This is a genomic window from Tardiphaga sp. (genome assembly GCF_044336785.1).
In the GTDB taxonomy this organism is placed as follows: Bacteria; Pseudomonadota; Alphaproteobacteria; order Rhizobiales; family Xanthobacteraceae; genus Tardiphaga.
In genome coordinates this window covers 1-56811 of the sequence record NZ_JBIIOT010000012.1, presented here as the reverse complement: position 1 = coordinate 56811, position 56811 = coordinate 1, and the positions used below count along the sequence as shown (strand labels likewise).

The window sequence follows — 56811 nt, the reverse complement described above, 5'->3', positions numbered from 1 at the left end:
AAGCTGTGATGACCGGGGTAGCACGTTGCTGCTATTCGCACACCCGTTCGGGATGCTGCCGCGCGTACGACGTCCAGAATCCCAGCAGCCCCCCGTCGATGTCCTGCAGATCCCACATTCGTTCCGTCAGCGGTAGTAACCGTCGGTCGAGCTCAGAATCACGGTACCATTCGACAAAGTCTCCGAAGTCCTGCGCGCAGAGAGCGCCGATCTCGTCCCAGAATGGCTGCACCGCCTGATAGGCCTCGGCGAAGATCGCGGCATGGTCGCGCGCGCCCAACTCACCGAGCGCCAATAGCGTCGCGTCGGAATAGCCGCGGTGGTGCCAGTTCGCAAAATGCCAGCCAAGATCGTCCAGCGTCAGGCTCACGTCGAGCTGATAGACCGCTGCCATGGCGCGCAGCCCAACGGGAATCTGCGAAAGCCGGGTCAGAAATTCATCGAGATCGTCGCCTTCGCTCGGGCCGAGACGCTCGGTCAATTCGCCCGCGAGAAGCTTGAACAGCGCGTCGTCGGGACACGCCTTGATCTGATCGATCCGAAGGACCACTGCGCTGTCGCCTCCAGTGCGGGCTCCTTATTTTGACTGACTTTATCAGATGATCGGACAAACATGCATCCTTTCGTCGCGTAGCCGCGACTTGCTGCCGTCACCCAATCCAGTCATCCTTGTCGCAGCGGGCGGCCTCGATTCCACCGCCTTTTCATGACCAGTTGCGCGACGAGCCCCTCGCCGCCCTTTTCCAGTGACATGCCGTACAAACTCGCCATCTTCGACATGGACGGAACGCTGTCCGACAGTTTTCCGTGGTTTCTCAGCGTCATCAATGGCGTCGCTGACAAGCACAAGTTTCAGCGTGTCACCGAGGACCGTGTCGACGAGATGCGCAGCGTCGGCGCCGGCGAGCTGGTGCGGATGCTCGGCGTTCCCAAATGGCGCATTCCACTGATCATCCGCGACATGCGCAAGATGAAGACGGCGCAGATCGACCGTATCGCATTGTTTCCCGGCGTCGATCGCATGTTCGTCGAGCTGAAGGCCCGCGGCGTCACCATCGCCGTGGTCAGTTCCGACACCGAGGACAATGTGCGGCACGTGCTGGGTGCGCTCGACGACCACGTGTCCCACTTCGCCTGCGCCGCCGGCCTGTTCGGCAAGACCGCAAAATTCCAGCGCATCCTCGAACTGACCGGCATTTCCGTGGATGACACGCTGTCCATCGGCGACGAGATCCGCGACATCGATGCGGCGCGTGAGGCCGGCATCGATTTCGGCGCAGTTGCCTGGGGCTATACGAGCGCGGCTGCGCTCGATGCACGCGCGCCGACTTTCATGTTTTCACGCATGGACGATATCACCGTGGCCCTGACCACGCCGCGGATCTGACCGGCATCCGGCCGCATTGCCTGCGCAGGTGGTCATGCTTAGCTTTCAGATCACGCATCTTACGATCGGAAAGCCTCTCATGACCGACACCCTCGCCTCCTCCACCGTCCGCGACAACAAGAGCGCCGGCCGCTTCGAGCTGGACGTCGATGGTCGCATCGCCTTCGCCAGTTATCGCCTGGCTGGAGATCGTGTTATCATTACCCATACGGAAACGCCGCCCGCCTCGCGCGGTCGCGGCATCGCGTCGGTGCTTGTGAAAGGTGCGCTGGGATTGATCCGGGCGGATGGGCACAAGGTCGTGGCCGGGTGTAGCTTCGTGGTCGATTATCTCGACCGGCATCCGGAACATGCGGATATCAAAGGTTAGCCACGGACTGTCATTCCGGGTTCGCGCCAAGTGGCGCGCCCCGCAATGACGGGTAAACGCTCAGACAATCTTGATCGACATGTCCGGCAAGCCCTGCAGCTTGCACAGCAGCACATCGCCCTTCACCACAGGGCCGACATTTTCCGGCGTGCCGGAATAGATGATGTCGCCGGCCTTCAGCTCGAATGCCTCTGACAGTTTTGCGATCTGCTCGGCGACGCTCCAGATCATCTTGTCGAGATCGGACGTCTGCTTCACCGTGCCGTTCACAGCCAGCGAGATCGGACCCTTCGTCATGTGCCCCGTCTTCGCAACTGGATGAAGCGGGCCGATGACCGCAGCGTGGTCGAAGCTCTTGCCGATCTCCCACGGCTTTTTCTCGTCGCCCATGGCGCGCTGCAGGTCGCGGCGGGTCATGTCGAGGCCGAGGGCGTAGCCATAGACATGATCGAGCGCTCGATCGACCGGGATATTGGTGCCGCCGGATTTGAGCGCGGCAACCAGCTCGACTTCATAGTGATAGTTCTTCGTCAGCGACGGATAAGGGTGATCGGCCACCTCGCCAACTTTCACATTCTGGATCGCATCGGTCGGCTTCTGGAAGAAGAAGGGCGGCTCGCGGGTGGGGTCACTGCCCATCTCGCGCGAATGCGCTGCGTAGTTGCGGCCGATGCAATAGTTGCGGCGGACGGGGAAGACATCGGTCTCGCCGACGATGGGAATGGTCACCGCATCGAGTTTGAAGATGCTCTTGGGACCGGCCTGCGCCTGCGCGGCTTCGCCGCCGATGGCCGTTGCGGTCAGCGCAGCGGCGCCGCCAGCGACGAGTGTCCGACGATCAATCAGATCCATGATAGTCCTCCCTTATGCCCGCTTGAGCGAGCGCTTTCTTGTCGTCTGGCATACCACAACAAAAAGGCCCGCGCGAGCGCGGGCCTTTCGTTTCGCGATGTAGCGAAGAACCTTATTTGAGATCGTCCGGAAGCTTGCCACCATTGGCGGCGAACTTGGTCATCACCTGCTTGTGCAGCCAGATATTCATGCTGGCGCTGTCGCTGGTGTCGCCGGTATAGCCCAGCTCCTTGGCCAGCTCCTTGCGGGCGCTGAGGCTGCTGTCGATATCCAGCGCCTTCATCAGATCGACGATGGAGGTGCGCCATTCCAGTTTCTCGCCCTTGGCCTTCACGGCTGCGTCGAGAATCGGCGCCACGTCCACGGTGGCCGCCGGTGCAGCGCCGCCGGCCGGAGCTGCGGCGCCGCCAGCAGCGGGTGCAGCGTCGGGAGCCGCAGCGCTGGCGCTGCTGCCGAAAATCGCGCCCATGATCTTTCCGAAAATGCTCATTTTATCGCTCCCAATAACTATGATGATGGCTGCAAGAATTGCCGCAAGACATGACCGGCGAATGACCGCCGGATAGCAGTATGTCCCCGCTGCCCGCCGCTGCCAATGCGGCAGAGGCGACGGATAACGAGACTCGTTCAAACTCCGTTCCAATTGCGGCGAAACGCCGACTGCACTGCACCCTCACCCAAGCGTGAGAGCGGCACTGCGCATCGCGCGCTAGGATGGTCCCACAGGTCGCGGCAAGTCAGTTCTTTCTGCATGCGCGTCTGACTTCGTCGTGATGGTTTCCGAGCGGCTGCCGCGCCTGCTGCGCGTGACGTTGCCGCGTGAACAATGGGAGCAACGACCATGGCCCTCTCCACCACAGGCAATGCCACTGAACTTGTCCGCATCGACGACATCAGCCCCGCGCCTCGCGTCTATTCCGTCACGCCGTCCGATCTCGGCGACGCGCTGCGTCTCGGCTGGGAAGATTTCAAGGCCGTGCCCAGTCACGCCATCATGCTATGCCTGATCTATCCGGTGATCGGCATCGTGCTGGCCCGCACCGTGCTCGGCTATTCCATCCTGCCGCTGCTGTTTCCACTCGCAGCCGGCTTTGCCCTGCTCGGCCCGTTCGCGGCCATCGGGCTCTATGAACTGAGCCGCCGCCGCGAGACTGGCGAGGATGCGTCGGCCTGGCATGCGCTGGATGTCACGCGCTCTCCCTCCTTCGGCGCGATGCTGGCGCTCGGCCTCGCATTGCTGGTGCTGTTTCTCACCTGGATCGCAACGGCCCAGGCGATCTATGTCTCAACCTTCGGCAATGCGCCGGCAGCGGGCATTCCGAGCTTCGTGTCGGAGGTGCTGACGACGTCGCAAGGCTGGCAGCTCATCGTGGTCGGATGTGGCACCGGACTGATGTTCGCGCTTGTCGCACTCTGCGTCAGCGCCGTGTCGTTCCCACTGATGCTGGATCGCCATGCCAGTGTGATGGACGCCGTCACCACGTCCTTGCGCGTGGTCGCGCGCAATCCGGTGACCATGGCCATCTGGGGCTTCATGGTTGCGGCGCTGCTCGTGCTCGGCTCGCTGCCCTTCTTTCTCGGGCTTGCCGTCGTGATCCCGTTGCTCGGCCACGCCAGCTGGCATCTCTATCGAATGGTGGTGGAGCGCAATCCAAATCCACCCGTCATGCCGGAGCGCAACCCGATGAAGCGCCATGCGGCCGATTTTCCGGTCTCACTGTTTCGAGGTCGCGAGGACTGACGATTCAGGGTTCCCGGCGAGGCTGGCTGTGTTGCGGGGCCGACGCGTCCCGGGTTCCCGAATCGTCACCTCATTCAGTCTTTGCGGGCGCTGCTCGCATATGGCGATCAATGGCTGCGGCGGCAATCTATGCGAGGGCCGCTAGCGCAGTGGCATGCAGAACAAAGCGGGAAATGATACAACTGCTGAGCGCCTGTTCGCTCGATATCCTTACTCGAGATCGATCCCATAATAGATGAATTATAATTCACAACTATCCTCCATATGCGATTCGCGCATGTCTTAGCGCTGGCTGTTAACGGCCCGTCAGGCCTGCGCCAGCCTGTGGCCACGCCGCCATCACGATCCCGCCACAAGCGCCGGAAACCCTTTAAAACCGTACTTTAATCGACTAATTAACGGGTATCCGCGCGGCCCCGGTGTCCGGATACGCACCCTGCCTGAAGCCACGCCACCCTGCGCCGAAAGGTTAATCACTTCTTGCCATAGGCATGCATAAATCGCTTAGCTGCACCGCAACATCTGAACTGCCGCATTGCGAAGTGGTCATCTATATTCACTTCAACGGCGAGGAACTCTTCAAGAGATGAATCGCCAGATTGAAGGAGAAAGAAAATGCTGCTCTCGCTTATCCGTATGATCCAGGCTTTCCGTGACTATCAGCGCAATGTTGCCGAGCTGTCGCAGCTCAGCGATCGCGAACTGTCCGACATCGGCCTCGACCGCTCTGACATTCCGCGCGTTGCTTCCGGTGCCTACAACGGTTGATCCGTCTGGACGGCTCGCCGTCCGCGACGTTTCACGAATTGCGCCCGCCACCAGCGGGCGCGATCGTGGCGCCAGATCAGCCCTTCTTGCAGAAGCTCCAGTGCAAAGCACTGACTAACCTGCGGAACCCAGCCAAAGCGAATTCCGTTTCGGCTCGAAACACGCTACATGCGGGGCCATGACAATAGCCCCTATTCAAGACGACCGCGTCCATGTGATCGGCGCGGGCCTCGCAGGCTCTGAAGCCGCCTGGCAGGTCGCCAATGCCGGCATTCCTGTGACACTTCACGAGATGCGCCCGGTGAAGACGACCGACGCCCATCGTACCGATGGCCTTGCCGAGCTCGTCTGCTCCAATTCATTCCGTTCCGACGACGCCCTGAACAACGCTGTCGGCCTGTTGCATGCCGAAATGCGCAAGCTGGGCTCGCTGATCATGCGCAGTGCTGACGCCAACCAAGTGCCTGCCGGCGGCGCGCTGGCTGTGGATCGCGACGCGTTCTCGGACGCCGTGACCAAGGCGCTGGAGGACCATCCTCTCATCACCATCGATCGCACCGAAGTCGCCGGCCTGCCGCCGACGGAGTGGCGGAATGTCATCGTTGCGACCGGCCCCCTCACCTCGGCGCCGCTGGCTGATTCCATCCGCGCTTTGACCGACGAGAATGCGCTGGCCTTTTTCGATGCCATCGCGCCGATCGTGCACAAAGATTCCATCGATATGGAGATCGCCTGGTTCCAGTCGCGCTACGACAAGGTCGGGCCCGGCGGCACCGGCGCCGACTACATCAACTGCCCGATGACCCGCGAGCAGTACGAGGCCTTCATCGACGCGCTTCTGGCCGGCGAGAAGACCGATTTCAAGGAATGGGAGCTGAATACGCCCTATTTCGACGGCTGCCTGCCCATCGAGGTGATGGCCGAGCGCGGCCGCGAGACGCTGCGGCATGGCCCGATGAAGCCGGTGGGCCTCACCAATCCGCGCGATCCGCTGGTGAAGCCCTACGCCATCGTCCAGCTGCGCCAGGACAACAAGCTGGGCACGCTCTACAACATCGTCGGCTTCCAGACGAAGCTGAAATATGGGCCGCAACAGGCGGCGCTGCGCATGATTCCGGGCCTGCAGAATGCTGAATTCGCCCGCCTCGGCGGCCTGCATCGCAACACCTTCCTCAATTCGCCAAAGCTGCTCGACGAGCAGCTGCGCCTCAAGGCCCAGCCACGCCTGCGCTTTGCCGGCCAGATGACCGGCTGCGAAGGTTATGTCGAATCCGCCAGCGTCGGCCTGATCGCCGGGCTTTGCGCTGCGGCCGAAGCCAAGGGCCAGTCGCTGGCCATGCCGCCGGCGACCACCGCGCTGGGGTCGCTGCTCGGCCATATCACTGGCGGCCATATCGAGACCGTGGATGCCGGCCCGCGCTCGTTCCAGCCGATGAACATCAATTTCGGCCTGTTCCCGCCGCTGGAATCACCGCCGACCAAGAAGCCCGACGGCTCGCGCCTGCGTGGCAACGAGAAGACCGTGGCCAAGAAGCAGGCGATGAGCGCCCGCGCGCTGGCCGATCTCGATGGCTGGATCGCGGCGACGCTTCCTGCCGTCGCGGCAGCGGCCTGACGCAAGCTCGGTTGGATCTGTCATGAGCTTGCCCAAACAGGATGCTGCTGCGCTGTCCAAGCACTGGACCGAAGGCGTATTGCTGAAGCGCGACGTATTTTCGACCGTCGAGCGCGGACGTTTTCGCACCCGCGACGGCGATGTCGATGCGGTGCTGCGCCGGCTCGATCAGGTGCCGTGGTGGTCGTTCATCCTCGCGCTGCATCTGTTCACGCGCGAACGCCGCGCGCTGACGCTGGCGCGCGATCTCAAGGTCGGGCCGGAACTGCTCTGGGCCGGCAAGCGCACGCTGGTGCGCGGCTTCATCGACGGCGTCGCGCTGCATCTGGCTAAGCCGCACAACGATGCGCGCTACTTCCAGTCCGCAAAACTGGCGCTGCGAAAGCTGCATCGCATGGGCGTGTGCCACAACGATCTCGCCAAGGAGCAGAACTGGCTCCAGGGTAGCGACGGTCTGGCCTATCTCACCGACTTCCAGCTCGCCGTCTGCTTCAAGAGCCGCAGCCAGCTGTTCCGCATCGCCGCCTATGAAGACCTTCGCCATCTGCTCAAGCATAAGCGCACTTATGCGCCGGAGCTTCTGACGGCGAAGGAAAAGCAGATCCTGTCGAAGAAGTCGCTGCCGGCGCGGATCTGGCTGATGACCGGCAAGAAGGTCTATCGCGCCATCACCCGCGGCATCTTCAACTTCACCGACCGCGAAGGCGGCGGCAAGCGCCTGGTCAACGACGCGCCGCCATTGCTGGAGATCATCAAGCGCAATCCGGCGGTGCGCGACGCGGCGATCGTAGCCTTCGCGGATCGGCGCACGGGCGTCGGACTGTATGCGTTCGTGGAAGCGGACGAAGTCGCGCTCGAGGGAAAGCTTCAGAATGAGCTTGCCGCAGCAAAGATCGCGAAGGCGCCAGAACATCTGCAGGTGATCCCGGCGCTGCCACGCGATGCGTCCGGCAAGATCCGCACCGAAGTGCTGCAGCTGGTGGCGATGAATCAGGTCGACCTGCTGGAGCCGCTGATGAAGAGCGACGCCGATCGCGCATTCCTGAAAACGATCCTGGAATCGCGGAAGAACTTGCGCGATCGTTTCAATTTCGAGACGCAGCTGCCGCAGGCGTAATCTTTTCCGTCATTGCGAGCGAAGCGAAGCAATCCAGAAAGCCAAGAGCTGGATTGCTTCGTCGCTCCGCTCCTCGCAATGACGGACGACAATTACGACGCCCGCCACAGCGTCCAGAGCGTCCGCAACCGCGCGCGCAGATACAGCTCGAACGGATCGAAGCTCGCCGCGGCCATCTGGCCCAGGTCATATTTCACCAGCGCCAGCGGCAAGAACGCGGCGCGCGCAGGCTCCGCGACATCCGCCAGCATGCCATTCGCCACGGCCAGTTGCTCCTGCGCGCCCTTGATCAGTTGATCGAGTGTCGCACGGATCGCGGGCGTCAGCTTGCCAGCATAGAATTCCACCTCGCTGCCGCCGTTCTGCGTCAGCATGTCATGCGGCAGATAGAGCTGGCTGCGCGCGGCATCGTAAGGCAGGCGCGCCGTGATATGCGCCACGCCCTGTGCGAGTCCGGCATGTTCGGCGACATGATCGACCGCCTCCGAGCGATCCCCGAGAATGCGCGCAGCACATACGAAGAGCGTTCCCGACGTATCCCGAAAATGGCTCTCCAGCACCGCGAGATCAGGCATCGGATCGTTGTAGAGATCGAACACATGCGCATCGATCAGTTTGACGAGCCGGTCGACCGGCAGATCGAAGCTGCGCACCGCCAGCAGCAATTCGGCCGCAACAGGATTTTGCTCGACATCGCCATGCCCGGCACCGGCCAGCGCATCGGTCCACCACTGCAGCCGGATCTCGCCGGGCAAGGCTTGCTTGACCTGATCGCGGACGCGGCTCACCTCGGAATTGAAAGCGTAGAGCGCCAGCAGCGGGCGGCGTTTGTCGGCCGGCACGAACAGCGTCGAGGCATAACGATCGAAATCATGGGTGCGCACGAGATCGGCGCAGAAGGCCGCGGCGCTTGTATCGGCGCTCATGGCACAGCGATCAGCGCGGCCGCCACGCGACGGCGCTCGCCGATCATGATGTTGTAGGTGCGGATCGCGGGGCCGGTCATCATCGTGTCCGCCATAATGTGGAGACCGCGCAGCGCCTCGCGCAGATCGCGCGGCATGATCCAGACATCGTTGCCGGTGCCGATGATCAGCGTGTCGATGCCGGCATGCCCCTCGAATACCCGGCGCAGCGCGTGGCGATCGATCTCGTCCGGCTTGGTCACCGCCCACGCCCACACCGCATCGGGCAGGCACAGCAGCGAGCCCTGATGCGACATGGTGTCGAAGATGAAGCCACCCTTGCCGTAGGCCTCGATCTCAGCGGCGCGCGGGAGATGCGGCTGCTCGGGATCGACCGGCATCAGGCTTTGGCCGTCTTTGCCGGCGCAGTTTTGGCCGGTTTGCCGGTGCTGACCGGCTCGTCGCGGTTCTCACCAACGCCGAGATAGATCAGCATCGGTGCCGCGATGAAGATCGAGGTATAGGTACCGACCAGCACGACGCCGAAGATCATCACAGCCGTGAACGAGTGGATCGCGTGGCCGCCGAACAGATACAGCGCGAGCAGTGCCAGCGTCACCGTGACGTGGGTGATGATCGAGCGCGACAGCGTCGAATTGATCGACTCGTTGAGCAGTTCCGGCATCGGCATCTTCTTGTAGCGACGCAGGATTTCACGAATACGGTCATAGATGACCACGGTATCGTTCAGCGAATAGCCGAGAATGGTCAGCAGGGCCGCGATGCTGGTGAGATCGAAATCGACCTGCGCAATCGACATGAAGCCGATGGTCAGCACGATGTCATGCACGTTGGCGATCATGGCGCCGATGGCGAACTGCCATTCGAAGCGGAACCAGAGATAGATGAGAATACCGAAGATCGCGAGGATCAGGCCCAGCATGCCGTAGGCGAGCAATTCGCCGGACACGCGCGGGCCGACCACTTCGACGCGGCGATAATCGACGCTGTCACCCAGCGTGGCGCGCACCTTCTGCACGGCCCCTTGCTGGGCGGTATCGCCGCCCGGCTGCTGCGCGAGACGGATCAGCACGTCGGCGGGACCGCCGAACTGCTGCAGCTGGACGTCGCCGAGGCCGAGCGTCGAGAGTTTTGTGCGCATGTCCGAGATGTCGGCGGGACCATTCCTGGCCTGCACCTCCATCAGGGTGCCGCCCTTGAAGTCGATGCCGAAATTCAGGCCATGCGTGAAGAACAGCGTGATCGCCGCGATCGTCAGCAGCGCCGACATCGGGAAGCTGATGCGGCGGAACTGGGTGAAATCGAACTTCGTATCGTCGGGGACGATGCGGAGCGATGGCAACAGGTCGAAGATGGTCACGATCGACAGAACTACGACCAGCGCAGCCAGACCGAGAAGAACCATTTGTGTCGTAGTCAAAATCTGCTCCGTCCGCTCAGATCGGCACGCGCTGCGGCCGCTTCCACCTGACCCAGGTGGCAACGATCAGGCGGGTCACCGTGAAGGCGGTGAATACCGTGGTGATGATGCCGATACCGAAGGTCACGGCAAAGCCGCGCACCGGGCCGGTGCCGATATAGAACAGCACGCAGGCCGCGATGAAGGTGGTGATATTGGAATCGAGAATGGTGGCCAGCGCGCGCTTGAAGCCGGCATCGATGGCGGCGATCGCCGTGCGGCCGCCGCGCAGTTCTTCGCGGATGCGCTCGTAGATCAGCACGTTGGAGTCCACCGCGATGCCGACCGTCAGCACGATGCCGGCGATGCCGGGCAGCGTTAGCGTGGCATTGAGCAGCGACAGGACGCCGAAGATCATGGCGACGTTGATGGCCACCGCGATATTCGCGAACAGGCCGAACAGACGATAGGTCAGCAGCATGAACACGATGACGAGGATCGAGCCGATATAGGCGGCAAGCTCGCCCTTGGCGATCGAGTCCTGGCCCAGGCCCGGACCAACGGTGCGCTCCTCGATGATCGACAGCGGCGCCGGCAGCGCACCCGCGCGCAGCAGGATCGCGAGATCGTTGGCGCCCTGGACTGTGAACGAGCCCGAGATCTGGCCCGAGCCGCCGGTGATCGGTTCACGAATGACCGGCGCCGAGACGACCTCGTTATCGAGCACGATAGCAAAGGGCAGACCGACATTCTTGGTCGTCGCTTCCGAGAACTTTCGCGCGCCCGCCGTGTTGAAGCGGAACGAGACGATGGGCTCATTGGTGCGCTGGTCGAAGCCCGGCTGCGCGTCAGTGAGATCGCCGCCGGTGACCAGCACTTCCTTCTTCACCAGATACGGCGTCTTCGGCGAAGTCGAGCTCATCAGGAGATCGGAGTCCGCCGGCACCCGGCCCTGCGCCTGTTCGGCCGGGATCGAGGTATCGACCATGCGGAAGTCGAGCTTCGCGGTCTTGCCGAGCAGTTCTTTCAGGCGCGACGGATCCTGCAGGCCCGGTACCTGGACCAGCACGCGGTCGAGGCCCTGGCGCTGGATCAGCGGCTCCACGGTGCCGAGTTCGTTGATACGGCGCTCGATGATCTGCAGCGACTGATCGACCGACTGGCGCAGGCGATCATTGATCGCGGCCTGCGGCACGGTAAAGCGGATCAGCCCGCCGCCGGCATCGGAAACGTCAAGGCTGCGCGCGCCGCTCTGGCCCATGATGCCGCTGAGCGGCTGCGAGAGTTCACGCAGCTTGGTGAGCGCGTTCGGAACGTCCGTGTCCTTGGTGATGCGGACTTCGACGGCGTCGCCGCGGACATTCAGGCCGGTATATTGAACGCGCGGATTCATGTCGCGGAGGGTGCGGCGGACGTCGTCGCGTACCTGGTCGAGCTTGTCCTTCTTGACCGCATTGGCGTCGACTTCGAGCAGGATGTGCGAGCCGCCCTGCAGATCGAGGCCCAGCACCAGATGGCGCTGCGCCCATTTCGGCCAGGTTTTCACGGTGGCTTCGGGGAAGAAGTTCGGCACAGCGAACAGGCAGACGACCAGCGCCGTCACGATAATGCCGAGCGCCTTCCACCGTGAGAAATACAACATCGAAAAAGTCCGTCAGAATTCGAGGATGGGCGTCGCTGCGATCACTTGGCCGCCGCGTCGTCCTTGGCCTCGGTCTTGGTATCGCCCTTTTCCTTGGCCGGTTCACCCTTGGTGCGGACACCCGAGATCATCGAGCGCAGCTGGCGCACGCGGACGCCTTCGGCCAGTTCGAATTCGACCTGCTCGTCGTCCACCACCTTGGTGACCTTGCCGACCAGGCCGCCCGAGGTGACGATGGTATCGCCGCGGCGGATGTTCTTCACCATTTCGGCGTGGTCTTTGACCTTCTTCTGCTGCGGACGCAGGATCAGGAAATACATGATCACGAAGATCAGGGCGAACGGCAGCAGCGACATCAGCATGCTGTTGGTGTCGTTGCCGGCGGCTGCGGCCTGGGCGAACGCAGGGGTAATGAACATCGAAAGTCCTCGTGGATGCGGGGGTTGACCGGCGACGCAGCCGCGTTCGGCCCGGTCTCGGTAAATTCGGCGCGGACTATAGCGGCCGGCAAGCCAATTGCAACGCTCCTAACCCCCTTGATGTACAAGCGCTTTGTACCGCTTGCGGAGCTGTTCCCGGATGGTTAAGGGTGCAGCCTAAGGAAAGCCCGAAATGTCAAAAAAACCCAATAAAACCAGCCGCCGCCCTGCCCCCAAAGCCGCCAAGGTCCCCGCCAAAAAAGCCGCCGCCAAGCGCCCGCGACCGATGGCCGCCCCCAAGCTGGAGGAGCGCATCGCGCTCGCCCTGGAAGCCATCGCCGCCAACATGGCCGCGGCAGCGCCGAAAGCTTCCAACGCCGATTCTCTGGCCAGCGCCGATGCCTTCATCTGGCACCCGGACGGCCGCCTCGCACCGGTTCCGAAGGTAAGCCGGGTCGAGCTGGATCTCCTGCAGGGCATCAATCAGCAGGTCGACACGCTGATCGAGAACACCCGCCGCTTCGCCACCGGCCTGCCCGCCAACAACGCCTTGCTCTGGGGCGCCCGCGGCATGGGTAAGTCGTCGCTGGTGAAGGCGGCGCATGCGCGGATCAATGCCAGCAAGTCGGTCAATGGCCGACTGAAGCTGGTCGAGATCCATCGCGAGGATATCGAGAGCCTGCCGCTCCTGATGGCGCAGATCCGGGCCTCGGACTTCTATTTCATCGTGTTCTGCGACGACCTCTCCTTCGACGGCAATGACGCATCCTACAAGTCGCTGAAAGCCGTGCTGGAAGGCGGCATCGAGGGACGGCCGGAAAACGTCATCCTCTATGCGACTTCGAACCGCCGCCATCTGCTGGCGCGCGACATGATCGAGAACGAGCGCTCGACCTCGATCAATCCTGGCGAAGCCGTGGAAGAAAAGGTCTCGCTGTCGGACCGCTTCGGTCTCTGGCTCGGCTTCCACAAATGCAGCCAGGACGAATATCTCGCCATGGTGCGCGGCTATTGCAGCCATTTCAAAGTCAAGATCGACGACGACCAGCTGCAGCGCGAAGCACTGGAATGGTCCACCACCCGTGGCTCGCGCTCGGGCCGCGTGGCCTGGCAGTTCGTGCAGGAACTGGCCGGACGGCTTGGGGTGAAGCTGGCGACGAAGTAAACGACATCACATCGCAAACGAAAACGGCGCCGACTGTTCCAGTCCGGCGCCGTTCTGTCAGGTTGATCGCGGCGAATTACGCGCCATTGAGGAACTGCAGCGGATCCACCGGCGACGAGCCCTTGCGGATTTCGAAGTGCAGTTGCGGCGATCCGACTTCGCCGGACTGCCCCGACTTCATGATCACCTGACCGCGCTTGATCGTCTCGCCGCGCTTCACCATCAGTTCGCTCGCATGGGCATAGGCCGTCACGTAGCCGTTCGAGTGACGCACCAGCACGAGATTGCCGTAGCCCTTGAGTTCGTTGCCGGCATAAGCGACGACGCCGTCTTCGGCGGCCTTCACCGGCGTGCCTTCCGGCACGGCGATGTTGATGCCGTCATTGGACTTGCCATTCGTCTTGGCGCCGTAGCCGGTGGCCACGCGGCCACGCACCGGCCAGCGGAAAGTCGGCAATGCGCCCGTGGCTTCAGCAGCCTTGGTCGGTGCTTCCGGAGCAACGTCTTCGGGCGTTGTGGTGGCGCTGGCGAGCCGAGCCTTTTGCTGCGGCTCAACGGCAGCCATGCGGGCTGGCGCCGTGGTGACGGGCGCAACCGGTGCCGCTGCGATGGTCGATGGGGCGCCGAGCGGCGCGGGAGCCGATGCGGTCGGCGCAGCTGATGCGCTGCGCGCTCCGGGCACATTGATCTTGCTGCCGAGCTTGAGCTGGGCGGTTGGCGACAGCCCGTTGGCGCGCGCGAGTTCGGCCACCGGCACGTTGTTCTTGCGCGAGATGCTCATCAGCGTATCGCCGCGATTGACGTAATGCGTGGTCGAGGCGGCAGCGGGACGCGCTGGAGCGGCAGCGACCGCCGGAGCAGCCACAGCGCCCTGACGCGGAATGATCAGCGACTGGCCGGGCGACAGCGCGCGCGGACCGCGATAGCCATTGGCCTGCAGGATCGCAGCCTGCGAGACATTGTAGCGCTTCGACAGGCCATCGAGCGTATCGCTGGTGCCGACGATGATCGTGGTGCCGTTCGGACCGATGGGAGCCGGCGCGGGAGCCGCGGCAACCGAACGCGGCGCCGTGCTGCCGGTGTGCTCGATCGGCGCGCGAGCGGGTGCCGATGGCGGCCTATACATGCCGTTGCCGCCACCGCTCATCGGCGCAGCCGATGCGACCGGACGCGGCGTGGACGGATAAGATTGCTGAGCAGACGGATAGGACTGCGGCGCCGAGATCGGCGGCGGCAGCGGCTGCGATGAATACTGGGGCTGCGGATTGTAAGACGGGCGCTGGTACTGCGGCAATTCGCGCGGCGCCTGCGCGACGGGACGCTGCGGCACCGAGCCCGTGGCCTCGCCACCATAGCCCCCTTGACCGCCCTGCCAGCCGAACTGGCGGTTGCTGCTTTGACTGATATTGTTGCCATCGAATGTCTGCGACAGCCGCGTCGACATGTCGGCACTGCAACCGGCAAATCCGATGGACATCAACGCCAACACCGCAACCTGCGGAGAACGACGCGAGCAAAGCAACTCGACAACGCGGGACATTGGTTACTCACTCATACGCAACACACGACTGAATTGAGTAAACACCGTCTCCGTTACCAAGCCTTTAACCCTGCGACAAAGACGTGATCGACGATCACGCACATGTTCAGAGTTCGCGCGCGATGCCCGGCAATGCGGGCACAAAGCGGACCGCCACCAGATCGCGGTGCTCGATGGTCTCTCCCGTCTTGCGGATGCGCACCAGCGTCTGCACACCATGATGCGGACCGACCGGCGCGATCAGAATGCCACCCTCGTCCAGCCGGTCGATTAAGGATTGTGGCACGGCCTCGACAGCTGCGGTGACGATGATGCGGTCGAAACTGCCCAGGTTGGATGACAGGTTGAGGCCGTCACCGAGCATGACTTCGACATTGTAGAGACTGAGGCCTTCCAGCCGCGCTCGCGCGGCGTCTGCCAAAGTGCGATACCGCTCGACGCTCAGAACGTCGCGGACCAGCTTGGCGAGAATGGCCGCCTGATACCCGGAGCCCGTGCCGAGTTCGAGCACGCGGTGACGCGGCTCGAGTTGCAGCTGCTCGGTCATATAAGCGACCACGAACGGCTGGCTGATGGTCTGGCCGCAGGAGATCGGCAGCGCAGAGTCACGCCAGGCATATTGGCGGTCGGCGGGGTCGATGAAACGGTCGCGGGGCACCTCTTCCATGGCGCGCAGGATTCGCCCGTCGCTGATACCGCGGCGACGCAGGCTCAGCTGGAATTGCATCTGCTCGGGCGGATGGCCGGTATCGATCATGGGAACTGTCCACCCTCACCTTGCGATGGCGCTCGATTACCCCAAATATGTTGACGCAATCTCGCCGAACACAAGCGATGCGGCCTGCGGAGATAATTGTTCCCGACATCGGAACCTGAACTGCGGTCGCCCGTTACAGGCGCTGGGGATCAACGAATTTGCAGCGCCAATGTCGGCGACCGTACACTGGATGTTCGGGTCCTGCGCTATTTGAGTCTCTCGAATTCACGCGGGGCGCGATTGCGCTTAAAGGCAGAATTTGCGACGTTCCGTAGGGATCATGCAGGGAAAGCGGCCATGACTGAAGCGAACCAGCCGGGCGGCTCTGTCTTCCTTGTCGAAGACGAGGTGATGATCCGCATGATGGTCGCCGACATGCTGGAAGACCTCGGCTACAGCGTCGCCGCCGAAGCCGGCGACATCACCGAGGCCACCCGCCTCGCAGGAAGCACCGAATTCGACGTCGCGATCCTGGACGTGAACGTCAACGGCAAGGTGATCTCGCCGGTGGCGGAAGTTCTTGCGGCGCGCGGCAAGCCCTTCATTTTCGCGACCGGCTATGGCGCCCAGGGCCTGCCCGAAGATTTCCGCGATCGCCCGACCTTGCAGAAGCCGTTCCAGATGGAAACGCTGGCACAGGTGCTGGCCGCGACGCTGAAGGGCGTGACGGTTTAAGTTTTCCCGAAATTGACAGACGAGAGATTGACGTCATCCTGAAGCAGGCATCGACCGGCTTTGGGGAATGGCTGGGTGTCTTCGTCTACATGCTGCTGTGTGCCGACGGATCATATCATGTGGGCAGCGCGACGGGCGACGACCTGCAGCCGCGCATCGATCAGCACAACGCCGGGACCTTCAAGGGATACACCTACACGCGGTGGCCGGTTGTCGTGGTGCGGCGCGATTATTTCGACCGGATCACGGACGGGATCGCGGCTGAGCGACAGTTGAAGGGCTGGAGTCGCGCGAAAAAAGAAGCTTTGATCAAATCGGATTGGGCGACGGTCGAAGCACTCGCGAAACGTCGCGGCGGAAAGCCGCGCTGAACACGCCTCCTTCGAGGCTCGCTACGCTTGCACCTCAGGATGACGGTGGAGTGTGCGGCGAAGCGCCGAAAGAGTCTTCAGTAGACACCGCAAACTCTCCCGTCATCCTGATGCGCCGCCGCGCAGCGGCGGCCTCGAAGGACGGCCGCAAACCCAATCTTACCCCAGCGCCTTGCTCAGCGCATCGCTGAACGCCTCATCCGTGCGATCCAGCCGTAGTGGCGTCACCGAGACATAGTGCGCAGCCAGAGCCGCGAGGTCAGTCCCTTCCGGCGGCGCTTCTGCTGCAACGATGCGCTCAAAACCGATCCAGAAATACGGATTGTTGCGCCCGTCACGGCGCTCATCAATGCGCAAAAATCCTTGATTGCGCTTGCCCTGCCGCGTCACCACGACGCCCTTCACCTCCGCCGCATCACAGGCCGGGAAGTTGATGTTGATCACCGTATTCTTCGGCACGCCGGCCTTGATCACCTTGCGCAGCACGTCCGGGCCGTATGCCAAAGCGGTTTCCCACTGCGGCGCGTTGCGGGTCGCCATGGAAAATTCCTGGCTCAGCGCCACCGACGGGAAACCGAGAATGGTACCCTCCAGCGCGCCGGCGATGGTGCCGGAATAGACCACGTCCTCGGCGACATTCCGGCCCTTGTTGACACCGGACAGCACCAGATCCGGCTGCTTGTCCTTGAGGATATGCCGCGCGCCCATGATAACGCAGTCGGTCGGCGTGCCACGCACGGCATAGTGCCGCTCGCTGACTTCGCGCAGGCGCAAGGGATCGTTCAGCGACAGCGAATGCGACACGCCGGACTGATCCAGCTCTGGAGCAACGACCCACACATCATCAGACAATTGCTTGGCGATCTGCTCGATGATCTGCAGGCCGGGAGCGTGAATACCGTCGTCATTGGTGCAGAGAATGCGCATGCGCGTCAGCCCTTTCGATCTTGTTGGATCTTGGCCGACCCGGCCGCGGCGGACTTTTTGCCAGCAAGGGCAGGCTTTTGCCACCCCCTATTCATCGCTGCCCGGTGTGCATTCGCGCCATATTTCCGGCACACGGGAACCAGCCCGCCCCAAGCGCAGTTCTTGTCAAAAGAATGAGTAATCGCGCGTTTCGGACATCAGCGCGCGGCCGCAAATGGCCTGGCCGCAGCGCCTATCGAGGCGACAAAAATGGTCACGCTGCTTGATCGGCGAATCTTGTTGGGAGGTCTGGCTGCTATCGCTGCAGTGGTGGCTGGGTGGCTGTTAATGCCAAGTTTCGCGAAAGCGCCGCAGCCCGACCTGACATTGAATCTCGCCGTTGCCGCCCCGCCTGACAACGGCACGCCCCCGGAAGCCAATCCCGCCAAACTGGCCGAGACGTCCGAGGCTGTCGATCTTCATCGCGTCAGCCTGTCACGCCAGTCATTTCGCCGCGGCGGGATGGGATCGCGGGCGATGATGACCTTCACGGTCCGCAACGCCAATGCCTATGATATCAAGGATCTCGAACTGCTTTGCGCATTCAGGAGTCGCGACGGCCGCTACGCCACCGAGCGGCGCAAGCTGGTGGCGGAGACCATCGCGATGAAGAGCCGCAAGGCATTCCCCATGACGCTGGTGGGCCACGTCAATCTTCGCGCCGAGCGAGCGAAATGCGCGCTCGTCACTGCGAGCCGCGCATGAGGCATCAGGCGAAACTCAGTTCGCCTGAACAACCTTGAGCCCGCCCATATAGGGCTGCAGCACATCCGGCACCGCGATGGAGCCGTCTTCCTGCTGATAGTTCTCGATCACAGCAATCAGCGCGCGGCCGACCGCCGTGCCCGAGCCGTTCAGCGTGTGCACGAAACGCGGCTTGCCATCCGGCCCGCGCGACCGCGCATCCATCCGGCGCGCCTGGAAATCGCCGCAGACCGAGCAGGACGAGATCTCGCGATAAGCACCGCCCTCGCCCTGGCCCGGCATCCACACTTCGATGTCATAGGTCTTCTGCGCGGCAAAACCCATGTCGCCGGTGCACAGCGTCATCACGCGATAATGCAGGCCGAGCTTCTTCAGCACTTCCTCGGCACAGGACAGCATGCGCTCATGCTCATTCCTGCTTTCCTCGGGCGTGACCACCGACACCAGTTCGACCTTGGTGAACTGATGCTGCCGGATCATGCCGCGCGTATCGCGGCCAGCGGCGCCTGCTTCGGCACGGAAGCATGGCGTGAGCGCGGTGAAACGCAGCGGCAGTTCTTTCTCGTCGAGAATGGATTCGCGCACGAGATTGGTCAGCGGCACTTCGGCGGTGGGGATGAGCCAGAGGCGATTTGGAGTCGGGACGTAGTGGAAACCTAGCACCTCGAACGGGGCAGCCCTGGCTGCATCTACGCCTTCCCGTTCCACATAGTTGAGAATTTCACGCCGAGCCGATTCAAAGTTTTCGTAAGCATGCGCTCTTTGCACGTCCTCAGTTTCGGCCCGAAACTGATCGTCACTGAACTTGGGCAGCTGCGCCGTACCAAACATCGCTTCATCGCGAACCAATAAGGGCGGATTCACCTCAGTGTACCCATGCTCATTTGTGTGCAGATCAAGCATGAACTGCCCAATCGCTCTCTCGAGCCGAGCTAAGCCGTTTTTCAGAACAACAAAACGCGCGCCCGAGAGCTTGGCCGCTGCTTCGAAGCTCATATTGCCCATGGCTTCGCCGATCTCGTAATGCGGCTTCGGCGTGAAGGCGTAGTTGCGCTTGGCACCGAAATGATGGCGCTCGACATTGCCGTGCTCATCGACGCCTTCCGGCACCTCGTCGAGCGGCAGGTTGGGAATACCGGCAAGCTCGGTGCGGAGTTGCTCCTCGGCCGCCTTCACCGCGGCTTCCATCTCCGGCATCGTCGTCTTGAGCCCGGCGACCTCGGCCATCAGCGCATTGGCCCGCGCCTCGTCCTTGGTCTTCTTGGCCTCGCCGATTTCCTTGGAGGCGGCATTGCGCCGCGCCTGCGCCTGCTCGGACGCAAGGATCGCGGTCCGCCGGGCTTCGTCGATGGCCAGCAGCGACGACGACACCGCAGCCAGTCCGCGCCGCTTCAGCGCAGCGTCAAAGGCTTCGGGATTGTCGCGGATCGATTTGATGTCGTGCATAGCGGGATTCCTGAGCGAAAGCGGCCCTGAGTACCCCGAATGGCTGGGTTTTGGAACATCAAATGGGGGAGCAGAAATCTCCGTTTCTAATGGAAACGGATCAAAAACCCCATGATAGCTACTGCAGCGCCAACAGTCGCTACGACGATCCCACCCAACCGCAAGGTCTGCGTGTCGAGTGCAGCTCGCAGATCCGATTTCGTCACCAATTCTACCATGATGAAATCTCGTGCTGCTTCCGTATGAGCCTCGGCTTGCTTGTCGCCAACGCCACCTTCTTGAAGCCGCTTGGCATAACCCAGCGTATCAAAGGTTAGAGCCACAATCACCTCCAACACAAAAAACAACCTAAAGTAGATTGCAGTGCGTCGGATTGCAAGCCGCCCTACTCCACCGTCGTCAGATCCGTCCCGGTCGCTGCCGCAGCCCGTTTCGCTGCGTTTTTCTCCACGATCCCTACCGCGATGATCGAGCCCTCGTAGAGGACCATCAGCGGGATCGCGAGCGAGGCCTGGCTGATGACATCGGGCGGCGTCAGCACAGCGGCAATGACGAAGGCCCCGACGATGAAATAGCGGCGTTTTTCACGTAGCTGCTTCGACGTCAGCACGCCGATACGACCGAGCAGCGTCAGGATCACCGGCAACTGGAAGGCGATGCCGAAGGCGAAGATCAGCGACATCATCAGCGAGAGATATTCGCCGACCTTCGGCAGCAGCGCGATTTGTGCCGTCTCGGCGCTACCGGCCTGCTGCATGCCCAGCGAGAACCGGATCAGCATCGGCAGCACCATGAAATAGACCAGCAGCGAGCCGAGCGCGAAGAAGAACGGCGTTGCGATCAGATAGGGCAGAAACGCGCCCTTCTCGTGCTTGTAGAGCCCGGGAGCCACGAACATGTAGATCTGCGCCGCGATCACCGGGAACGAGATGAAGCCGGCGCCGAACATCGCGAGCTTCAGCTGCGTCAGGAAATATTCGAGCAGCGCGGTGTAGATGAACTTGGAATTCTCCGGGCCTGCGACCCAGACAAACCGCCAGACCAGAACGTTGTAGATCTGCTTGGCGAAGATGAAGCAGAAGATGAAAGCCACGGCAAATGCCAGCAGCGCCTTGATCAGCCGCGACCGCAGCTCGATCAGATGGTCCATCAAGGGGGCCTTCGAGGCCTCGATATCTTCGGCGCTCATAGGGCTTTGGCGTTTTTGAGGACTTCGGGATTGCCGGGCTCGGCAGGTGCATTGTCGGCAACCGGCACGTCACTGGCGACGACTGGCTCGGCAGGCGTCGGCTGCACTTCCTGCGTGATGGCCAACGGCTCGTTCACCGCGTCATGCGCAGCCGCCTCGATAAAGGTGTCCGGCGTCGGCGGCTCAGGCGTCGTCGGCATCACCGGCGGCGTGGTGACATTGTCGATCTTGTCGACGGTCATGGCATCGCTGACATCCTTGGTCAGCGAGGTCATGATGTTGTTCTTGGAGAAATCGGAGGCGGCGTCCTTGACGTCATCGAACGCCTTCTTGACGTCGGCCATCTCGGCTTCGCGCATGGCCTCGTTGAACTGGCCCTGGAATTCCGAGGCCATTTTGCGGGCCTTGCCCATCCACTGCCCGACCATGCGCAACACGCCGGGCAATTCCTTCGGGCCGATGGCGATCAGCGCCACGACGCCGATGACGACCAGTTCACTCCACCCGATATCGAACATGTAACAACCTGCTCACAGGCCGGACGAGCCGTGCCTTTTGACCCGTCCGCTGCGGTCCGAATGGACCTTAGCAACCTTGACCTTAAACGGCCTTGCTGCCGACATCCGACCGGTTGGCCGTTGGCGCAGCCGGCGCCTGATCGATGGTCTTGTTCGGATCGGCTGGCTTGTCTGCCGGCTTGTCGTCGTCCGCCATGCCCTTCTTGAAGGCCTTGATACCCTGCGCGACGTCACCCATCAGGTCGGAGATCTTGCCGCGACCGAACAACAGCAGGACCACCGCGATCACGACGATCCAGTGCCAAATGCTGAGAGAACCCATCCTGCTAACCCTCCAAACACACAGCCGGCGAACCGGCCTGATCTGACCGGAACGTAGGCCGCGGGTTCGTCAAAAACAAGGACTTAACCACCGTGGAATCGCGGATGGACAAGTCGTAACGTCGCGAGCGTTAATGTCGCATCAGCGGTGATGATCGTCGTCCTCGCCCGGCTTGGACGCCTCGTCGCCGGAAGCGCCCTCTTCGGCACCATCCGCGTCGATTTCCTCGTCCTCATCGTCCTCGAAATCATCATCTTCGTCGTCGAGGTCGTCGTCGCCGTCGTCATCCTGCGCGTCGGAATCGAGTTCCGCGGTCTCCGATTCAGCCGGTTCGGCCTCATCCTGTTCCGCCTCGGCAGTCTCTTCGCCGTCTTCAGCTTCGTCTTCGTCGATCTCGACCACGCCAAGCGCGGGAGCTTCAACCTCCTCGGCATCGATCACATCGGCAATCTCGCCGACCTCGTCGGCATCATCAGCCACCGGAACTTCGGCCAATCCGACAACTTCTGCCGTTGCCTCATCGGCAACTGCAGTCTCGCCCTGCGCTTCGGGGAACTCCGGATCGGGCTCCGACAGCGAGAGGTGAAGCTCGCCATCCTCCAGCGGATCCTCGTCCTCGCGGAGCTGCGGATCGTCGGACGGGTTGGGCACGCTGAAGCCGGCCGGCAGGCGCGAGTCGAGCAGGCCCGTGCCCTTGAGCTCTTCGAGGCCCGGCAGATCGCCGAGCGCCTCGAGGCCGAACTGCGACAGGAACGTATCGGTGGTGCCAAAGGTCAGCGGACGGCCCGGCGTCTTGCGACGGCCGCGCGGCTTGATCCAGCCGGTCTCCAGCAGCACGTCGAGGGTGCCCTTGGAGGTCACCACGCCGCGGATGTCTTCGATCTCGGCGCGGGTCACCGGCTGGTGATAGGCGACGATGGCCAGCACCTCGACGGCGGCGCGCGACAGTTTCTTGGTTTCGCTGACCTCGCGGGTCATCAGCCAGGCGAGATCGCCGGCGGTGCGGAACGTCCATTTGTTGGCGATGCGCACCAGATTGATGCCACGCATGGCGTAGTCCGCCTGCAGCGCTTCCAGTGCCTTCTTGACGTTCACGCCATCGGGCATGCGCTTGGCGAGCGCCGACTGGTCGAGCGGCTCGGTGGAGGCAAACAGCAGCGCTTCGAGAATGCGCAGCTCTTCCGGACGCGCGACAACTTCCGGCGCGTCGTCCGATTGAACGGCATCCTGCTGGGCAACATCGTCCGCGACGAGGTCTGCATCGGCAGCGCCTTCTGCAACCGTGTCTTCGGCGGCAATATCGGTCGGCTGCACGGCTTCGGTCGGCTGCGCGGTGTCGTCCTGCTGCATGTCCTCGACCTGATCCTCGACAACGTCGATGCGTTTTTCGGCGGCACGTGCCATGTCCGGATCTCCTTCTCTCACTTACTCAGCCGGAACTTCCGGCGCCACAGGCACGGGCGGCGGGCCGACATGCTTGCGGAAATACAGGGGGGCAAATGCTTCGCTCTGGCTGAGATCGAGCGCGCCCTCGCGGACGAGTTCGAGCGCCGCCGCAAAGCTCGACGCCATTACCGTGGCGCGCTGCTGCGGATCGGGCACATAGGCCAGCAGATATTCGTCGAGCCGGCTCCAGTCCTCGGCCATGCCGATCAGCCGTTCCAGCGAGGCGCGCGCCTCGCTCAGCGACCACACGGTGCGGCGGGCCAGATGGACGCGGGTGAGCACGCGGGCCTGACGCTGGGTCGCATAGGCCGACAACAGGTCATACAACGTCGCCGTGAACTTCTGCTGCTTGATTTCGGCGATCTGTTCCGGCGCGCCGCGCGGAAAACTGTCGCGGCCGAGCTGCGGCCGGGCCATCAGCTGGTCAGCAGCGCTACGAATGGCTTCGAGACGGCGCAGCCGGTTGGCCAGCGCGGTCGCCATGTCCTCGGCGCTCGGGCCTTCTTCCTGGCTCACCACTTCCGGCAGCAGCAGGCGCGACTTCAGGAAGGCCAGCCAGGCGGCCATCACCAGATAGTCGGCCGCGAGTTCCAGCCGGATCTTTCGCGCTTCCTCGATGAACAGCAGATATTGATCGGCCAGTGCCAGGATCGAGATCTTGTGCAGATCGACCTTCTGCTGGCGCGCGAGCGTGAGCAAAAGGTCGAGCGGGCCTTCATAGCCCTCGACATCGATGACCAGCGACGGCTCGTCATTGGTGACGATCTCGGCCGGACGTCCGGTTTCAAACGACAGAATTTCGGCGCTCATGCGCTGGCTCCCGTCCGTGCGATCAGTTGGTCGAGTTCCGCCCGACCTGCTGCGCGGTCGAAGGGCTGTGGCTGCTGACGGACGGCGATCGCGGCCCGGGCGCGCTCGTCAGGCTTGCCCTTGAGCAACGGCGTTTCTTTGGCGACGGCCTGCATCTCGTCCAGCTTGCCGTTGCAGTGCAGGACGACGTCGCAGCCGGCATCGACGATGGCGCGGGTTCGCTCGGCGATGGACCCCGCCAGAGCATTCATGGACACGTCATCACTCATCAACAAACCCTGGAACCCGATACTGCCGCGAATCACGTCAGTGATGATTGTCGCAGAAGTCGTGGCCGGCTGAGTGGCGTCCAGGGCGTTAAACACAACATGTGCAGTCATCGCCATGGGCAAGTCGGCAAGCGGCCGAAACGCTTCGAAATCAGACGCTTCCAGCTCATTCCTCGTGTTATACACGATTGGTAGCTTGTGATGGCTGTCGGCATTGGCCCGGCCATGCCCCGGAATATGCTTGAGCACCGGCAGCACGCCGCCCGCCGCCAGACCATCAGTGACCGCCCGCCCGATCGCCGCAACCTTGGCCGGCGTTGTGCCATAAGCACGATTGCCGATCACGGCATCGGCGCCTTCGACCGGCACATCCGCCAGCGGCAGGCAGTCCACGGTGATGCCGAGGTCGATCAGATCGGCAGCGATGAGCCGTGAGCCGAGCCAGGCGGCGCGCAGGCCAAGATCCGGCTGGAGATCATAGAGCGCGCCGAAGACCGCGCCAGGCGGATAGACAGGCCAATGCGGCGGGCCGAGGCGCTGCACCCGCCCCCCCTCCTGATCGATCAGGACCGGCGCGCCGAGATCACCCGTCGTTTCACGCAATTCCTCAACCAGCGCAACGACTTGCGCGGGATTATCGATATTGCGCTTGAAAAGGATAAAGCCCCAGGGACGCTCGGCGCGCAAAAAGGCGCGCTCGTCAGCAGTCAAGGTAAGGCCGGATACGCCGGTGATGAAGGCTCGGGTGCTCATGGGGCCGATTAGGCCCCATCACCACGCAGGGTCAAGGAAACCGCCGTTAATTCCTTTGGACTATTCCCTGCGGCCCACCAGCAGCTTCCAGATTCTTGCGGAACTGGAGAGCTTCGTCGGCCGATCCGAACGGACCGACCATGGCGCGGTAATATGTTCCCTTGTCGCCGAGATCAGCCTTCTTGATCAGAGCCGACCGGGAACCGAGCACCGAAGGATATTTGCCCTGCAGCGCCTTGAAGGAGGCACGGGCATCGGCATCGCTCCGCTGCGAGGAGACCTGGACCACATAACCACCGGTCGCCGCCGAGGGTGAAGCGATGTCCTGCGGTGCGGTATTGAGCGCAGCCGACCGGGTCGTCGGGGCAGCAGCCGGAGCCGACTGCGGCGAGAGCGACATCGGGGCATTGGCCGCATTGACGGCAGGTGCCGGCGCTGGTGTCGTCGGCCGGGCTGCGGCCGGACGAGGTGCCGGCACTGCCGCCGCATCCATCTGATCGCCGCGAACGGCCAGCGTCCGGATCCGGCGCGGCTCGTCGCCATTCACGGGGTTGCTCGCGACCATCGGCTTGTTGGCCGGCGAGACGCTCGCCGTGGTCGGCGGATTATTGTTCTGGTTGAGCGGCGGGAACACGACGCGTGGGCCACCGGCCTTGCTGGCGTCCTGCACATTGACCGGCTGCTCCTCGCGCGGCACCAGACGCTCCTGCCCCGCCGCGAGACGATCCAGCTGCTTGCCGCTGTCATTCGACGCAGAAGTCGTCGCCGGCACGATCTTGTTCGGGCCGGGATCGGCCTTGATCACCGGCGGCTCGCCACTGCGGGTCGATCCGACAAAGGTGCGATAGGCGAAGGCGCCACCGGTGCCGACGACTGCCAGCGCAAGTACGGCAGCAATGGTCTTCATGCCGCTGCGGCGCTTCGGCGCCGGTTCTTCGGCGTAATCGTCCTGCTGATAGGCGTAGGGATCGTCCTGATACGGATCCTGCTGATAGGCCTGCCCGTGATCGGGCTGGCCATAGAGCGCATCGTCGTAGCGGTTTGGATCGGGCTGATGCACCGGCTGCTCGTAAGCTTGCGCCTGTTGCGGATGACCATAGGCATCGTAGCTGGCATGGGCCTGCTGCTCATGCGCAGCATAGTCCTGCGGCGCATAGCTGGAGGCCGCATAGGCCTGCGCATCGGGATGCTGGGCCTGCTCATATTGCTGCTGCTGGAAATCGAATTCCGGCTCGACCTTCGGCTGAGCGTAATGCACGGGCTCCGGCTCGACCGGCTGCTGGGCACGCTGCGCGGCCACGCGCTGCATCCAGGGCGGCGGGGTCGGCGCGGTCTCGAACTGCTCTTCGGGCTCGTCGTGATGGGCCGGAACGGGCTCGGCGCGGCGCTGCTGGGCGGCCGGCTGGCGCGCAGACTGCGCAGCAAAGGGATCTGTCTGGCCGATCAGACGGGCCAGCTCGGCCAAGGGATCGCCCTCGCCTTGCGCGCGCGGGTCATTGTAGCCGGCGCCTGCGGGGTAAGATCGGTTCTGGTACTGATTGGCCATGGTGATGTCACATCCCCTGCGGGAAAGCTGCCACTTCGTCGACCGGACGAAATTGCCGCCTGTCATTGACCGCTGCACACCCCCATGCAGCGACCATTCCCAAATTATTACTCAACTACTAACGCATCTCATTCGGTGCAGAGACGCCGAGAACGGCTAGGCCTGACTTAAGAACCGTAACGATGCTCTGCACGAGTGCCAGACGTGCTTTAGTAAGTTCTGCATCATTAGTGATAATGAAGCGTAAATGAGGCGCATCCCGGCCCTGGGTCCAGTGCGCATGGAAGGCGCTGGCGAGGTCGTAAAGGTAGAATGCGATCCGGTGCGGCTCATGCGCAACCGCTGCCGCCTCGATCATCCGCGGATAGAGCGCCAGCTGCCGGAGCAGGCCGAGCTCGATGGGATCGTCCAGCCGCTCCACCGCCGCGTCCTTGAGCCAGGCGATCCGCTCGGCGTCTTCCGTGGGCAGACCGGCCATCTCCGGCATCTGCTCGCGGGCGTTGCGGAAGATCGAATGGCCGCGGGCGTGCCCATACTGGACATAGAAAACGGCATTGTCCTTGGACTGCTCGATGACCTTGGCGAGGTCGAAATCGAGCACAGCGTCGTTCTTCCGGAACAGCATCATGAAGCGGACGGCGTCGGAGCCGACCTCGTCCACCACCTCGCGCAAGGTGACGAAGTCACCCGAGCGCTTCGACATCTTCACCGGCTCGCCATTGCGCAGCAGCTTGACCAGCTGGACGATCTTGACGTCGAGCTCGCCCTTGCCGTCGGTGACCGCCTTGATGGCCGCCTGCACGCGCTTGATATAGCCGCCGTGATCGGCGCCCCAGACGTCCACCATCTTGTGGAAGCCGCGGTCGACCTTGGTCTTGTGATAGGCGATGTCGGACGCGAAGTAGGTGTAGCCGCCATTCGACTTCAGCAGCGGACGATCGACGTCATCACCGTAAGCGGTGGCGCGGAACAGCGTCTGCTCGCGGTCCTCGTAATCATCGACCGGCTTGCCCTTCGGCGGCGGCAGCCGGCCTTCATAGACGTCGCCCTTGCCGCGCAGAAAGTCGATGGTCGCACCGACCTGATCGGTGGTGCCCGTGATCAGCGAACGCTCGGAGAAGAACACTTCATGGCTGATGTTCAAGGCGGCGAGATCGCCCTTGATCATCTCCATCATCATCGCGATGGCCTTGGCCCGCGTGATCGGCAGCCACTGGTCTTCCGGCATATCCTTCAGCGTAGCGCCATGCTCCGCAGCCAGGGCCTGCCCGACCGGCTGCAGATAGTCGCCGGGATACAGCCCTTCCGGGATCTCGCCGATGGCTTCGCCGAGCGCCTCGCGATAGCGCAGGAATGCCGAGCGGCCGAGAACATCGACCTGCGCGCCGGCGTCGTTGATGTAATATTCGCGGGTGACGCTGTAGCCGGCGACATCGAGCAGGCTCGCCAGCGCATCGCCGAACACGGCACCGCGGCAATGGCCCACATGCATCGGGCCGGTGGGATTGGCCGAGACAAATTCGACATTGATCTTCTCGCCACCGCCGACCGCGCTGCGGCCATAGACATCGCCGGCGCGCAGCACGGCGCGCAGCGCATGGGCCCAGACCGAGGTCTTCAGCGTTAGATTGATGAAGCCGGGACCGGCGATATCCACCGACGTGATGAGATCATCGGCGCGCAGCTTGGCGGCAATCGCCTCAGCGAGATCGCGCGGCTTGGCTTTCGCTTCCTTGGCCAGCACCATCGCCGCATTGCTCGCCATGTCGCCATGGGACGCATCCTTGGTCGGCTCGACGACGATACGCGACAGATCGATGCCGAACGGCAGCACGCCGTCGGTGATCAGGTCGTTGCAGATCGCGTGCACGCGGGCGAGCACATTGGCGAACAGATGCGGCACTGGGGCAGAAGTGGTCATTACTGTACGGAACCAGCTTGCGCCGGGACTCAGCCGGCAGGAACGGAATTAGGTCTGGATAGCGGTTTCGCGGGCCTTGCGCCAATCTCTTTGCAAATGCGAGACGAGGCCGGCCGGCGGATCGCATCGGGATAATTTTCTCAATCCCGATAGGCACTTAACGAGGAACCGCCTAGCGCAATTCCGGAGTCGAGTCAAAGAGCCGGATATGCTCGGTGATGGCAAAACGGTCGGTCATCCCCGCGATGAAATTGCCGATCCGGCGCGCCTGCTCGGCCTCCGATTCCGCTTCGCCGGTCGCCCCCGCCTGCCATTCCGGTGGCAGATCGCCGGGCTCGCGCGTGTAGCGGGAGAATAGGTCGGCCACCAGACATTCGGCCTCGACCATCACGCGCATCACACGCGGATGGCGATACATGCCCGTCCAGAGGAAAGACTTGATCGCCTTCTCGGCCCCTGCAGCCTCGGCCGAGAACGCGATGAGCTGCCGGCCGCAATGACGGACCTCCTCGGCAGACACCGGCCTCACCTCATCCAGCCGTCGCTGCGCCTCGCTGACGACGGCTCCGATCAGATAGGAGATCAGTTCGCGCACCAGTTCAGCACCACGGCGATCCTGATCGAGGCCGGGATAGCGCCGATCGATCTCGACCACGATGCCGGCAACCAGCGGAATGGCCGTGAGGTCGTCGATGCTGAACAGGCCGGCGCGCAAGCCGTCATCGATGTCATGGGCGTCATAGGCGATGTCGTCGGCGATCGCCGCCGCCTGCGCTTCCAGCGAGGCAAAACTGCCGAGTTCGAGATCGAGTTTCTCGTTAAAGGCGACGATGCCAAGCGGCAGGCCATGCTGCGCATAGCGTTGAAGCGGCAGGCCGTTCGGCCCCGTCAGCGGGCCATTGTGCTTGACGATTCCTTCGAGGGATTCCCAGGTCAGGTTGAGCCCGTCGAAACCGGGATAGCGGTGCTCCAGTGCGGTGACCACATGCAGCGCCTGCGCATTGTGATCGAAGCCGCCATGGGCTTCCAGGCAGGCATCCAGCGCCCGCTCGCCCGCATGGCCGAAAGGCGGATGTCCGAGATCGTGGGCCAGCGCCATGGTCTCGGTAAGATCCTCGTCGAGGCCGAGTTGCCGCGCCACCGCGCGGGCGATCTGGGCGACTTCCAGCGTGTGCGTCAGACGGGTGCGGTAATGATCGCCCTCGTGGAACACGAAAACCTGGGTTTTATGCTTCAGCCGCCGGAAGGCCGTGGAATGGATCACCCGGTCGCAATCGCGCCGGAACGCACTGCGCGTCCGGCTCGGGGCCTCCGGGAACAGCCGGCCGCGGCTCTGCGCGGGATCGCAGGCATAGGGCGCCTGGGGAGCTGCCATTCCGACCGACAAAGCTGTTTATCCTTGATCCAATTGATTCCGCGGGCTGCCGCACTTAACTATGGGGCGCGGCAGATTCAAACCACCGAGTCCCGCCCTGGAGCCAGATATGACCGATACCGCCACGATCGAAGCCCCCCTCACCGTCAGCGCCAGCGCGGCGCGCCGGATTGGCGAGATTCTCAAGGCCGAAGGCAGCGGCGCCATGCTGCGCGTTTCCGTCGAAGGTGGCGGCTGTTCGGGCTTTCAATACAAGTTCGACGTCGAGCGCGCCAAGGCTGAAGACGACGTGGTGATCGAGCGTGATGCCGCCGTTGTGCTGGTCGATCCGTCGTCGGCACCGTTTCTGGCCGGCTCTGAACTGGATTTCGTCGATGACCTGATCGGCGCGTCGTTCCGGGTGGTCAATCCGAACGCGACAGCGTCCTGCGGCTGCGGGACGAGCTTCTCGATCTGAAACGCAGGGCGGATGAGCGCAGCGTAATCCGCCGCGAAGTTTCAGTTATGAACTCGGCCGGCGGATTACGGCTGCGCCTCATCCGCCCTACGCCTCGGGCGAGCGCACATGCTCCGGCCTGACACCAATCGCTAGAAACCGCGCCGCAAGTCCCTGCAGCCACGGCACTGCATTGACGACGCGCATGAAGAACGGCGGCGTCAGCGGTTGATCGCCGGGCGCCAGCGCGCGGCTGATGATGTTCTTCTGCATCACCACCTGCATCGCCTGCGTGGCGCGCATCGGGAATTCGCGGCGCCGGCGCACGGTGTCGAGATCGTCCTCGCTCACCGGCCCCTTTTGCAATTTCGCCGCCAGCAGATTGGCGGTGGCAACGGCGTCCTGCACGGCGATGTTCACGCCGACGCCGCCGACCGGCGACATCGCATGCGCGGCATCGCCGATGCAGAGCAGGCCCGGCAGATGCCAGCGCGTCAGGCGGTTGATGGCGACGGTGAGCAGCTTGACGTCGTCCCAGCTTCTGAGGTCGTCGATATGCGCCGCCAGGATCGGCGCCAGCCGGGATACTTCCCCGCGGAAGGCCTCGATCCCCCTCCCCTTGACCTCGTCAAAATGGTTCTTGGCGATCACATAGGCGCATTGCCAGTAGTCGCCGCGATCGATGGTCACCATCATCTTGCCCGGCTCGAGCCGCGCGAACACGCTTTCGGTCTCCGGCCCCTTGGCGATGCGAAACCAGAGAATGTCCATCGGCGCCGCGATGTCCTCGACCTCGAGCTTTGCGGCCGGACGCACCACCGAATGCCGGCCATCGCAGGCGACCACGAGATCGGCGCGAATCTCGATCGGCCCCTGCTCCGTCACGGCTTTGACACCGACGACCTGTGCACCCGACCAGACGAGATCGGTCGCCTCAGTCTTCATCATCAGCTTGAGATGCGGAAAGCGCTTGCCCTTGTCGCGCAGGAAATCGAGGAAATCCCATTGCGGCATGAAGGCGATGAACGGGTATTTCGCCGATGTCCGCGCGATATCGACGATGCGCAGTTTGTGCATGCCGAAATAGCCGTCCATCTTGGCGATGCGGTCGTGCTTGATCTTGAGAAAATCGTCGATCAAGCCGAGTTCGTCTATCACCTGCAGTGTCGAGGGATGCACCGTGTCGCCGCGGAAATCGCGGAAGAAGTCGGCGTGTTTTTCCAGCACGATCACATCGACGCCGGCACGGCCAAGCAGATAGCCGAGCATCATGCCAGCCGGCCCGCCGCCGACGATACAGCAGCGTGTCGTCACATTCCCGGCTGCTGTCTCGCTCATCACCATCTCCCGCATTCATTTTGAGCTGCAGGGTGGCGGAGCGACGGATCGCCGTCAACAAATCGCGGCGCGAAGTCCCGCGCCGGAAGCCTATCGCGCTCGAAAACGCCGCATCCCGCGCTCAAAATTGCCACTTCATGTCGATCCCGATCTGAGTAAGAATAGGTCAAGAGACTTTGATCCGGCGCAATCGCCGCTCGTCAGGAGACGCGTGGATGATAGACTTGGCCATCAAACCGGTCGCATCGCAGCGGCTTGGTTTTCCGAGAGACCTGAGCTTCGATCCTCAGGACTGGACTGTGCTCTCGCACTACTGGTACCCGGTCGCGCGCAGCGACGAGCTTGCCGACAAGCCGGTTCAGGCGACGTTGCTCGATGTCGATCTTGTGGTCTACCGCGCGGCTGGCCGTGCCATCGCCGCCCGCAATCTCTGCGTCCACCGCGGCACCCAATTGAGCCTCGGCTGGGTGGAGCACGACACCATCGTGTGCCCCTATCACGGTTTCCGCTACGGTCCCGACGGACGCTGCCGATCGGTCCCGGCTCATCCGGGCCTTCCGATCTCCGACAAGCTGCGCATCACGGTGCTGCCGACCATCGAACGCTATGGACTGATCTGGACGACCCTGAACGGCGAACATGATACGCTGCCGGTGTTCGAGGCCTGGGACGATCCCGATTTCCAGCCGATCATGGCGCCCACCATCGACATCAACAGCTCCTGCGGTCGCCAGATGGAAGGCTTCCTGGACGTCGCGCACTTCGCCTGGGCGCATGTCGAGTCGTTCGGCGATCGCGACAATCCCGTCGTGCCCAGCTACCAGCTGGAGCGGACATCATTCGGCATTCGGGCCAACTATCTGAGCTCGGTCAGCAACTATCCGAAGCAACTCCGGCATCTTGCGCCGGAGGGTTTCGAATGGCTGCGCGTCTTCGATGTGTTTCCGCCCTTCTGCGCGAAGCTGACCGTGCATTTTCCGGAAAACGGCCTGCTGTCCATCCTAAACGCACCATCGCCGATCTCGGCACGGAAGACGCGCCTGTTCTGCCCGCTGGCACGCAATTTCGGCAAGGACGGCCCGCTCGACGACGTCCTCGCTTTCAATCTGCAGATCTTCAACGAAGACCGCGTGATCGTGGAATCGCAAAAGCCCGAGGATCTGCCGCTGGACATGCAGATGGAGACACATATCCCGGCCGACCGAACCTCGATCGCCTATCGGAAATTGCTGAAATCCATCGGCCTCGGAACGAACTATACGAGCTGACCGGCGATCAGGGTGCCGGGATCGGCGTGCTCTGAAACGTCAGCATCTGCCAGCGGCCATGCTGACGAGTCCAGACCACCGTGGTGCGGCTGTTAAGTTGCCGGAATTGCCCGGCGATCACCACCTCGCCCGTCATGCGGCCGGTGATCAGCGCGGCATCGCCTGTCACGCGAATGTCCTGATCGAGAAAGTTCAGTTCGCGATAGTCGTAATGCTTGGCGGCGAGCCGCTCCAGATAGAGCGCCTTGCGCTCCATCACCGCATTGGAATGGGTGTAGCTGAGATCGTCGGCGAACATCTCGTCGAGCACAGCGATATCCGCATCGAGCATGGCCTTGCGGCGGCGCTCCTCGAGTTCGGCAATTTCTTCGATCTCACTCATTTCCGGAACGTCCTGATCTCCGACACGCTGCCGTCGCGGAATTGCAATTCCACCGACACCGAGCGCGCGCCCCCCGGCACTTTCATATAGATGGGCGCATCACGCGGCACCGCGATGGGATCGCGCTGATTGCAGGGCGGCAATCTCAGCACCTGATCCGGCACCGACGTATCGAAACCAAGCTTCACTTCGCGGATTGCGCAGCGATACGAGATCAGATGCGTGTAATACAGCAGGCCATTTGAGCCGCCGAATTCCAGCCAGTTAGAGGCGGTCATGTCGAGAATCTTGCGCTGGTCGCGCACCAGCGCCGCTTCCGGATCGAAGCGGATCGGAAACGGCCCCTGCATCTCGCCGGTGATGTCGATGTAGCGCACCTGCAACGTCGTCGCCGGCTCATCGGCATTCAGCTGGATCGACGGATTGGGCAATCGTTTACGCGTGCGCGGGTCCAGCGTGTCCATGAAACCGGTCTCGCGGAAATCGCCGCTGTCGCCCTTGCGCCAGGAAATGCCGAGCGCGGGATCGACGATGGAGAACACCACGGTCCAGCCGCCATTATGGCGGGAGAAGCTGGCGATCGGTGCGTTCGGATTGTCCGGTGTGGGCAGTGGTGACGTATTCACCGGTGGCAAGGCGGCGACCTTCGGCAATTGCGATGTCGGCAGCGTGCTGGCCTGCACGGGCTCGTTCGACTTGGCCTGGCCGTTGAGGAAGACGTCGTCCACCATCTGGTCGAAATAGACGGGCACCTGCCGATGTTTCACGGTGTCGGCGAGTTCGCTCACCGTGCGGCGGGTGCGCTGGGCGATCTGCACGAGATTGAGCGCCGGCTCCTGGATCTCCTTGATGAAGGTGCGGGTGAACACCGAATTCGGATCGGTGTCGTTGTTGGAGAGCCGATCGAGCGCGGTCTGACGGGGGCCGGCGGAGAAAATCGAGAACACGCCTTCCGGCAGCTGCACCATCGGTGCCAGGCCGGCGCCGCCCGCGAGCGAGCGCGTCCCTGAGCGTTCGAACGGATTGTTGCGGCAGGCATCGAAGACGAGGATGGCGCTGCGCACGCCCTTGTTCTGCAGGCGATCGACGATGCGATCCGCGAGCACGGAACTGTCGCGCACCAGTTCCTCCTGCCCGGCGGTCGCCGCGGGCACGTCGGTCGGCAGTAGATAGTTCTGGCCGGTGATCTCGAAACCGTGGCCGGCAAAGAAGAAGAACGCCGTATCGCCCTTGCCGAGCGAGGTCTCGAAAGCCAGCAACGCCTGGCTAAATCCCTGCCGCGTCTGGTTCTCGGCGACCATCACCTCGAAACCGAGCTTCTTCAGCACCTCGCCCATGGCGCGGGCGTCGTTGACGGCTTTCTGCAGCTTCGAGACGTTGCGATAATTGTCGTTGCCGACCACAAGCGCGACACGCTTCTCGGCCGATGCGGGCGATGCCACGACGATCGCGCTCATCAGCACACCGATGGTGAGTAAGAGCCGTCTCATTGTCGCATTCATGCCTGCATTCCCATTATTGCGGCGGTCCGCCGCGCGCCGATTTGCGGCGATGCCCGCCGCGCAATTGTCTACCTTGGTCGAGGCCGCAGTGCGGCCGGTTCAATCGCAGATGTAACCGGCGCGGTGCCATTTGTCTTGCATCGCAGGGTAGACCAACCGTGCCGACGACATGGGGCGGTTGCCACAAAATCTGCCGCAATCTGCTATAGGCAAAGCCGATTCCGTTCGATGATTCAGGAGACCGGCGTGAAATTTCTCGTCCTCGCAACCGCTTTGCTCGCCCCTACGATCGCAGTCGCGCAAGGCGCAGCACCCACGCCGGCCCAGGCCCCTGCTGCTGCCGCACCTGCACCGCGTCCGGCCAAGCAACCCGCTGCTGCGCCAAAACAGGCGGCGAAGCCGGCACAGACGTCACTGGAGACGATGGAAATCAGCCAGGTGCTCGGCATGCGCCAGCTCGATCCGGCCACCTATGAGATCGGCGTCCGCCTGCAGGACGGCAAGGAAGTGCATCTGCGCGCCAATGCCTTCGTGATGCAGAATCTCGGCCAGCTGCTCGGCACCTACGGCAAGTAGCCGGCGACGCCGGCTTAGCTTTCGTGCATCAGCGCCGCGGCATGCCGGCGTCGACCAGAATGTCGCGCACCTTGGCCGAGCCTTCGAGATAGCGCGGGCTGGTATTCGCTGTCGGCGGCCCGATATTGTCCGCAGTGGCGCCGGGCCGCAAGGCCAGCCCCTTCAGCAGCATCGCCTTTGCTTCCGCATGGCGACCGAGCTGATGATAGGCCGTCACCAGCATGAAATGCGTGCGGCCGGTTCCCTGGGTCACCGCCAGCGAGCGTTCGAGCCATGGCAAGGCTTCGTCATAGCGTTCGAGATAGATCAGCGCGAAGCCTGCGCCCAACGACCATGTCCAGCGTGATACGGTCGGCGTGTCGTACTGATCGGCAAGCTTGAAATTCGTCACCGCCTCTTCGAAACGGCCGAGGAAGATCTGGTTGAGCCCGATATGATAGATGGCAAGCCCGTTCCACGGATCGAAAGACAGCACCCGCGCGCAGGCGACCAGACTATCGACGAACTGGTTGGTGGCGCTGAGCAGGCGGCAATAGCTTTCCAGCACCGGCACATAGGTCGGCTTGACGCGCAGCACGCGCTCCATCAGCTCCTGCGCGCTCTTGCGCACGGCCTCGCGTTCGTCGGCCGGATACCAGACCATCTGGATTCCGCGCAATTGCAACGCCGCCAGCGCCGCCTGCACATCGACATTGTCTGGATTATCGACCAGCGCCTTGCGCAGCATGCTTTCGGCGGCACGAAAGCGCTCCGGCGTCGTGTGCACGATGGAGGCCGTCGCCTGCTCCACCGCCACCTTGGCGCTGCCGGGCGCGCCCTTGGCGCCGGCCACGACATCGTTGAGGATCGTATTGAGGCGCAACGCCAGGGAATGCCCGATGGCGGCCGCCAGCCGCGACTGCAACATGTCGCGATCGACATCGCCGCCCGCGACCGTGACGTCCGTACTCCAGGCAATTTCTCCGTTCGACGTCCGCTCCATGCGCGAGCGCAACGTCCAGTTCTGCTCGTCCTTCAACAGCTCCGTATTGACGATGTAGTCGCCGGATGGCGCCCGCCCGGAGGACGGCTCCAGCGAGGCGCGCGCGGTCACCTGCGCCGGTGCGACCACGCGGATATTCTCGATCCGCGACAGGCCGGCGCTGAGGCGATCGGTGACCCCCGCCGCCATGGCGCGCATCGACGCATCGCCACCGGTGGTGACGATGGATGTCACAACGACGGTCGGGCGGACATTCCGCATCAAGGTTTGCGAGCCCAATATCGGCGCCATCGCGACACCGGCGGCCCCAAGCAGGACAGCGACGATGGCCGCCGCTATCGCGCGTCGCGACAGGCGTGGTCGCTGTGTCGGCACCGCAATCACCGCGACGCCTTGATCGGGCGGGCTGACCATGGCTTCGATGATGACAGGATCGGCAACTGCGATCGATGCATCCTGATCCGGATGTATGTGGACCACATCCGGCTCGGCCGGCGCGATCGTCGGTCGACGAGCCGCAGCATCGACGGAGTCCGACGGCGCGATCTCGGCACCGGCAGCCTCGGGTGACACAGGCTCCAGGTCGGTTTGATCGGTGCCAGGCAAGCTGCCGGTGACCAGACGGCCGGTCACCTGGGCCTCGAACAGATAGCCACGGCCGGAAATGTTGCGCAGAATCTGGCGCTGATTGTCGCCGAGCACCGCACGGATTTCGCGGATGCATTGGAAAAGACTGTCCTCGCCAACATGCACGCCCGGCCAGAATCGCTCCATCAGCTCGCGTTTGCCAATCACGCGGCCCGCTTCAGAAACGAAAAAGACAAGCATATCGAATGGCTTGGGGCGCAGTTTGATGATTTCACCATCGAGCCGGCGCAATTCGGCGCGCAGCGGGTCGATCTGAAAATCGGCAAAACGCAGCACTGGACTCCCCCAAGACAGCAGGAAGCTCTGCCAGAACCCTTCGCATGACGGTAGCAGAGCCCGCTGGAACAGAAAATATCAGAAAATCTTCAGAACATGCCACTGCCATTTCTGGGTGCAATTCTAGACACTCCCCCGCGCGCGTGAGAAATACCGCCGGACTACCGGAGCGGGTGAATGGGGATTAACGCAACCATAAGGAGTGACAGACGCACGCCTGCGCATATGGCGCGTGCGGCCGGTTCGGCCTGCCTCCTGTTGCTGGCTGCTGTCGCCGCGGCCGATCCCGGTCATGCCCAGGACGCCACGTGGAGCCAGACTCCTAACTCTGGCAGTCTGACGGAGCCCACCAACTGGGACGGTGGCGCGCTGCCAGGCTCTGCCCCCGGGGACACCGCCTTCTTCGGTGCATCGACCATCACCAGCCTGACGCTTGGCATGACCGTCATGGGTTTTGGCAATCTCACGCTCACATCCGGCGCTGGCGCCTATACCCTGGCCAATGCGGGCGGACTAGGCTTCGCGGGCGGCGGCATCACCATCAATGGCGGTAGCCTGACGATCACGAACAACGGTGATATCGCATTCTACGGGACCAGTTCGGCCGGCACTGCAACCTTCATCAACAATAGCGGTCACTGGCTGGCCTTCACGCAATCGTCCAGCGCAGCTGACGCAGCGATCACCAATAACGGCCGGCTTACCTTTTCCAACCAGGCCTCGGGCGGCACCGCGCATGTGACTAACAATGGCGGCGGCTGGATCGATTTCTCCGCCAGTGTCGGCCCGGCCCCCGACAACATCAACAAGATCGGCTCGATCAATGGCGCCGGTGACGTCTATCTCGGCGCCCATCAGCTGATGATCGGCGGCAGCAACCGTGACAGCGACATCTCCGGCGTCATCAGCGAATGCGGCAGCGGAAGCTGCATGGCGCCGCCGCCGGGCGGTGCCTATGGCTCGCTCGCCAAGACCGGAACGGGCACGCTCACATTGAGCGGCGCCAACACCTATGGCGGCGGCACCAGCCTTCTCGGCGGCACCATCAGCGTTTCGTCCGACAGCAATCTCGGCATCGGCGGGGACCTCAATTTCGACGGCGGCATCCTGCGCATCACCGGCACCAGCTTCAGCGGCACCACCCGCACCATCAACTGGGGCGTCAACGGTGGTGGCTTCGACATCGCCGATGCAGCAGCCACCTTCACCCTCACGGACTCACCGCAGGTCTTCAGTGGCCCCGGCGGCCTGATCAAGCGCGGCGCCGGCACGCTCGTGATCGACAACAACCAGAACTACGAGGGCCTGACCGACGTCCAGGCCGGCACGCTGAAGGCTGGCAGCAGCGGCACGCTCGCCTTCATGAGCCGCCACAATATCGCAGCGGGTGCGACGCTGGACCTCGGCGGCACAGCAGCCCAGATCATCGGATCGCTGACCGGTGCGGGCACCGTGACCAATTCCGGTCCTGATCCCACCCTTCTCATGATCGGCTTCGATGACACTGCGGCGACGTTTGCCGGCACCATCAAGGACGGTGCTCCGGGCACGATCCAGGTTCAGATCATGAATCGCGGCACCGTCACCACCTTCACCGGCACCAATACATATACCGGCGGCACCAGCATCTGCGCCTGTTCGACCCTGCAGCTCGGCGACGGCGGCACCACCGGCTCGATCACCGGCAATGTGGAGAACGGCGGCATGCTGATCTTCAACCGCTCCAATGCCTATACTTTTGCGGGCGTCATCTCCGATTACGCGGGCGATGCAGGCACGCTGGTACAGGCCGGCCCCGGCAACACCATCCTCACCGGCCTCAACACCTATACCGGCCCGACCGTGGTCAATGCCGGCACACTCAGCGTCAACGGCTCGATCGCATCGTCCTCACTGACCACCGTGAATCCCGGCGGCACGCTGGGCGGCACCGGCACGGTCGGCGAGACGCGGATCGCCGGCGGCACGCTGGCGCCGGGCAATTCCATCGGCACGCTCAATGTGCAGGGCAATCTCGTCTTCACCGCAGCCAGCCACTACATGATCGAGGTGGATCCTGCCGGATCGGATCGCACCAATGTCACCGGCTCGGCCACGCTGAACGGCGCCACGGTGAATGCGAGTTTCGCACCGGGCAGCTACATCACCAGGCAATATACGATCCTCAACGCCGCACTCGGCGTGAACGGGACGTTCGGTAGTCAGGTCAACACCAACCTGCCGACCAATTTCACGTCGAAGCTCAGCTACGACGCCAACAATGCCTATCTCGACCTGACGCTGAGCTATGTGCCGCCGACCCCGCCCGGCCCGACGCCGGGTCCGAACTACACACCGCTGAACACCAACCAGGGCAATGTCGCAAGCACGCTGGTCAGCTACTTCAACCGCACGGGCGGCATTCCGCTGGTGTTCGGCGCGCTGAGCCCGAGCGGGCTCACGCAGGTCTCCGGCGAAACCGGCACCGGGCTGCAGCAGACCAGCATCCAGGCCATGAACCTGTTCCTCGGCCTGATCACCGATCCCACCATCGCCGGCCGCGCCGGCTTTGCGGCCGTCCCCGGCCCCAGTGCCTTCGCCGATGAAGCCCTCGCTTATGCCCCGCGCAACGGCACGCGCAATGGCGCCGAGCGCGACGCCTATGGCCTGATGACCAAGGCCGCGCCGCGCGGACCGGTGTTCGATGCCCGCTGGAATGTCTGGACCGCAGGCTTCGGCGGCTCGCAGACCACCGATGGCAATATCGCGCAGGGCTCGAGCAGCACGACGTCGCGCACCTTTGGATTTGCCGTCGGCGCCGATTATCTGTGGGCGCCGCAGACCGTCGCCGGCTTCGCGCTGTCTGGCGGCGGCAACACCTTCTCGGTGGCGGGAGCCGGCACCGGCAGTTCGGACATGTTCCAGGCCGGCGCCTATCTCAGGCACACCACTGGCTCCACCTATGTCAGCGCGGCGGCGGCCTATGGCTGGCAGGATGTAACGACCGATCGCACAGTGACAACCGTGGGCTTTGACCACCTGCGCGGACGCTTCCACGCCAATACGTTTTCAGGCCGCGTCGAATTCGGCAATCGCTTCGTCGACCCCTGGACGGGTGGCATCGGCCTCACGCCCTATGCGGCTCTGCAGATCACAGCTCTCGACCTGCCCGCTTATGCGGAAAGCCTGGTCGCCGGCGCCGGCAATTTCGCGCTCGGTTACGCCGCGAAGACCGTGACAGCGCCACGCGCCGAACTCGGCCTGCGCAGCGACAAATCCTTCGCGCTGGACGGCGCACTGCTCACGCTACGCGGCCGTGCGGCCTGGGCGCACGACACCAATCCGGAGCGCAGCGCGCAGGCGACCTTCCAGTCGCTGCCGGGTGCGAGCTTCGTGGTGAATGGCGCGGTAGCCGCGCGAAATTCCGCCCTCACCTCGGCCTCGGCCGAACTCGCATGGACCAACGGCCTGTCGCTCGCCGCCACGTTCGAGGGCGAATTCTCCGAAACGACCCGCAGCTATGCCGGCAAAGGCGTGGCGCGTTACACCTGGTAGCGAATGCAAGGCAGTCCCGGCATCGTGGAGCTGCGCGCTGTCGGCGCGCGCGACTGCCGCCGCTCGCCGCTGATGCGGCAAATATCAGTAAATCTTCAGAACAAAAGCGCCTGAAACGCCCGCCGTTTCAGGACATTCCCTGCGCGCGCGGGGAAAACAGCGGAGCTCGATGGCCAGTGAAGGGCGGCATCGACCGAACCGCCTTTTCACGCGTCACAGCATTCGAAAGCGAGTTCTTCGACACAACGCGCGGCTCCGCCGGCCAAGGCGCAGCGCGTGACGCATGGTAGTTTCATGACAAGCATTCCGACACCGCTCCGCATCGCCATCGGCTTCATCATCGCGTTCTGGATCGTGGGCCTCACGGCGCTCGCCGTCGGTGCGCCCGGCGAGATCGTGGTGGCGACGGCGGCCATCGGCACCGTCGGTGCTCTGGTTGAATGGAGCAGCCATCGGCCGGATTCGCAGGAAGGCGAAGCCGCGGACACCGCAAGCACCGCTGCGGAGTTGCAGCACGAACCGGCACCACAACCGCTGACGCGCAGCAAGCACTGATATCACTCGCCTCTCCAGCCATGGCCGCGCACCTTCGAGAGGGCGACGACGGTCACCGCGCAGCGTCGCGTCGCGCCGGGTTGCAACCCGCCAACGGCACACCGTGACCGGGATACGACACCGCTGCGTTAAAGCAGCGTGTTTCCGAATTTGTACAAGCGGTCGCATTGTACCTCCTCGTCGAATCGCCAAAGCGTGGCGAAAGTGTGTTCGGCATGAGTCGGTGTCACCGGAGCGATGGACTGCGCGAGTTTCGCACCAGCCTGACCTGACATCCCTCGTCCCGCACATCGCGAATAACAACCATCGCATAAGCGGACCACCATGCCCTTTGACCGACGCAGACTGCACACCCTCGCGCTCACGTCGCCGGCACGTTCGAAGGCGAGTTCTCGGACCTGACCAGGAGCTACGCCGGCAACGGTGTCGTCCGTTACGCGTGGTGAATTCGTAGGATGGGTTGAGCGAAGCGATACCCATCACCGCAGCGCATGTGGTGATGGGTATCGCTGCGCTCAACCCATCCTACGCGATACGCGCAGCGTCACCGCGCTGCTTTGATCTGAAATACCGACAGCGCTGTCGGTGCAATTGCTGGGAACGCCGCCGATGTCGCCATCTTCGTTCGACCTGATTGCTAACAAGACATCGTCAGCACGGTGGTGCCTGACGGCGAGCGTGCTGGCGCTCGCGCTGGCGGCGCTGACCGCACCGGCTGCCGCGCAGCAGACCGGCGGCAGCGGCGGCGGCGGTGGCGGCGCCGGTGGTTCGACAAGCGCTGCGGACGGCACGGCAACGGCGGGCGGACATGGCAGCGGCCTCGGTGGCGCCGGCGGTGGCGGCGCTGGTGTCAGTGGTGGCGCGGGCGGCAACGGCGTCTTTGCAGGCGGGACCGGTGGTGCGACGGCCGGCGCTAACGGCACCGATGGTGTGTTCGGGGGCGGCGGTGGTGGCGGCGGCGGCGCGCATGGCGCGACGTCGTTTCCCTTGGCGGGTCCGGTCACGGGCGGCAATGGCGGCAATGGTGCCTTGAGCACCGGTGGCGGCGGCGGTGGCGGTGGCGGCGGCTATGGCGTGTTCGTCACGGGCACGAATGTCAGCGTGACGACGACGCAGACGATCACGGGCGGTAATGGCGGCAATGGCGGCCAGGGCGAATTTGGCGGCGCGGGCGGCGACGGCGGCGTCGGCGTGTTCTTCGCCGGTTCCGGCACGCTGATCAATCAGTCGGCGATCCAGGGAGGCGCTGGTGGCGCCGGTGGCAGCGGCAGCTTTCAAGGTACCAACGGCCCTAACGGCGCTAATGGTGCCGGCGTGGTCGGTGGCAACCTGACCATCGACAATACGGCCGGCACCATCGCGGGTGGTGCGGGCGCCGATGCCATTCGCTTCACCGGCGGCGCCAATACGCTGACGCTGGCGGGGACGGGTGGCCTCACCGGCAATATCGCGATCACCGCCGCCGGCAGCACGGTGACATTCAACAACGGCGCGGATGTCACGCTCGCGAATGTCATCACCGGCGGCGGCGGCCTCATCCTGAACGCCGCAGGGACACTGATCCTGACCGGCACCAACACCTATATGGGCGGCACGACGATCACCGCCGGCACGCTGCAGATCGGCAATGGCGGCGGCACGGGTGCGATCACCGGCGACATCACCAACAATGCGGCGCTGGTCTTCAACCGCGCCAATGACACGACCTTCAGCGGCGTGATGTCCGGCAGCGGCACCATGACCAAGACCGGCAGCGGTCGGCTGACCCTGACCGGCACCAGCACCTATTCCGGCGCGACCACCGTCAATGGCGGCATACTGACGGTCAACGGTTCGACCGCGTCATCGTCGATGACGGTCGTCAACGCGTCAGGCACGCTCGGTGGCATCGGCACGGTCGGCAACACCGTGATCAATGGCGGCACGCTGGGGCCCGGCTCGACCTATGACGGCCAGATTGCGCCCAACAATTTCATCGGCTTGCTCACCGTGCAGGGCGATCTCGTGATGACACAGGCATCGACCTATCGGGTCGATGTATCGCCGGGCGGTTCAAGCCGCGTCAATGTCACCGGCACCGCCAATCTCGGCGGCGCCACGGTGAATGCCAATTTCGCGCCGGGCAGCTACGTCAAGAACAACACCACGATCGTCAACGCCACCGGCGGACTCGGCGGCAGCACATTTGGCGCGGTGGTCAACACCAACCTGCCGACCAGTTTCAAGACCGGCCTCAGCTATGACGCCAACAACGCCTATCTCAACCTGACGCTGGACTACACATCGCTGGGCGCGAGCCCGAATGCATCGTCCACGGGCGGGCTGAGCGACAATCACGCCCGCGTCGCCCGCACGCTCACCGACTTCTTCAAACGCACCGGCGGCATCCCCCTCGCCTTCGGTGCGCTCGATACGAAAGGCCTGTTGCAGGCCGCCGGCGAAATCGGGCCCGGTAGCCAGCAGACGGCGTTCGATGCCGCGACCATGTTCATGGGCATGATGAGCGATCCGTTCGCCGCCAGCCGCGGTGAAGCTGCGCCGGGCGCCGTGCCTTATGCCGATGAAGCGATGGCCTATGCGCGCAAGCGTGCGCCGACTGATGCTTTCGCATCGATGCATCGCAAGGCGCCGGTCGCGACTCTACAGGAGCACTGGCATGTGTGGGCAGCAGGCTTCGGCGGTTCGCAGACCACCGACGGCAATGCCGTCGCCGGCACCAGCAACAGCAAGTCGAGCATCTACGGCATGGCTGTCGGCGCGGATTACTGGTTCTCGCCATTCACGGTGGCCGGCCTCTCGATGGCCGGTGGCGGCACCAACTTTTCGGTTGAAGGTGGCGGCACAGGCCGCTCCGACCTGTTCCAGGTCGGCGGCTTCGTCAGGCACACTGTCGGTTCAGCCTATATCAGCGCCGCGGCAGCTTACGGCTGGCAGGACATCACCACCGATCGCGTGGTGACATCTGGCGGCTTCGATCAGCTGCGCGCGAACTTCAACGCCAACAGCTATTCGGGCCGCGTCGAAGTCGGCAACCGCTTCGTCGCGCCGTGGATGTCAGGCATCGGCCTCACGCCTTATGCTGCCTTCCAGGTCACGGCCTTCGACCTGCCGTCCTATACGGAAAGCGTCGTCGCCGGCAGCAACACCTTTGCGCTCGCTTATGCCGCCAAGACCGCGCTCTCGCCGCGCAGCGAACTCGGCCTGCGCACCGACAAGTCCTTCGCCGTCAATGACGCGATCCTGACATTGCGTGGCCGCGCGGCCTGGGCGCACGACACCAATCGCGACCGCGCGGCGTCGGCGACCTTCCAGTCCCTCCCCGGCGCGAGCTTCATCGTCAATGGCGCATCGCCCGCGAAACACACGGCGCTGACCTCGGCTTCGGCAGAGCTGAAGTGGATGAATGGCTGGTCCGTCGCGGGCACGTTCGAAGCCGAGTTCTCGGATGTGACCAGGAGCTACGGCGGCAAGGGTGTCGTTCGCTACGCGTGGTGAGGATGAATCGTAGGATGGGTTGAGCGCAGCGAAAACCCATCAACCACCTGCCGTGAGGTGATGGGTTTTCGCGAAGACGCTCAACCCATCCTACGGCCGCGGAAATCCAGCCAAAATTTCCACGCCTGTATAATGACACCGGCTCGAATCTGTGTGAGTGTTGCGCGACAGAAAGCCATGAGTTTCGCGGCGCCCGTGCGCCGGCGACTATGATGGGAAGGCGATGGGGGCAGGCGTGCGGTCGGGGTGGACGGGCTGGTCGACACTACGCGTCGCAGGCGCTGCGATGGCGGTCACTTTTGTAGCCCTCTCGGGCACATCGGCGCAGGCCGACTGTACGCCGGTGGCTGTCGATGCCACGACGCCCGCACCGGGCAGCACGGTGACCTGTTCGGGCACGACGCTCAATCAGAATAGCATTATGGGCTATGGCACCGGCAACCAGACCGGCATCACCATCAATGTGATCGACGGCGCGTCGGTGACCGGCTCGCAGCGTGGCCTGTCTGTTGGCGATGCGGTGATCAATAACGGAATCGGCGCGACCATCTCCGGCAATTCTTTCGGGATTACCGCGCTCGGAGGCGTTTCAAGGGTCACGAATTCCGGCAGCATTGTCGGCACCTTCAGTGCCGGCATCGCAACGGTTAACGATATCAGTGTCACCAATTACGCGTCCGGCGTTATTTCCAGCACGAATAATGGGATCAATGCTGGCAACGGTGCGGCCACGCTCGACAATGCAGGAACCGTTACCGGTTCTAACGGAGCGGGCGTCCTTGCCACGACCGGCGTGACGGCCATCAATCGCGCCGGAGGGGTGATCAACGGGGACGACGGCATTCGTACAGCCGGCAATGCCATTGTGACCAACTCAGGTCGGATCGACGGCCAACAGACTGCTATTTATGCCACTGGCTCAGCGACTGTGACCAACAATGCGGGCGGCAGTATCAGCGGATCATGGCTGGGTGTGTACGCGGCGGGTGCTTCGTCCGTCTTCAATGCCGGCAGTATCAGCGGCGGCAATGCCGCGATCAATTTCAGCGGCGGCGGCAGTACACTCACCTTGGCGCCGGGCTCCGACATCACCGGCTATGTCATCGGCTCCGGCAGCAATACACTCCAGCTCGGCGGCACCGGAGCTGCGAGTTTTGATATCTCCCGGCTGGGCGCAGGCCTGCAGTACCAGGCCTTCGACACCTTCAACAAGATCGACAGCTCCACGTGGACGCTGACCGGCACCTCGACTTTTGCCGGCCCTGTCAGTGTCAATGGCGGCACGCTGGCCGTGAACGGCAATCTTGCTTCTGCCAGCCTGCTGATGGTGAACCCCGACGGCACGATCGGCGGCAGTGGCACGCTCGGTGCGGTCACGATCCTGGGCGGCACATTGGCCCCCGGCAATTCCATCGGCACGCTCACCATCGGCAGTCTCACGATGACGGCGGCTTCCACCTATCTCGTGGAAGTCTCCGGCGCATCGTCGGACAAGACGGTGGTCACGGGTGCGGCTGCGATTGCCGGCAAGGTCACAATCAATCCGCTGACGCGTCTCGGATCCACCACGACCTATACGATCCTCAATGCCGGCATGCTGACCGGCACATTCGATAGCGTTTCTCTGACCGGCAATTTCGCGCGCAATGCGCGGCTGGGCTATGCGGGCAACAGCGTGCTGCTGACGCTCGATCCCGGTCTGCTCTCGCCGATCCTGCCGGGCGGTGCGTCGGTCAATCAAAGGAACGTTGCTGCCGGCATCGACAACGCCTTGCTGGGTGGCGCAACACTGCCGGGGTCGTTCAACGCGCTGTTCGCGCTCTCCGGCAACGATCTGATCAATGCACTCACGCAGGTCTCCGGCGAGACCGCCACCGGCGCGCAGCAGGCGAGCTTCGATGCTATGACCCAGTTTATGGGCGTGATCTCCGATCCTTTCAGCGCCAATCGCAGCAGCGCGCCCGGCGCATCGTCTTTCGCCGCAGAGCGCGATGCGCTGGCTTACGCAGCGGACGGCCGCAAGCGCACGCGCAGTGAGCGCGATGCCTACGCGCTGCTCACCAAGGCGCCGCCGCAGATTTACGAGCCGCGCTTGAATGTCTGGGCTGCCGGCTTTGGCGGTTCGCGCACGACGGATGGCGATGCAGCGCTCGGCTCGGGCCGCACCACATCGAGCATCGGCGGCGGCGCTGTCGGTGCCGATTACTGGTTCTCTCCCGAGACCGTCGCCGGCTTCGCGCTGGCCGGCGGCGGCACCAGCTTCTCCGTGGCAGGCGGCGGCAGTGGGCGCTCCGATCTTTTCCAGGCCGGTGCCTTCGTCCGCCACAGCATCGCGGCGTCCTATATTACGGCGACTGCAGCTTACGGCTGGCAGGATATCAGCACCGATCGTCTCGTCACCACTGCCGGCACCGATCGCCTGCGTGCGAATTTCAATGCCAATGCTTGGTCCGGCCGTATCGAGGGCGGCCATCGCTGGCGCGTGCCTGAGCTTGGCGGCATCGGTCTGACGCCCTATGCGGCGCTTCAGGCCACCGCCTTCGATCTGCCGTCCTATGCCGAGACGTCGATCAACGGCGCCGGCGGCTTCGCATTGACATATGCCGCCAAGACTGCCACCGCCGCCCGCACCGAACTCGGCCTGCGCAGCGACAAATCATGGGCTATGGCGGAGGGGCTACTCACCCTGCGCGGCCGCACGGCCTGGGCGCATGATTACAATGCGGACCGCAGTGTCACGGCGACCTTCCAGTCGCTGCCCGGCGCGAGCTTCGTCGTGAATGGCGCTGCAGCCGCCCGCAACGCAGCGCTGACATCAGCGTCGGCAGAAATGTCCTTCAAGGGTGGCTGGTCGATAGCTACGACATTCGAGGGAGAGTTCTCGGACGTCACCCGCAGTTACGCTGGCAAGGGCGTGGTCCGTTACGCCTGGTAACCGCCAAAAGCCCCATGTTCTCGGGTCATTTTCCCGAAAACATTAAGCTTTTTGGCTGGTTCCAATGCTGCGGCGCATTGACTTCCGGGGATTCCGGCCTATGTTCCGGCTCGAAGCGGCCCGGCATCGAAACGCGATGCCTCGAGTAAGCCGCCTGTCAGCGCCCAGCGATCCCCGTGCATGTTTGCGTGCCGCTCCGGGGGTAGGCGTGATGGCTTTTTCCGAGAATCCAAGCGGCGGTTTCGACCAGAGGCATGATCTCGATACGGCATCGAATGAGCGATACCCCGTTAGTCGATAGACTCATGGCCCCATAACAGAGGCTCAATGTCCTTTTCCAATCTCGGCCTGTCCGACAAGGTTCTCGCCGCCGTCACGGCCGCTGGCTACACCACCCCCACCCCCATTCAGGAACAGGCGATTCCCCACGCGCTCGCCCGCAAGGACGTGCTCGGCATCGCCCAGACCGGTACCGGCAAGACCGCAGCCTTCGTGCTGCCGATGCTGACCATGCTCGAAAAGGGCCGCGCCCGCGCCCGCATGCCGCGCACGCTGATCCTCGAGCCGACCCGCGAACTCGCCGCCCAGGTGAAGGAGCAGTTCGACAAATACGGCTCCGGCCAGAAGCTCAATGTGGCGCTGCTGATCGGCGGCGTCTCGTTCGGCGACCAGGACCTCAAGCTCAATCGCGGCGTCGACGTCCTCATCGCCACCCCGGGCCGCCTGCTCGACCACACCGAACGCGGCGGTCTGCTGCTCACCGGCGTCGAATTGCTGGTGATCGACGAAGCCGACCGCATGCTGGACATGGGCTTCATCCCGGACATCGAGCGCATCTGCAAGCTGGTGCCGTTCACCCGCCAGACGCTGTTCTTCACGGCGACCATGCCGCCGGAAATCCGCCGCATCACCGAGACCTTCCTGCACAACCCGGTGAAGATCGAAGTCGCCAAGCCCGCGACCGCCGCTTCCACCATCACCCAGTCCCAGGTCGCCGTCGGCCGTGACGACTGGCAAAAGCGCGAAGTGCTCCGCACGCTGCTCCGCGAAGCCGAAGACCTCAAAAACGCGATCATCTTCTGTAACCGCAAGCGCGAAGTGGCGACGCTCGCCAAGTCGCTGCAGAAGCACGGTTTCGCTGTCGGCGCCCTGCATGGCGATATGGAGCAATCCGCCCGCCTGCTGGCCCTCGATCAGTTCCGCAAGGGCGAGATCCCGATCCTGGTCGCCTCCGACGTCGCCGCCCGCGGCCTCGATATTCCGGCGGTGAGCCACGTCTTCAATTTCGACATTCCGCATCACTCCGACGACTATGTGCATCGCATCGGCCGCACCGGTCGCGCCGGCCGCACCGGCTTTGCGATCTCGCTGGTGTCGCCCTCGGACCAGAAGTCCATCGCCGCCGTCGAGAAGCTGATCGGCACCACCATCGCCAAGCACGAGAGCGCTGCGCTTGCCGCGATGCCGGCCGCCGACGAATCCACCGACTCCGCCGAGACCCCGCGTTCGGGTCGTCGCCGCAGCGGCAATCGCGAAGCCAATGCCGATGCCCCGCGCGGCGGTCGCCGCGATGGCCGTCGTGAACGCGAGCCGCGTCCGGATCGTGCCGCACGCCCCGAGCGCGAGCCCCGCGCCCACGCGAGCGAGGCCCGTGCCCCCGCAAACGAATCCCGTCCGCCCGAGAACGAAGCCCCGCGCGAGCGCAAACCGCGCCGCGAGCGCGACCGTCGCCCGAACGAGGACCGCAATGGTGGCCAGCAGCCGGTGGCCGCATCGCCCGCGTCGCTGCCGCCCTCCATCGGCCGCCCGCAGGCTCCGCGTCCGCGTCGCGAGGAGGATTTCGAGCCGGGCGATCACTCGCACCTGCCCGCATTTCTCCTACGTCCGATCCGGGCACGCGCATAGGTAGTATCGCCCGCGATTATTTACCTGCCGTTCACACAGTTCCCTTAGCTTCACAGCGATATTTTTGACATTTCGCAAGTGAGGGCGGCGCGCTTTAGCGCCGCTTGGGGACACAGGACGTGACCGCAAGCCTCGACGACCTCGAACGCACATTGGCGTTCGCCGACATCGCTCTTGGGCAGATTCGCTCGCTGCGCCAGCCCGCGATTCCGCGCAATTATGAGATCTGGTACGTGTACGCGACCGGCTACAATCCGGCGTTGAACAAGGTGATCAACGAGACGCTCGCCCGCAACGGCCGTCTCAGCGATGCCGATCTCGACCAGATCCACGACACCTATCTCTCCCAGGCCCGCGTCACCGACCGCATCGACCATGTGGGCGCGTGCGTGATCGGCGAGATCGACGACGTGATGACGCTGATCAATGATGCGCTCGACATGGCGGTGACTTTCAACGCCAGCCTGAACGGCGCCAGCAAGAGCCTCGACAACGCGCGCGATCCCGCAGCGCTAAAGGCGGTGATCGAAACCCTCGTGAAATCCACCCGCGAGGCGCATGACACCAACAAGGCGCTGGAAGAGCGCCTGCTCACCTCGCGCACCGAAGTCTCGACGCTGCAGCAGAGCCTGGAGGCCATTCGCGCCGAGAGCCTCACCGATCCCCTCACCGCGCTCGGTAACCGCAAATATTTCGACCGCGCGCTACTGGCCGCCATCGAACACGCGCAGAAACGCAGCGAGCCGCTGTCGCTGTTGATGCTCGATATCGATCACTTCAAGTCGTTCAACGACAATTACGGCCATCTCACCGGCGACCAGGTGCTGCGTCTCGTCGGCATGTCGCTGAAGCAGACCATCAAGGGCCAGGACATCACCGCACGTTACGGCGGCGAGGAATTCGCCGTGGTGCTGCCGAACACGCCGCTGCGCCAGGCGCTGACGGTGGCCGATCACATCCGCCGCGCGGTGATGTCGAAAGAGCTGAAGAAGAAATCCACCGGCGAGATTCTGGGCCGCGTGACGATTTCGGTCGGCGTCTCAATGCTCACCAATGGCGACGACATGGACAGTCTGATCGGCCGCGCCGATGCGTGTCTCTATGCCGCGAAGCGCAACGGCCGCAACCGCGTGATCTGCGAAGTCGATCCGGAATATCAGAGCGAGATCACGTTCCAGGTGGCGTAGCGCCACTCCGTCCCTCATGGTGAGGAGCGCGCCCTTGCGCGCGTCTCGAACCATGAGCTGGCATGGCTCCGAGCTCTCGGTCATCCTTCGAGACGCCGCTGCGCGGCTCCTCAGGATGAGGGATGGAGCTACTTGGCTTTCTTTGTCGTCTTGATCTTCTTTGCAGCTTTGGCCGGCGCCTTCGCCACTTTCTTCTTCGTTGTCTTCTTCGTCGCTTTCTTCTTCACGCCCTTCTTCTTCCCCGCCTTCTTCACCGCCGCCCGGATCGCCGCCGCATGCGCGGTGCGCGCCCACTCCGTCACCTCGTCGGGATCGTCATACAGCCGCTCCGGCAATCGCCAATAGGAGGCGATCATCCGCAGCTTGCCCTTCATCTCATACTGGAAGCATTGCGATCCCTCCGCCTCGAACCGCGGGATCGAGTTCTCGTCGGCGCGCAGATAGATCGCACCGCGCAGCACCAGCGCGAAATTGATGCCGTCGGCGGAGACGCCGAAGCCGGAAAACATCCGGCGGATCGTCACCGGCCCGAAGCCGGCGAACAGGTCGGAGAGGAATTCGCGGTCCATGACGCGATTGTAGGATGGGTTGAGCGCAGCGAAAACCCATCATTCCGTCAATGCGGCAGGCTCCGCCGATGGGTTTTCGCTGCGGCGCTTCGCGCCTTCGCTCAACCCATCCTACGGCTTCGCGCTCAATCCACCTTCGCCGGCTGCAACTGCACGGACTCACCGCAGCCGCACGCGCTGATCTGGTTCGGGTTGTTGAACACGAACTGCGCCTGCATCTTGTCGGTCTTGTAGTCCATCTCGGTGCCGAGCAGGAACAGCACGGCCTTGGGATCGACCAGGATCTTGACGCCCTTGTCCTCGACGACCTCGTCGGTCGGCTTCACGTCGTGCGCATATTCGACGGTGTAGGACTGGCCGGCGCAGCCGCCATTCTTGATGCCGACGCGCAGGCCGATGATCTCGGAATCGGCGCGCTGGGTCAGCGCCATCACGCGCGCGGCCGCGGCGTCCGTCAGACGCATCACCTGCGGCCGCGGGCGCGGCTTCGGCTTGGCAGGAGCTGGTGTGGTCGGTGTCATCTCAGTCATGTGTTCAGTCCCTTGGGCGGTTCAAGGCCGCCAACGGCGAATTCAGTTGGACGCGACGCTCACCACATATTGAGCACGAGGCGGGCCTCGTCGCTCATCCGGTCCGGCGTCCAGGTCGGCTCCCAGACGATGTTGACCTTGACGATGCCGGCGCCGGGCACGCTGGCCACGGCGTTCTCCACCATGGTCGGCAGCTCTTCCGCCGCCGGGCAGTTCGGCGTGGTCAGCGTCATGTCGATATCGATGCCGCGATCGTCCTTGATGTCGACCTTGTAGATCAGGCCGAGCTCGTAGATGTCGGCCGGGATTTCCGGGTCGAACACGGTCTTCAACGCGGCGACGATTTCCGTGCCCATGCGCTCGGTTTCAGCAGGATCCAGCGCGGAAACGGTCTCCATCTCCGGAATCTTGGCCTCAGCGGTGTCACTCATGCGAAAAGCTCCCGTGCCTTGATCAACGCCTGCGCGAGATGATCGATTTCTTCGCGGGTATTATACAGTCCGAACGACGCGCGGCAGGTGGCCGTCACATTGAATCGTTCCAGAAGCGGCATCACGCAATGCGTGCCCGCACGCACCGCGATGCCCTGGCGGTCGATCACCGTGGCGATGTCATGGGCATGCGCGCCCTCGATCTCGAACGAGATCACCGGCCCCTTGGTCTTCGCCGAGCCGAAGATGCGCAGCGAATTGATCTCGCGCAGCTTGCCTTCCGCATAGGTCAGCAAATCATGCTCATGGGCCGCGATGCGCTCGCGGCCGATCGAGTTCACGTAATCGATGGCAGCGCCAAGACCGATGGCCTCGACGATGGCCGGCGTGCCGGCCTCGAACCGGTGCGGCGGATCACCATAGGTGACCCACTCCTTCGAGACTTCACGGATCATCTCGCCGCCGCCCGCATAGGGGCGCATCTTGGCGAGGCGATCATATTTGCCATAGAGCACGCCGATGCCGGTCGGGCCGTACAGCTTGTGTCCGGTGAAGACGTAGAAGTCGCAATCGATGTCCTGCACATCGACGACGCCATGCACGGCCGCCTGGCTGCCGTCCACCAGCACCGGAATGCCGCGGGCATGCGCGATGGCCGTGACTTCCTTGACCGGCACCTGCGTGCCCAGCGCATTCGACATCTGGGTGATGGCGACGATCTTGGTGCGATCCGTCAGCAGTTTCTCGAACTCGTCGATCAGGAAGTTGCCTTCGTCATCGACGGGCGCCCATTTGATCACGGCGCCATGGCGTTCGCGCAAGAAGTGCCAGGGGACGATATTCGAATGGTGCTCCATGATGGAGACCACGATCTCGTCGCCTTCCTTGATGTTCTCGCCACCGAAGCTCGCAGCCACGGTATTGAGCGCATCGGTCGCGTTGCGCGTGAAGATGATCTCTTCCGGGCGCTTCGCATTCAGGAAGTGCTGCACCTTGGTGCGCGCGCCCTCATAGGCTTCGGTCGCCGCATTGGCGAGGTAATGCAGCCCGCGATGCACGTTTGCATATTCGGACTTGTAGGCCTCGGTCATGCGATCGAGCACGGCATTCGGCTTCTGCGCCGAGGCCGCGTTGTCGAGATAGACCAGCGGCTTGCCATAGACCTGCATCGCCAGCGCCGGGAAATCCTCACGGATCAGCGCGACGTCATAGGAGCCATCAATGACTGCAGGATGCATCGTCATTCCAACATTCCTCTCAGCCGTCATTGCGAGCGAAGCGAAGCAATCCAGAAGCCCAGTGAATAAAGAACTGGATTGCTTCGTCGCTACGCTCCTCGCAATGACGACGAACCATTACACCCGCGTGCCCAACCAGCGCTCCGCAGCGCCAATCGCCACGTCACGCAGATCATCGTTCACAATCGACTCCAGCGCTTCACCGACGAACGCCTGGATCAGCAGCGACTGCGCTTCCTTCTCGGGAAGGCCGCGGGCGCGCAGATAGAACAGCAGGCTGTCATCGAGCGCGCCAACCGTGGCGCCGTGGCCGCACTGCACGTCGTCGGCGAAGATTTCGAGTTCGGGCTTGTTGTCGATCTCGGCATCGTCCGAGAGCAACAGCGCGCGCGACATCATCTTGCCGTCGGTCTGCTGGGCGATCTGGTGCACATTGATCTTGCCCTGGAACACCGAATGCGCCCGATCATCCAGCACCGCGCGAAAATTCTCGCGGCTGAGGCAACCCGGCGTGGCATGGTCGATCACGAAGGTGCAATCGGCATGCTGCTGGCCGCGCAGCAGATGAATGCTGTTGGTGGAGAGCTCGGTGCCCTCGCCCGCCAGCGTGATGAAGCTCTGATAGCGGCTGAGATTGCCGCCAGTGGTCAGGCTAAACGTGTTGAACTTGGCCTTCGCACCGACCGTGACGATAGCGCTGGCGATCGAGGCCGCATCGAGCGCGTCTTCCATCACGCGGACATGCTGCACGTCGCTGTGGTCGCCGACCCAAATCACCGTGGTGTCGTGCACCTGATAGGCCTTGGCCGCTTCGGTCGCGACAAACGTCTCGACCAACGTCACCTTGGCATTGTTGCCGACACGGATCAGCGAACGCGTGAAGGACGCAACCTTCGGCTTCGTTGTGACATGGACAATCTGCAGCGGCTTTTCGCGATCGGTGCCATCGGCCACGCTGATGATCACGCCATCCGTCGCGAAAGCCGCATTCAGCGACAGCATGGGGTCATTGACCTTGCTGAGCAGCAGGTCGGCACGCGCAGCGCTGGCCTCATCCGCCAGTACGGCGCTGAGCGCATGAATAGTGACGCCGTTGCCGGCTGACAGATCGGACAGATCGGCGGCAAGCACGCCATCGACCAGCACCAGCTTCTGCGTATCGCCATCCTTCAGCGCAGCGACAGCCTTGCGCGCCTCGGCCAGCGCAGCAGCATCGGGCGCAGCCGCGAGCGGCGCGACATCGCCGAGCAGCTTGCGCAGGTCGGTATACTTCCATTCCTCGACACGCCGGTTCGGCAAACCCTTGACGGCGAAGGTATCGAAGGCGCGCTGGCGCGTCTCGGTGACCGGCCCGGAGCCCGGCAGACGACCGCGCGCGGCGGCAAAGGTGCCGTCCAGCGTCGCGCCCGTCGTTGTCTTTGCTACAGCTACATTCATGATGATCTCGCTTAGGCCGCCGCATCTTCATACTGCGCGTAGCCGGACGCTTCGAGTTCGAGCGCCAGCTCCTTGCCGCCGGTCTTCACGACACGGCCCTTGGACATGACATGCACGTGGTCGGGCACGATGTAGTTCAGCAGGCGCTGATAGTGGGTGATGACCACCATGGCGCGCTCCGACGAGCGCAGCGCGTTGACGCCTTCCGAAGCGATGCGGAGCGCGTCGATGTCGAGACCGGAGTCCATTTCGTCGAGGATGCAGAGGCTCGGCTGGAACAGCGCCATCTGCAGCACTTCGTTGCGCTTCTTCTCGCCACCGGAGAAACCGACATTGACGCCGCGGCGGAGCATGTCCTGCGGGATGTTCAGGGAGGCGGCGACTTCGCGCACCTTCTCGAGGAAATCCGGGGTCGAGAACTCGTCCTCGCCACGCGCCTTGCGCTGGGCGTTCAGCGCGGTGCGGAGAAACGTCATGGTGGCGACGCCGGGGATTTCGACCGGATACTGGAACGCCAGGAACACGCCCTTGGCGGCGCGCTCGTCCGGCTCCATCTCGAGCAGGTCCTCGCCCTTGAACAGGATCTCGCCGCCGGTGACTTCATAGCCGGGCTTGCCGGCGATGACGTGCGACAGCGTGGACTTGCCCGAACCGTTCGGGCCCATGATGGCATGGACTTCACCGGCGTTCACGGTGAGCGTCAGCCCATGGAGAATCTCGCGATCCTCGACACGGACTTGCAGGTTCTTCACTTCGAGCAGAGCGGGCATTTCAGCTTTCCTTATGTATGGCCCTCGTCCTGAGGAGCGCGCCCTTGCGCGCGTCTCGAAGGACGGACCGAAACGATGTCTTCCAACTCATCCTTCGAGACGCCGCTGCGCGGCTCCTCAGGATGAGGACCTGTGCGTGACTTAACCGACCGAGCCTTCGAGGCTGATCGAGATCAGCTTCTGCGCTTCAACAGCGAATTCCATCGGCAGCTGCTGCAGCACGTCCTTGACGAAGCCGTTGACCACGAGGCCGACGGCCTCTTCCTGGCTCAGGCCGCGCTGGATGCAATAGAACAGCACGTCTTCGGAAATCTTCGACGTGGTCGCTTCGTGCTCGAACAGAGCCGACGAGTTCTTCGCCTCGATATACGGCACCGTATGCGCACCGCACTGATCGCCGATCAGGAGCGAGTCACAGGCGGTGAAGTTGCGCGCGTTCTTCGCCTTGCGGTTCGCCGTGACGAGACCGCGATAGGTGTTCTGCGACTTGCCGGCGGCGATGCCCTTGGAGATGATCCGGCTCGTGGTGTTGTTGCCGAGATGGATCATCTTGGTGCCGCTATCGACCTGCTGATAGCCGTTCGAAATCGCGATCGAGTAAAACTCGCCACGCGAATTGTCGCCGCGCAAAATGCAGCTCGGATATTTCCAGGTGATCGCCGAACCGGTCTCGACCTGGGTCCAGGAGATCTTGGAATTGTTGCCACGGCAGTCGCCACGCTTGGTGACGAAATTGTAGATGCCGCCCTTGCCTTCCGAATTGCCCGGATACCAGTTCTGCACCGTCGAATATTTGATCTCGGCATC

Annotated in this window: 52 protein-coding genes and 1 pseudogene; 20 read left to right on the top strand and 33 right to left on the bottom strand. The window is 63.3% G+C overall.

The annotated features are described in order from the left end of the window. Positions 1-31 precede the first annotated feature (31 nt). A complete protein-coding gene (locus ACIQ2A_RS05930) occupies positions 32-550 on the bottom strand; it encodes a hypothetical protein (protein ID WP_398476791.1) in 519 nt (172 codons plus the stop codon). 201 nt (positions 551-751) lie between these two features. Here ACIQ2A_RS05930 and ACIQ2A_RS05925 point away from each other — a divergent pair, with 201 nt between their 5' ends. Further along, the gene (locus ACIQ2A_RS05925) at positions 752-1387 is read left to right on the top strand and encodes an HAD-IA family hydrolase (protein ID WP_398476789.1); all 636 of its coding nucleotides are present in this window, start codon (positions 752-754) and stop codon (positions 1385-1387) included. Positions 1388-1466: 79 nt separating this feature from the next. Further along, positions 1467-1757, top strand: a complete 291-nt coding sequence (locus ACIQ2A_RS05920) for a GNAT family N-acetyltransferase (protein ID WP_398476787.1) — start codon at positions 1467-1469, stop codon at positions 1755-1757. Positions 1758-1817: 60 nt separating this feature from the next. On the opposite strand, the gene ACIQ2A_RS05915 is transcribed toward ACIQ2A_RS05920, so the two are convergent. Continuing rightward, positions 1818-2609, bottom strand: coding sequence for a fumarylacetoacetate hydrolase family protein (locus ACIQ2A_RS05915; RefSeq protein WP_398476785.1), 792 nt, complete (start codon positions 2607-2609; stop codon positions 1818-1820). Between the two features lie 112 nt (positions 2610-2721). Beyond that, positions 2722-3099: a DUF3597 domain-containing protein gene (locus ACIQ2A_RS05910; RefSeq protein WP_398476783.1), complete on the bottom strand. Its 378-nt coding sequence runs from the start codon at positions 3097-3099 to the stop codon at positions 2722-2724. Positions 3100-3450: 351 nt separating this feature from the next. Here ACIQ2A_RS05910 and ACIQ2A_RS05905 point away from each other — a divergent pair, with 351 nt between their 5' ends. The 4 genes from ACIQ2A_RS05905 to ACIQ2A_RS05890 all read left to right on the top strand — a co-directional run bounded on the left by ACIQ2A_RS05905 (position 3451) and on the right by ACIQ2A_RS05890 (position 7850). After that, positions 3451-4350, top strand: coding sequence for a DUF2189 domain-containing protein (locus tag ACIQ2A_RS05905; RefSeq protein ID WP_398476781.1), 900 nt, complete (start codon positions 3451-3453; stop codon positions 4348-4350). Between the two features lie 615 nt (positions 4351-4965). Beyond that, a complete protein-coding gene (locus ACIQ2A_RS05900; RefSeq protein WP_211908563.1) occupies positions 4966-5118 on the top strand; it encodes a DUF1127 domain-containing protein in 153 nt (50 codons plus the stop codon). 178 nt (positions 5119-5296) lie between these two features. Then, positions 5297-6733, top strand: a complete 1437-nt coding sequence (gene trmFO, locus ACIQ2A_RS05895) for a methylenetetrahydrofolate--tRNA-(uracil(54)-C(5))-methyltransferase (FADH(2)-oxidizing) TrmFO (protein ID WP_398476779.1) — start codon at positions 5297-5299, stop codon at positions 6731-6733. A 22-nt stretch (positions 6734-6755) separates the two neighbouring features. Then, positions 6756-7850, top strand: coding sequence for a serine/threonine protein kinase (locus ACIQ2A_RS05890; protein ID WP_398476777.1), 1095 nt, complete (start codon positions 6756-6758; stop codon positions 7848-7850). 92 nt (positions 7851-7942) lie between these two features. Here the strand turns inward: ACIQ2A_RS05890 and ACIQ2A_RS05885 are convergent, their stop codons facing one another. The 5 genes from ACIQ2A_RS05885 to yajC are packed head-to-tail and all read right to left on the bottom strand — an operon-like array spanning position 7943 to position 12236. Beyond that, on the bottom strand, positions 7943-8776 hold the full coding sequence (locus ACIQ2A_RS05885; protein WP_398476775.1) for a phytoene/squalene synthase family protein: 834 nt from the start codon (positions 8774-8776) through the stop codon (positions 7943-7945). After that, on the bottom strand, positions 8773-9156 hold the full coding sequence (locus tag ACIQ2A_RS05880) for an Mth938-like domain-containing protein (RefSeq protein WP_398476773.1): 384 nt from the start codon (positions 9154-9156) through the stop codon (positions 8773-8775). Before ACIQ2A_RS05880 ends, ACIQ2A_RS05885 begins: the two co-directional genes overlap by 4 nt. Further along, positions 9156-10181, bottom strand: coding sequence for a protein translocase subunit SecF (secF, locus tag ACIQ2A_RS05875; protein WP_398476844.1), 1026 nt, complete (start codon positions 10179-10181; stop codon positions 9156-9158). The genes ACIQ2A_RS05880 and secF overlap by 1 nt, the downstream gene beginning before the upstream one ends. A gap of 31 nt (positions 10182-10212) precedes the next feature. Then, positions 10213-11817, bottom strand: a complete 1605-nt coding sequence (gene secD / locus ACIQ2A_RS05870; RefSeq protein ID WP_398476771.1) for a protein translocase subunit SecD — start codon at positions 11815-11817, stop codon at positions 10213-10215. A gap of 41 nt (positions 11818-11858) precedes the next feature. After that, positions 11859-12236: a preprotein translocase subunit YajC gene (gene yajC / locus ACIQ2A_RS05865; RefSeq protein ID WP_398476769.1), complete on the bottom strand. Its 378-nt coding sequence runs from the start codon at positions 12234-12236 to the stop codon at positions 11859-11861. A gap of 193 nt (positions 12237-12429) precedes the next feature. On the opposite strand from yajC, the gene ACIQ2A_RS05860 reads away from it, so the two are divergent. Further along, entirely contained in the window at positions 12430-13401 is a 972-nt protein-coding gene (locus tag ACIQ2A_RS05860) for an ATP-binding protein (RefSeq protein WP_398476767.1), read from the top strand. Positions 13402-13477: 76 nt separating this feature from the next. Here ACIQ2A_RS05860 and ACIQ2A_RS05855 read toward each other — a convergent pair whose 3' ends face one another. Further along, positions 13478-14941 carry a peptidoglycan DD-metalloendopeptidase family protein gene (locus tag ACIQ2A_RS05855; RefSeq protein ID WP_398476765.1) on the bottom strand — a complete coding sequence of 488 codons (1464 nt, stop codon included), beginning with the start codon at positions 14939-14941 and terminating at the stop codon, positions 13478-13480. Between the two features lie 106 nt (positions 14942-15047). After that, positions 15048-15698, bottom strand: a complete 651-nt coding sequence (locus tag ACIQ2A_RS05850) for a protein-L-isoaspartate(D-aspartate) O-methyltransferase (RefSeq protein WP_398476763.1) — start codon at positions 15696-15698, stop codon at positions 15048-15050. Between the two features lie 297 nt (positions 15699-15995). Here ACIQ2A_RS05850 and ACIQ2A_RS05845 point away from each other — a divergent pair, with 297 nt between their 5' ends. Both ACIQ2A_RS05845 and ACIQ2A_RS05840 read left to right on the top strand, forming a co-directional pair. Next, entirely contained in the window at positions 15996-16373 is a 378-nt protein-coding gene (locus ACIQ2A_RS05845; RefSeq protein WP_398476761.1) for a response regulator, read from the top strand. Positions 16374-16444: 71 nt separating this feature from the next. Further along, positions 16445-16744 (top strand): GIY-YIG nuclease family protein, encoded by a 300-nt coding sequence (locus ACIQ2A_RS05840; protein WP_398476842.1) that lies wholly within the window; start codon positions 16445-16447, stop codon positions 16742-16744. 159 nt (positions 16745-16903) lie between these two features. Here the strand turns inward: ACIQ2A_RS05840 and surE are convergent, their stop codons facing one another. Continuing rightward, a complete protein-coding gene (gene surE / locus ACIQ2A_RS05835) occupies positions 16904-17671 on the bottom strand; it encodes a 5'/3'-nucleotidase SurE (protein ID WP_398476759.1) in 768 nt (255 codons plus the stop codon). Between the two features lie 327 nt (positions 17672-17998). On the opposite strand from surE, the gene ACIQ2A_RS05830 reads away from it, so the two are divergent. After that, positions 17999-18415, top strand: a complete 417-nt coding sequence (locus tag ACIQ2A_RS05830) for a hypothetical protein (protein ID WP_398476757.1) — start codon at positions 17999-18001, stop codon at positions 18413-18415. A gap of 15 nt (positions 18416-18430) precedes the next feature. On the opposite strand, the gene serS is transcribed toward ACIQ2A_RS05830, so the two are convergent. The 11 genes from serS to ACIQ2A_RS05775 all read right to left on the bottom strand — a co-directional run bounded on the left by serS (position 18431) and on the right by ACIQ2A_RS05775 (position 30022). After that, a complete protein-coding gene (gene serS, locus ACIQ2A_RS05825; RefSeq protein ID WP_398476755.1) occupies positions 18431-19861 on the bottom strand; it encodes a serine--tRNA ligase in 1431 nt (476 codons plus the stop codon). An 86-nt stretch (positions 19862-19947) separates the two neighbouring features. Next, positions 19948-20184, bottom strand: coding sequence for a hypothetical protein (locus ACIQ2A_RS05820; RefSeq protein ID WP_398476753.1), 237 nt, complete (start codon positions 20182-20184; stop codon positions 19948-19950). Positions 20185-20246: 62 nt separating this feature from the next. Then, positions 20247-21050 (bottom strand): twin-arginine translocase subunit TatC, encoded by an 804-nt coding sequence (tatC, locus tag ACIQ2A_RS05815; protein ID WP_398476751.1) that lies wholly within the window; start codon positions 21048-21050, stop codon positions 20247-20249. Continuing rightward, positions 21047-21568 (bottom strand): Sec-independent protein translocase protein TatB, encoded by a 522-nt coding sequence (tatB, locus tag ACIQ2A_RS05810; RefSeq protein WP_398476749.1) that lies wholly within the window; start codon positions 21566-21568, stop codon positions 21047-21049. Before tatB ends, tatC begins: the two co-directional genes overlap by 4 nt. 82 nt (positions 21569-21650) lie before the next feature. Next, positions 21651-21890, bottom strand: coding sequence for a twin-arginine translocase TatA/TatE family subunit (locus ACIQ2A_RS05805; RefSeq protein ID WP_398476747.1), 240 nt, complete (start codon positions 21888-21890; stop codon positions 21651-21653). Positions 21891-22031: 141 nt separating this feature from the next. After that, positions 22032-23294, bottom strand: coding sequence for an SMC-Scp complex subunit ScpB (gene scpB / locus ACIQ2A_RS05800; RefSeq protein ID WP_398476745.1), 1263 nt, complete (start codon positions 23292-23294; stop codon positions 22032-22034). 21 nt (positions 23295-23315) lie between these two features. Further along, a complete protein-coding gene (locus tag ACIQ2A_RS05795) occupies positions 23316-24146 on the bottom strand; it encodes a segregation and condensation protein A (protein ID WP_398476742.1) in 831 nt (276 codons plus the stop codon). After that, complete coding sequence (gene nagZ, locus ACIQ2A_RS05790; RefSeq protein WP_398476740.1) at positions 24143-25168, bottom strand: beta-N-acetylhexosaminidase; 1026 nt, start codon at positions 25166-25168, stop codon at positions 24143-24145. The genes ACIQ2A_RS05795 and nagZ overlap by 4 nt, the downstream gene beginning before the upstream one ends. 46 nt (positions 25169-25214) lie before the next feature. Further along, positions 25215-26714, bottom strand: a complete 1500-nt coding sequence (locus tag ACIQ2A_RS05785; RefSeq protein WP_398476738.1) for an SPOR domain-containing protein — start codon at positions 26712-26714, stop codon at positions 25215-25217. Positions 26715-26832: 118 nt separating this feature from the next. Beyond that, a complete protein-coding gene (gene argS, locus ACIQ2A_RS05780; RefSeq protein WP_398476736.1) occupies positions 26833-28635 on the bottom strand; it encodes an arginine--tRNA ligase in 1803 nt (600 codons plus the stop codon). Positions 28636-28807: 172 nt separating this feature from the next. After that, complete coding sequence (locus ACIQ2A_RS05775; RefSeq protein WP_398476734.1) at positions 28808-30022, bottom strand: deoxyguanosinetriphosphate triphosphohydrolase; 1215 nt, start codon at positions 30020-30022, stop codon at positions 28808-28810. 97 nt (positions 30023-30119) lie between these two features. Between ACIQ2A_RS05775 and erpA the strand changes: the two genes are divergently transcribed. Then, entirely contained in the window at positions 30120-30467 is a 348-nt protein-coding gene (erpA, locus tag ACIQ2A_RS05770; protein ID WP_398476732.1) for an iron-sulfur cluster insertion protein ErpA, read from the top strand. An 87-nt stretch (positions 30468-30554) separates the two neighbouring features. On the opposite strand, the gene ACIQ2A_RS05765 is transcribed toward erpA, so the two are convergent. Further along, on the bottom strand, positions 30555-31784 hold the full coding sequence (locus tag ACIQ2A_RS05765) for an FAD-dependent oxidoreductase (RefSeq protein ID WP_398476730.1): 1230 nt from the start codon (positions 31782-31784) through the stop codon (positions 30555-30557). A 224-nt stretch (positions 31785-32008) separates the two neighbouring features. Here ACIQ2A_RS05765 and ACIQ2A_RS05760 point away from each other — a divergent pair, with 224 nt between their 5' ends. Beyond that, entirely contained in the window at positions 32009-33052 is a 1044-nt protein-coding gene (locus tag ACIQ2A_RS05760; RefSeq protein WP_398476728.1) for a Rieske 2Fe-2S domain-containing protein, read from the top strand. A 7-nt stretch (positions 33053-33059) separates the two neighbouring features. Here the strand turns inward: ACIQ2A_RS05760 and ACIQ2A_RS05755 are convergent, their stop codons facing one another. Both ACIQ2A_RS05755 and ACIQ2A_RS05750 read right to left on the bottom strand, forming a co-directional pair. Continuing rightward, positions 33060-33434, bottom strand: a complete 375-nt coding sequence (locus tag ACIQ2A_RS05755; RefSeq protein ID WP_398476725.1) for a nuclear transport factor 2 family protein — start codon at positions 33432-33434, stop codon at positions 33060-33062. Continuing rightward, positions 33431-34924, bottom strand: a complete 1494-nt coding sequence (locus tag ACIQ2A_RS05750) for a caspase domain-containing protein (RefSeq protein ID WP_398476723.1) — start codon at positions 34922-34924, stop codon at positions 33431-33433. Before ACIQ2A_RS05750 ends, ACIQ2A_RS05755 begins: the two co-directional genes overlap by 4 nt. Before the next feature lie 258 nt (positions 34925-35182). On the opposite strand from ACIQ2A_RS05750, the gene ACIQ2A_RS05745 reads away from it, so the two are divergent. Continuing rightward, positions 35183-35512 (top strand): hypothetical protein, encoded by a 330-nt coding sequence (locus ACIQ2A_RS05745; RefSeq protein ID WP_398476721.1) that lies wholly within the window; start codon positions 35183-35185, stop codon positions 35510-35512. A 28-nt stretch (positions 35513-35540) separates the two neighbouring features. Here the strand turns inward: ACIQ2A_RS05745 and ACIQ2A_RS05740 are convergent, their stop codons facing one another. Beyond that, positions 35541-37418, bottom strand: coding sequence for a winged helix-turn-helix domain-containing protein (locus tag ACIQ2A_RS05740; protein WP_398476719.1), 1878 nt, complete (start codon positions 37416-37418; stop codon positions 35541-35543). A gap of 177 nt (positions 37419-37595) precedes the next feature. Between ACIQ2A_RS05740 and ACIQ2A_RS05735 the strand changes: the two genes are divergently transcribed. The 7 genes and pseudogenes from ACIQ2A_RS05735 (at position 37596) to ACIQ2A_RS05705 (ending at position 51029) form a co-directional block, all read left to right on the top strand. Beyond that, positions 37596-40952, top strand: a complete 3357-nt coding sequence (locus ACIQ2A_RS05735) for an autotransporter domain-containing protein (protein WP_398476717.1) — start codon at positions 37596-37598, stop codon at positions 40950-40952. Between the two features lie 294 nt (positions 40953-41246). Next, on the top strand, positions 41247-41507 hold the full coding sequence (locus ACIQ2A_RS05730; protein ID WP_398476715.1) for a hypothetical protein: 261 nt from the start codon (positions 41247-41249) through the stop codon (positions 41505-41507). Between the two features lie 368 nt (positions 41508-41875). After that, a pseudogene (locus ACIQ2A_RS05725) lies at positions 41876-41953 on the top strand (autotransporter outer membrane beta-barrel domain-containing protein); the annotation flags it as partial. Positions 41954-42116: 163 nt separating this feature from the next. Then, positions 42117-45002: an autotransporter domain-containing protein gene (locus ACIQ2A_RS05720; RefSeq protein WP_398476713.1), complete on the top strand. Its 2886-nt coding sequence runs from the start codon at positions 42117-42119 to the stop codon at positions 45000-45002. Positions 45003-45288: 286 nt separating this feature from the next. Further along, positions 45289-47937, top strand: a complete 2649-nt coding sequence (locus ACIQ2A_RS05715; RefSeq protein WP_398476711.1) for an autotransporter domain-containing protein — start codon at positions 45289-45291, stop codon at positions 47935-47937. A gap of 327 nt (positions 47938-48264) precedes the next feature. Continuing rightward, complete coding sequence (locus tag ACIQ2A_RS05710; protein ID WP_398476709.1) at positions 48265-49842, top strand: DEAD/DEAH box helicase; 1578 nt, start codon at positions 48265-48267, stop codon at positions 49840-49842. A gap of 119 nt (positions 49843-49961) precedes the next feature. Further along, complete coding sequence (locus ACIQ2A_RS05705) at positions 49962-51029, top strand: GGDEF domain-containing protein (RefSeq protein WP_398476707.1); 1068 nt, start codon at positions 49962-49964, stop codon at positions 51027-51029. Positions 51030-51157: 128 nt separating this feature from the next. On the opposite strand, the gene ACIQ2A_RS05700 is transcribed toward ACIQ2A_RS05705, so the two are convergent. From ACIQ2A_RS05700 to ACIQ2A_RS05670, 7 genes are all read right to left on the bottom strand, one after another. Further along, the gene (locus ACIQ2A_RS05700) at positions 51158-51598 is read right to left on the bottom strand and encodes a TfoX/Sxy family protein (RefSeq protein WP_398476705.1); all 441 of its coding nucleotides are present in this window, start codon (positions 51596-51598) and stop codon (positions 51158-51160) included. 125 nt (positions 51599-51723) lie between these two features. After that, positions 51724-52128 carry a HesB/IscA family protein gene (locus ACIQ2A_RS05695; RefSeq protein WP_398476703.1) on the bottom strand — a complete coding sequence of 135 codons (405 nt, stop codon included), beginning with the start codon at positions 52126-52128 and terminating at the stop codon, positions 51724-51726. A 59-nt stretch (positions 52129-52187) separates the two neighbouring features. Continuing rightward, positions 52188-52559 carry an SUF system Fe-S cluster assembly protein gene (locus ACIQ2A_RS05690; RefSeq protein WP_398476701.1) on the bottom strand — a complete coding sequence of 124 codons (372 nt, stop codon included), beginning with the start codon at positions 52557-52559 and terminating at the stop codon, positions 52188-52190. Next, positions 52556-53803: a cysteine desulfurase gene (locus ACIQ2A_RS05685; protein ID WP_398476699.1), complete on the bottom strand. Its 1248-nt coding sequence runs from the start codon at positions 53801-53803 to the stop codon at positions 52556-52558. Before ACIQ2A_RS05685 ends, ACIQ2A_RS05690 begins: the two co-directional genes overlap by 4 nt. A gap of 111 nt (positions 53804-53914) precedes the next feature. Beyond that, positions 53915-55234: a Fe-S cluster assembly protein SufD gene (gene sufD / locus ACIQ2A_RS05680; RefSeq protein ID WP_398476697.1), complete on the bottom strand. Its 1320-nt coding sequence runs from the start codon at positions 55232-55234 to the stop codon at positions 53915-53917. 11 nt (positions 55235-55245) lie between these two features. Next, complete coding sequence (gene sufC / locus ACIQ2A_RS05675) at positions 55246-56004, bottom strand: Fe-S cluster assembly ATPase SufC (protein ID WP_398476695.1); 759 nt, start codon at positions 56002-56004, stop codon at positions 55246-55248. A gap of 141 nt (positions 56005-56145) precedes the next feature. Then, the coding region (locus ACIQ2A_RS05670; protein ID WP_398476692.1) for a SufD family Fe-S cluster assembly protein at positions 56146-56811 on the bottom strand (666 nt) is incomplete at its 5' end.

Coding starts and splice junctions, on each gene's coding strand:
- ACIQ2A_RS05715 (WP_398476711.1), top strand. CDS start 45,289: ATGGCGGTCACTTTTGTAGCCCTCTCGGGCACATCGGCGCAGGCCGAC.
- sufD (WP_398476697.1), bottom strand. CDS start 55,234: ATGAATGTAGCTGTAGCAAAGACAACGACGGGCGCGACGCTGGACGGC.
- ACIQ2A_RS05905 (WP_398476781.1), top strand. CDS start 3,451: ATGGCCCTCTCCACCACAGGCAATGCCACTGAACTTGTCCGCATCGAC.
- ACIQ2A_RS05900 (WP_211908563.1), top strand. CDS start 4,966: ATGCTGCTCTCGCTTATCCGTATGATCCAGGCTTTCCGTGACTATCAG.
- ACIQ2A_RS05690 (WP_398476701.1), bottom strand. CDS start 52,559: ATGAGTGACACCGCTGAGGCCAAGATTCCGGAGATGGAGACCGTTTCC.
- ACIQ2A_RS05845 (WP_398476761.1), top strand. CDS start 15,996: ATGACTGAAGCGAACCAGCCGGGCGGCTCTGTCTTCCTTGTCGAAGAC.
- ACIQ2A_RS05755 (WP_398476725.1), bottom strand. CDS start 33,434: ATGAGTGAGATCGAAGAAATTGCCGAACTCGAGGAGCGCCGCCGCAAG.
- argS (WP_398476736.1), bottom strand. CDS start 28,635: ATGACCACTTCTGCCCCAGTGCCGCATCTGTTCGCCAATGTGCTCGCC.
- ACIQ2A_RS05765 (WP_398476730.1), bottom strand. CDS start 31,784: ATGAGCGAGACAGCAGCCGGGAATGTGACGACACGCTGCTGTATCGTC.
- ACIQ2A_RS05795 (WP_398476742.1), bottom strand. CDS start 24,146: ATGAGCGCCGAAATTCTGTCGTTTGAAACCGGACGTCCGGCCGAGATC.
- sufC (WP_398476695.1), bottom strand. CDS start 56,004: ATGCCCGCTCTGCTCGAAGTGAAGAACCTGCAAGTCCGTGTCGAGGAT.
- ACIQ2A_RS05915 (WP_398476785.1), bottom strand. CDS start 2,609: ATGGATCTGATTGATCGTCGGACACTCGTCGCTGGCGGCGCCGCTGCG.
- erpA (WP_398476732.1), top strand. CDS start 30,120: ATGACCGATACCGCCACGATCGAAGCCCCCCTCACCGTCAGCGCCAGC.
- ACIQ2A_RS05890 (WP_398476777.1), top strand. CDS start 6,756: ATGAGCTTGCCCAAACAGGATGCTGCTGCGCTGTCCAAGCACTGGACC.
- ACIQ2A_RS05710 (WP_398476709.1), top strand. CDS start 48,265: ATGTCCTTTTCCAATCTCGGCCTGTCCGACAAGGTTCTCGCCGCCGTC.
- serS (WP_398476755.1), bottom strand. CDS start 19,861: ATGCACGACATCAAATCGATCCGCGACAATCCCGAAGCCTTTGACGCT.
- ACIQ2A_RS05885 (WP_398476775.1), bottom strand. CDS start 8,776: ATGAGCGCCGATACAAGCGCCGCGGCCTTCTGCGCCGATCTCGTGCGC.
- ACIQ2A_RS05860 (WP_398476767.1), top strand. CDS start 12,430: ATGTCAAAAAAACCCAATAAAACCAGCCGCCGCCCTGCCCCCAAAGCC.
- tatC (WP_398476751.1), bottom strand. CDS start 21,050: ATGAGCGCCGAAGATATCGAGGCCTCGAAGGCCCCCTTGATGGACCAT.
- ACIQ2A_RS05805 (WP_398476747.1), bottom strand. CDS start 21,890: ATGGGTTCTCTCAGCATTTGGCACTGGATCGTCGTGATCGCGGTGGTC.
- tatB (WP_398476749.1), bottom strand. CDS start 21,568: ATGTTCGATATCGGGTGGAGTGAACTGGTCGTCATCGGCGTCGTGGCG.
- scpB (WP_398476745.1), bottom strand. CDS start 23,294: ATGGCACGTGCCGCCGAAAAACGCATCGACGTTGTCGAGGATCAGGTC.
- trmFO (WP_398476779.1), top strand. CDS start 5,297: ATGACAATAGCCCCTATTCAAGACGACCGCGTCCATGTGATCGGCGCG.
- ACIQ2A_RS05685 (WP_398476699.1), bottom strand. CDS start 53,803: ATGACGATGCATCCTGCAGTCATTGATGGCTCCTATGACGTCGCGCTG.
- secF (WP_398476844.1), bottom strand. CDS start 10,181: ATGGTTCTTCTCGGTCTGGCTGCGCTGGTCGTAGTTCTGTCGATCGTG.
- ACIQ2A_RS05720 (WP_398476713.1), top strand. CDS start 42,117: ATGTCGCCATCTTCGTTCGACCTGATTGCTAACAAGACATCGTCAGCA.
- ACIQ2A_RS05920 (WP_398476787.1), top strand. CDS start 1,467: ATGACCGACACCCTCGCCTCCTCCACCGTCCGCGACAACAAGAGCGCC.
- ACIQ2A_RS05880 (WP_398476773.1), bottom strand. CDS start 9,156: ATGCCGGTCGATCCCGAGCAGCCGCATCTCCCGCGCGCCGCTGAGATC.
- ACIQ2A_RS05735 (WP_398476717.1), top strand. CDS start 37,596: ATGGGGATTAACGCAACCATAAGGAGTGACAGACGCACGCCTGCGCAT.
- ACIQ2A_RS05925 (WP_398476789.1), top strand. CDS start 752: ATGCCGTACAAACTCGCCATCTTCGACATGGACGGAACGCTGTCCGAC.
- ACIQ2A_RS05910 (WP_398476783.1), bottom strand. CDS start 3,099: ATGAGCATTTTCGGAAAGATCATGGGCGCGATTTTCGGCAGCAGCGCC.
- ACIQ2A_RS05695 (WP_398476703.1), bottom strand. CDS start 52,128: ATGACTGAGATGACACCGACCACACCAGCTCCTGCCAAGCCGAAGCCG.
- surE (WP_398476759.1), bottom strand. CDS start 17,671: ATGCGCATTCTCTGCACCAATGACGACGGTATTCACGCTCCCGGCCTG.
- ACIQ2A_RS05700 (WP_398476705.1), bottom strand. CDS start 51,598: ATGGACCGCGAATTCCTCTCCGACCTGTTCGCCGGCTTCGGGCCGGTG.
- ACIQ2A_RS05850 (WP_398476763.1), bottom strand. CDS start 15,698: ATGATCGATACCGGCCATCCGCCCGAGCAGATGCAATTCCAGCTGAGC.
- ACIQ2A_RS05830 (WP_398476757.1), top strand. CDS start 17,999: ATGCCAAGTTTCGCGAAAGCGCCGCAGCCCGACCTGACATTGAATCTC.
- ACIQ2A_RS05730 (WP_398476715.1), top strand. CDS start 41,247: ATGACAAGCATTCCGACACCGCTCCGCATCGCCATCGGCTTCATCATC.
- ACIQ2A_RS05855 (WP_398476765.1), bottom strand. CDS start 14,941: ATGTCCCGCGTTGTCGAGTTGCTTTGCTCGCGTCGTTCTCCGCAGGTT.
- ACIQ2A_RS05785 (WP_398476738.1), bottom strand. CDS start 26,714: ATGGCCAATCAGTACCAGAACCGATCTTACCCCGCAGGCGCCGGCTAC.
- ACIQ2A_RS05750 (WP_398476723.1), bottom strand. CDS start 34,924: ATGAGACGGCTCTTACTCACCATCGGTGTGCTGATGAGCGCGATCGTC.
- secD (WP_398476771.1), bottom strand. CDS start 11,817: ATGTTGTATTTCTCACGGTGGAAGGCGCTCGGCATTATCGTGACGGCG.
- nagZ (WP_398476740.1), bottom strand. CDS start 25,168: ATGAGCACCCGAGCCTTCATCACCGGCGTATCCGGCCTTACCTTGACT.
- yajC (WP_398476769.1), bottom strand. CDS start 12,236: ATGTTCATTACCCCTGCGTTCGCCCAGGCCGCAGCCGCCGGCAACGAC.